The 57671-nt window shown below is 69.4% G+C and carries 41 protein-coding genes, 1 tRNA gene and 3 pseudogenes (2 of these 45 running past the window's edge); 29 read left to right on the top strand and 16 right to left on the bottom strand.

Annotated elements, in window-relative coordinates; genetic code table 11:
- The 8 genes in view from AAFN69_RS00915 to AAFN69_RS00880 are tightly spaced (at most 58 nt apart) and all read left to right on the top strand, a layout consistent with a single transcriptional unit that may run on beyond the window.
- On the top strand, window positions 1-5421 hold the final stretch of the coding sequence (locus AAFN69_RS00915) for an amino acid adenylation domain-containing protein (protein WP_347726261.1). Its footprint begins 9498 nt before the window's first position; 5421 of the gene's 14919 nt are visible here — the last part of the coding sequence; its start codon lies beyond the left edge, outside the window; the stop codon is at window positions 5419-5421.
- A gap of 37 nt (window positions 5422-5458) precedes the next feature.
- Entirely contained in the window at window positions 5459-11992 is a 6534-nt protein-coding gene (locus AAFN69_RS00910; RefSeq protein ID WP_347726260.1) for an amino acid adenylation domain-containing protein, read from the top strand.
- Window positions 11993-12050: 58 nt separating this feature from the next.
- Window positions 12051-12272 carry an MbtH family protein gene (locus AAFN69_RS00905; RefSeq protein WP_347726259.1) on the top strand — a complete coding sequence of 74 codons (222 nt, stop codon included), beginning with the start codon at window positions 12051-12053 and terminating at the stop codon, window positions 12270-12272.
- 28 nt (window positions 12273-12300) lie between these two features.
- Window positions 12301-13581, top strand: a complete 1281-nt coding sequence (locus tag AAFN69_RS00900) for a cation:proton antiporter (protein WP_347726258.1) — start codon at window positions 12301-12303, stop codon at window positions 13579-13581.
- Window positions 13582-13609: 28 nt separating this feature from the next.
- Entirely contained in the window at window positions 13610-15103 is a 1494-nt protein-coding gene (locus AAFN69_RS00895) for a tryptophan 7-halogenase (RefSeq protein ID WP_347726257.1), read from the top strand.
- A gap of 18 nt (window positions 15104-15121) precedes the next feature.
- Window positions 15122-16315 carry a cytochrome P450 gene (locus tag AAFN69_RS00890; protein ID WP_347726256.1) on the top strand — a complete coding sequence of 398 codons (1194 nt, stop codon included), beginning with the start codon at window positions 15122-15124 and terminating at the stop codon, window positions 16313-16315.
- 14 nt (window positions 16316-16329) lie between these two features.
- On the top strand, window positions 16330-17583 hold the full coding sequence (locus AAFN69_RS00885; RefSeq protein WP_347726255.1) for a cytochrome P450: 1254 nt from the start codon (window positions 16330-16332) through the stop codon (window positions 17581-17583).
- Window positions 17584-17608: 25 nt separating this feature from the next.
- A complete protein-coding gene (locus AAFN69_RS00880; protein WP_347726254.1) occupies window positions 17609-17827 on the top strand; it encodes a ferredoxin in 219 nt (72 codons plus the stop codon).
- Window positions 17828-17949: 122 nt separating this feature from the next.
- Here the strand turns inward: AAFN69_RS00880 and AAFN69_RS00875 are convergent, their stop codons facing one another.
- A complete protein-coding gene (locus tag AAFN69_RS00875) occupies window positions 17950-19068 on the bottom strand; it encodes an alpha-hydroxy acid oxidase (protein ID WP_347726253.1) in 1119 nt (372 codons plus the stop codon).
- Entirely contained in the window at window positions 19055-20152 is a 1098-nt protein-coding gene (hppD, locus tag AAFN69_RS00870; RefSeq protein WP_347726252.1) for a 4-hydroxyphenylpyruvate dioxygenase, read from the bottom strand. The genes AAFN69_RS00875 and hppD overlap by 14 nt, the downstream gene beginning before the upstream one ends.
- 370 nt (window positions 20153-20522) lie before the next feature.
- Between hppD and AAFN69_RS00865 the strand changes: the two genes are divergently transcribed.
- Entirely contained in the window at window positions 20523-21617 is a 1095-nt protein-coding gene (locus tag AAFN69_RS00865) for a PLP-dependent aminotransferase family protein (RefSeq protein WP_347726251.1), read from the top strand.
- The gene (locus AAFN69_RS00860) at window positions 21614-22759 is read left to right on the top strand and encodes a prephenate dehydrogenase (RefSeq protein ID WP_347726250.1); all 1146 of its coding nucleotides are present in this window, start codon (window positions 21614-21616) and stop codon (window positions 22757-22759) included. The genes AAFN69_RS00865 and AAFN69_RS00860 overlap by 4 nt, the downstream gene beginning before the upstream one ends.
- A gap of 247 nt (window positions 22760-23006) precedes the next feature.
- Here the strand turns inward: AAFN69_RS00860 and AAFN69_RS00855 are convergent, their stop codons facing one another.
- From AAFN69_RS00855 to AAFN69_RS00840, 4 genes are read right to left on the bottom strand one after another with little or no spacing between them, the layout of a single operon-like run.
- Window positions 23007-24179, bottom strand: coding sequence for an ABC transporter permease (locus AAFN69_RS00855; RefSeq protein ID WP_347726754.1), 1173 nt, complete (start codon window positions 24177-24179; stop codon window positions 23007-23009).
- Between the two features lie 47 nt (window positions 24180-24226).
- Entirely contained in the window at window positions 24227-25012 is a 786-nt protein-coding gene (locus tag AAFN69_RS00850; RefSeq protein ID WP_347726249.1) for an ABC transporter ATP-binding protein, read from the bottom strand.
- The gene (locus AAFN69_RS00845) at window positions 25009-26313 is read right to left on the bottom strand and encodes a peptidoglycan-binding domain-containing protein (RefSeq protein ID WP_347726248.1); all 1305 of its coding nucleotides are present in this window, start codon (window positions 26311-26313) and stop codon (window positions 25009-25011) included. Before AAFN69_RS00845 ends, AAFN69_RS00850 begins: the two co-directional genes overlap by 4 nt.
- On the bottom strand, window positions 26310-26882 hold the full coding sequence (locus AAFN69_RS00840) for a hypothetical protein (RefSeq protein ID WP_347726247.1): 573 nt from the start codon (window positions 26880-26882) through the stop codon (window positions 26310-26312). The genes AAFN69_RS00845 and AAFN69_RS00840 overlap by 4 nt, the downstream gene beginning before the upstream one ends.
- Before the next feature lie 101 nt (window positions 26883-26983).
- Here AAFN69_RS00840 and AAFN69_RS00835 point away from each other — a divergent pair, with 101 nt between their 5' ends.
- The 7 genes from AAFN69_RS00835 (at window position 26984) to AAFN69_RS00805 (ending at window position 33788) form a co-directional block, all read left to right on the top strand.
- On the top strand, window positions 26984-27637 hold the full coding sequence (locus AAFN69_RS00835) for a response regulator transcription factor (RefSeq protein WP_347726246.1): 654 nt from the start codon (window positions 26984-26986) through the stop codon (window positions 27635-27637).
- The gene (locus AAFN69_RS00830) at window positions 27618-28847 is read left to right on the top strand and encodes an ATP-binding protein (RefSeq protein ID WP_347726245.1); all 1230 of its coding nucleotides are present in this window, start codon (window positions 27618-27620) and stop codon (window positions 28845-28847) included. Before AAFN69_RS00835 ends, AAFN69_RS00830 begins: the two co-directional genes overlap by 20 nt.
- A 210-nt stretch (window positions 28848-29057) precedes the next feature.
- Window positions 29058-29591 carry a deoxycytidine deaminase gene (locus AAFN69_RS00825; protein WP_347726244.1) on the top strand — a complete coding sequence of 178 codons (534 nt, stop codon included), beginning with the start codon at window positions 29058-29060 and terminating at the stop codon, window positions 29589-29591.
- A 13-nt stretch (window positions 29592-29604) separates the two neighbouring features.
- The gene (gene dcd, locus AAFN69_RS00820) at window positions 29605-30129 is read left to right on the top strand and encodes a dCTP deaminase (RefSeq protein WP_347726243.1); all 525 of its coding nucleotides are present in this window, start codon (window positions 29605-29607) and stop codon (window positions 30127-30129) included.
- 14 nt (window positions 30130-30143) lie between these two features.
- Window positions 30144-31256 (top strand): glycosyltransferase family 4 protein, encoded by a 1113-nt coding sequence (locus tag AAFN69_RS00815; protein ID WP_347726242.1) that lies wholly within the window; start codon window positions 30144-30146, stop codon window positions 31254-31256.
- A gap of 147 nt (window positions 31257-31403) precedes the next feature.
- Complete coding sequence (locus AAFN69_RS00810; RefSeq protein WP_347726241.1) at window positions 31404-32651, top strand: MFS transporter; 1248 nt, start codon at window positions 31404-31406, stop codon at window positions 32649-32651.
- 57 nt (window positions 32652-32708) lie between these two features.
- Window positions 32709-33788 (top strand): hypothetical protein, encoded by a 1080-nt coding sequence (locus tag AAFN69_RS00805; RefSeq protein ID WP_347726240.1) that lies wholly within the window; start codon window positions 32709-32711, stop codon window positions 33786-33788.
- Window positions 33789-34468: 680 nt separating this feature from the next.
- Here the strand turns inward: AAFN69_RS00805 and AAFN69_RS00800 are convergent.
- A complete protein-coding gene (locus AAFN69_RS00800) occupies window positions 34469-35590 on the bottom strand; it encodes a DUF4062 domain-containing protein (protein WP_347726239.1) in 1122 nt (373 codons plus the stop codon).
- 84 nt (window positions 35591-35674) lie between these two features.
- Between AAFN69_RS00800 and AAFN69_RS00795 the strand changes: the two genes are divergently transcribed.
- Entirely contained in the window at window positions 35675-36127 is a 453-nt protein-coding gene (locus AAFN69_RS00795) for a hypothetical protein (RefSeq protein ID WP_347726238.1), read from the top strand.
- Window positions 36128-36299: 172 nt separating this feature from the next.
- Here AAFN69_RS00795 and AAFN69_RS00790 read toward each other — a convergent pair.
- A pseudogene (locus AAFN69_RS00790) lies at window positions 36300-36708 on the bottom strand (serine hydrolase domain-containing protein); the annotation flags it as partial.
- 1 nt (window position 36709) lies between these two features.
- Between AAFN69_RS00790 and AAFN69_RS00785 the strand changes: the two are divergent.
- A pseudogene (locus AAFN69_RS00785) lies at window positions 36710-36913 on the top strand (LacI family transcriptional regulator); the annotation flags it as partial.
- An 81-nt stretch (window positions 36914-36994) separates the two neighbouring features.
- Here AAFN69_RS00785 and AAFN69_RS00780 read toward each other — a convergent pair.
- From AAFN69_RS00780 to AAFN69_RS00770, 3 genes and pseudogenes are all read right to left on the bottom strand, one after another.
- Window positions 36995-37459 carry a hypothetical protein gene (locus AAFN69_RS00780; RefSeq protein ID WP_347726237.1) on the bottom strand — a complete coding sequence of 155 codons (465 nt, stop codon included), beginning with the start codon at window positions 37457-37459 and terminating at the stop codon, window positions 36995-36997.
- A gap of 1 nt (window position 37460) precedes the next feature.
- Entirely contained in the window at window positions 37461-38366 is a 906-nt protein-coding gene (locus tag AAFN69_RS00775) for a nucleotide-binding protein (RefSeq protein ID WP_347726236.1), read from the bottom strand.
- Window positions 38367-39013: 647 nt separating this feature from the next.
- Window positions 39014-39659: pseudogene (locus tag AAFN69_RS00770) on the bottom strand (GntR family transcriptional regulator).
- 85 nt (window positions 39660-39744) lie between these two features.
- Between AAFN69_RS00770 and AAFN69_RS00765 the strand changes: the two are divergent.
- The 8 genes from AAFN69_RS00765 to AAFN69_RS00730 all read left to right on the top strand — a co-directional run bounded on the left by AAFN69_RS00765 (window position 39745) and on the right by AAFN69_RS00730 (window position 49531).
- Window positions 39745-40050 carry a hypothetical protein gene (locus AAFN69_RS00765; RefSeq protein WP_347726235.1) on the top strand — a complete coding sequence of 102 codons (306 nt, stop codon included), beginning with the start codon at window positions 39745-39747 and terminating at the stop codon, window positions 40048-40050.
- Between the two features lie 466 nt (window positions 40051-40516).
- A complete protein-coding gene (locus AAFN69_RS00760) occupies window positions 40517-42973 on the top strand; it encodes a DEAD/DEAH box helicase family protein (RefSeq protein WP_347726234.1) in 2457 nt (818 codons plus the stop codon).
- Window positions 42970-44415 carry a class I SAM-dependent DNA methyltransferase gene (locus AAFN69_RS00755; protein ID WP_347726233.1) on the top strand — a complete coding sequence of 482 codons (1446 nt, stop codon included), beginning with the start codon at window positions 42970-42972 and terminating at the stop codon, window positions 44413-44415. Before AAFN69_RS00760 ends, AAFN69_RS00755 begins: the two co-directional genes overlap by 4 nt.
- Window positions 44405-45976, top strand: a complete 1572-nt coding sequence (locus AAFN69_RS00750; protein WP_347726232.1) for a restriction endonuclease subunit S — start codon at window positions 44405-44407, stop codon at window positions 45974-45976. Before AAFN69_RS00755 ends, AAFN69_RS00750 begins: the two co-directional genes overlap by 11 nt.
- A 626-nt stretch (window positions 45977-46602) precedes the next feature.
- Window positions 46603-46800, top strand: a complete 198-nt coding sequence (locus AAFN69_RS00745; protein WP_347726231.1) for a hypothetical protein — start codon at window positions 46603-46605, stop codon at window positions 46798-46800.
- 145 nt (window positions 46801-46945) lie between these two features.
- Window positions 46946-48169 (top strand): replication initiator, encoded by a 1224-nt coding sequence (locus AAFN69_RS00740; protein WP_347726753.1) that lies wholly within the window; start codon window positions 46946-46948, stop codon window positions 48167-48169.
- The gene (locus AAFN69_RS00735; RefSeq protein WP_347726230.1) at window positions 48162-48344 is read left to right on the top strand and encodes a helix-turn-helix domain-containing protein; all 183 of its coding nucleotides are present in this window, start codon (window positions 48162-48164) and stop codon (window positions 48342-48344) included. The genes AAFN69_RS00740 and AAFN69_RS00735 overlap by 8 nt, the downstream gene beginning before the upstream one ends.
- Window positions 48344-49531, top strand: coding sequence for a tyrosine-type recombinase/integrase (locus tag AAFN69_RS00730; RefSeq protein ID WP_347726229.1), 1188 nt, complete (start codon window positions 48344-48346; stop codon window positions 49529-49531). Before AAFN69_RS00735 ends, AAFN69_RS00730 begins: the two co-directional genes overlap by 1 nt.
- 77 nt (window positions 49532-49608) lie before the next feature.
- On the opposite strand, the gene AAFN69_RS00725 is transcribed toward AAFN69_RS00730, so the two are convergent.
- Window positions 49609-49682: transfer RNA gene (locus tag AAFN69_RS00725), tRNA-Pro, on the bottom strand.
- Window positions 49683-49815: 133 nt separating this feature from the next.
- Window positions 49816-50742, bottom strand: coding sequence for a metallophosphoesterase (locus AAFN69_RS00720; RefSeq protein WP_347726228.1), 927 nt, complete (start codon window positions 50740-50742; stop codon window positions 49816-49818).
- A gap of 155 nt (window positions 50743-50897) precedes the next feature.
- On the opposite strand from AAFN69_RS00720, the gene AAFN69_RS00715 reads away from it, so the two are divergent.
- Window positions 50898-51362 (top strand): GatB/YqeY domain-containing protein, encoded by a 465-nt coding sequence (locus AAFN69_RS00715; RefSeq protein WP_347726227.1) that lies wholly within the window; start codon window positions 50898-50900, stop codon window positions 51360-51362.
- A 291-nt stretch (window positions 51363-51653) separates the two neighbouring features.
- Here the strand turns inward: AAFN69_RS00715 and AAFN69_RS00710 are convergent, their stop codons facing one another.
- Complete coding sequence (locus AAFN69_RS00710; protein WP_347726226.1) at window positions 51654-54023, bottom strand: transglycosylase domain-containing protein; 2370 nt, start codon at window positions 54021-54023, stop codon at window positions 51654-51656.
- A gap of 648 nt (window positions 54024-54671) precedes the next feature.
- Here AAFN69_RS00710 and AAFN69_RS00705 point away from each other — a divergent pair.
- Complete coding sequence (locus tag AAFN69_RS00705; RefSeq protein ID WP_177149633.1) at window positions 54672-55016, top strand: WhiB family transcriptional regulator; 345 nt, start codon at window positions 54672-54674, stop codon at window positions 55014-55016.
- Between the two features lie 176 nt (window positions 55017-55192).
- Here AAFN69_RS00705 and AAFN69_RS00700 read toward each other — a convergent pair whose 3' ends face one another.
- Window positions 55193-56755, bottom strand: coding sequence for an ArsA family ATPase (locus AAFN69_RS00700; RefSeq protein WP_347726225.1), 1563 nt, complete (start codon window positions 56753-56755; stop codon window positions 55193-55195).
- Window positions 56752-57671, bottom strand: the 3' portion of a protein-coding gene (locus AAFN69_RS00695; protein ID WP_347726224.1) for an ArsA-related P-loop ATPase. The gene runs 43 nt beyond the window's last position; only the last 920 of its 963 coding nucleotides appear in the window; the start codon falls outside the window, past its right edge — the gene reads right to left on this strand; it ends in the stop codon at window positions 56752-56754. The genes AAFN69_RS00700 and AAFN69_RS00695 overlap by 4 nt, the downstream gene beginning before the upstream one ends.

The raw sequence follows: 57671 nt of genomic DNA, 5'->3' as shown, positions 1-57671 counted from the left end.
ACCAGCCACCACATCGCCTCCGACGGCTGGTCGCTGCCGGTGATGGTGAGCGAGGTCGCGCGGCTGTACGAAGCGGGCGGCGACCCCCGCGCCCTGCCGCCCGCCACCTCCTACCGCGCCTATCTGGAGTGGCTGTCGCGGCAGGACAAGGAGGCCGCGCGCGCCGCCTGGCGGGCCGAGCTGGGGCCCGTGGACGGGCCGACACTCGTGGTCCCGGCGGACCGGGTCGCCGCGCCCGCCGAGCCGCGGCGCATCACCTATGAACTGGACGAGGAGCTGGGCCGGAAGCTGGTCGCCCTCGGCCGGGGCCGCAGCCTGACCCTCAACACCCTGCTCCAGGGCGTGTGGGCGGTTCTGCTGGCCCGTCTCACCGGCCGCACCGATGTGGTGTTCGGCACCACGGTGGCCGGGCGCCCCACCGAACTGCCGGGCGTCGAGTCGATGATCGGCCTCTTCATCAACACCCTGCCGGTGCGGGTCGCCCTCGACGGCGCGCGGCCGATGCTGGAACTGCTCACGGATCTCCAGGAGCGGCAGGTGGCGCTCATGTCCCACCAGCACCTGGGGCTCACCGAGATCCAGCGGCTGGCCGGGCCCGCCGCCACCTTCGACACTCTTGTCGTCTACGAGAACTACCCGCGCCCGCCGCTCGGTTCCGGCGCCCCCGGCGCGCTCTCCATCCGGCCCGCCGGCACACCGGAGGACGCGGGCCACTACCCGCTCACCCTGGTCGCGGTCCTGGAGAACGAGCGGGTGCGCGGAGACCTCGTCTACCGGCCCGACGCCTTCGCGCACCGCGATGTGGAGGAGCTGCTCGCCGCCCTGGTGCGGCTGCTGGAACAGCTGGTCGCCGATCCGTCCGTCCCGGTCGGACGGCTGGAGGCCACCGGCCCCGCCGAACGCGCCCTCGTACTGGAGGAGTGGAACGGCACCGGCACCGGGGTCCGGCCCCGCGCCTCCCTCCCGGAGCTCTTCACGGCCCAGGCCGCCCGCACACCGGGGGCGACGGCCGTCGTCGGCGGCGACCGCGAGCTGACCTACACCGGGCTGGAGCGCGAGTCCGGGCGGCTGGCCCGCCGGCTGCGCGCACTCGGTGTGGCCGCCGAGACCCGGGTGGCACTGCTGGTGCCGCGCTCGGTGGACATGGTCGTGGCACTGCTCGCGGTCACGCGGGCCGGCGGCACCTTCGTGCCCGTCGACCCCGCCCACCCGGCCGAGCGGATCGCGTATCTGCTCGGCGACGCGGCGCCGCCGGTGGTGCTGTGCACCTCCGCGACCCGGGCCGGTGTGCCCGCCGGACACCCGGGCCGGATCGTCGTCCTCGACGAGCTCGATGACCTCGATGACGACACCGGCGAGGCCCTCCCGGACCGGACACCGGTGGATCCGGAGCAGGCCGCGTACATCATCTACACCTCCGGCTCCACCGGCACCCCGAAGGGAGTCGTGGTCCCGCACGCCGGTCTCGGCAATCTGGCCGCCGCGCAGATCGACCGCTTCGCCGTGGCACCGGACGCGCGTGTTCTGCAACTGGCCTCGCTCGGCTTCGACGCGGCGGTCTCCGAACTCCTGATGGCGCTGCTCTCCGGCGCCGCCGTGATCACCGCCCCCGCCGAGACCCTGCCGCCGCAGGTGTCGCTGGCCGACGCGCTGCGCCAGTGGGACATCACCCATGTCACCGTGCCGCCGAGCGCGCTGGCCACCGCCGACGAACTCCCCGGCGGCCTGCGGACCCTCGTCGTCGCCGGTGAGGCATGCCCGCCCGCGCTGGCCGACCGGTGGGCCGGCGACCGCCGGATGATCAACGCGTACGGACCGACCGAGACCACCGTGTGCGCGTCGATGAGCCCGCCGCTGGTCCCGGGAGCGGACACCGTCCCGATCGGCCGGCCCATCGCCAACGGGCGGACCTATGTCCTGGACGCCTTTCTGCGGCCCCTGCCGCCCGGTGTCACCGGCGAGTTGTATGTGGCGGGCGCCGGGCTGGCGCGCGGCTATCTGGGCCGGGCCGGGCTGACGGCGGGGCGGTTCGTCGCCTCGCCGTTCGCGGCCGGCGAGCGCATGTACCGCACCGGTGACCTGGCCCGCTGGACCCCGGACGGGCTGCTGGTCTTCGCCGGCCGGGCGGACGAGCAGGTCAAGGTGCGCGGCCACCGCATCGAGCCCGGCGAGATCGAGGCGGTGCTCACCGGGCACCCCGGTGTGGCGCAGGCGGCGGTGATCGCCCGCGAGGACACCCCCGGCGAGCGGCGGCTGATCGGCTACATCGTGCCCGACGCCGAGGACCGGGGCCGGGACGAGCGGATCGCCCGCGACCAGGTCGGCGAGTGGCGGGTGCTGTACGACACCGTCCACGCCGAGCCCACCGGGGCCGAGTTCGGCGAGAACTTCGCCGGCTGGAACAGCAGTTACGACGGAGAGCCCATTCCGCTCGCCGAGATGCGCGAGTGGCGGGAACGCACCGTGGCCCGGATCCGGGAGCTGCGGCCCCGCCGGGTGCTGGAGATCGGCGTGGGCACCGGACTGCTGCTGTCCCGCCTGGCCGGGGAGTGCGAGGAGTACTGGGGCACGGACTTCTCCGCGCCGGTCGTCGAGGAACTGCGCCGCCAGGTCGGGCGGGACCCGGAACTGGCCGCGAAGGTGCGGCTGCGGACCCAGGCGGCGGACGAGACCGACGGGCTGCCCGAGGGACACTTCGACACCGTCGTCCTCAACTCCGTGATCCAGTACTTCCCCGACGCGGACTATCTGCGACGGGTGCTCGACTGGGCGCTGCGGCTGGTCGTGCCCGGCGGCGCCGTGTTCGTCGGCGATGTGCGCAACCACCGGCTGCTGCGGCCGTTCGCGACCGCCGTGGAGACCGCGCGCGCCGGCGAACGGGATGTGGCCGGCCTGCGCCGGGCCGTGGAGCAGAACCTCACCATCGAGAAGGAACTCCTGGTCGACCCGGAGTTCTTCGCCGGGCTCGGCGGCGGACTGCCCGGCGCGGCCGGTGCCGACATCCGTCTCAAGCGGGCCCGGCACGACAATGAACTGAGCCGGCACCGCTATGACGTCGTCCTGCGCGCGGCCGGCACGGAGACCCTGACCGCGGCCGGCGCGCCCCGGCTGCCCTGGCCGGAGGCCGGCGGCCTCGCCGGGCTGGAGCAGCGGCTCCGTGCCGAGGGGCCCGGCCTGCTGCGGCTGACGGGTGTGCCCAACCCCCGTGTCGCGCACGAGGTGGCCCTGGCCCGCGCCCTCGACGAGGGCGCCCCGCTCCCTTCCGGGCGGGCCGCTTCCGGCGAGAGCCCGTCCGGCCCCGACGCCGAGGCGCTGTACGAGCTCGGCGACCGGCTCGGCCACTGGGTCGGCGTCACCTGGTCGGCGACCGCCCCGGACGAGGTGGACGCGGTGTTCGTACGCTCCGCGCTCACCGGGTCCGCGGCCGTGGTGGACGTCTACACACCCGCCCCCGTACCGCCGGCGGCCCTCACCAACGACCCCGCCGCCGGCCGCGGCACCGGCGCCCTGCTGACCGAGGTCCGCGAATACGCGGAGCTGCGGCTGCCCGCCCATATGATCCCGACCGCCCTGGTGCCGATGGACCGGCTGCCGCTCACCCCCCACGGCAAAGTGGACCGGCGCGCGCTGCCCGCCCCCGACTTCGCCGGACGCGCGGGCGGACGCGACCCCGACACCCCCGCCGAGACCCTGCTGTGCCGCCTCTTCGCGGAGGTGCTGGGGCTGGAGCGAGTGGGCGCCGACGACAGCTTCTTCGCGCTCGGCGGCGACTCGATCACCTCGATGCAACTCGCCTCGCGGTGCCGCCGCGAGGGGATCGTGCTCACCCCCCGGCAGGTGTTCACCGAGAAGACACCCGAGCGGCTGGCCCTGCTCGCCGACGCCGCCGCGGCCGAGGAGACGGCGGTCGGCGAGGTGCCGTGGACACCGGCGATGCGGGCCGTGCCCGACGACGGGACGGCGCCCGCGCGGTGGACGGTCCTCGCCGTCCCCGCCGGTCTCGACCGGACGGCCCTGGAACGCGCGCTGCGGGCCGTGCTCGACACCCATGCGATGCTGCGCTGCCGGATCGGCGCCGCCGCCGACGACGGCGCCGAGCTGGTCGCCGGCGGCCCCGGAACGCCGGACGCGGCCGGACTGATCGACCGAGCCGGCGCCGGCGAGCGGTTCGACGACGCCGTGGCCCGCGCGGCGGCCCGGATCGACCCGGCGGCGGGCGAGGTGTTCCGGCTGGTCTGGGCGGACGCGGGCGGCGACAGCCGGCTGGCGCTCGTCGCGCACGAACTGGTCGTGGACGAGGAGTCGTGGCGGATCCTCGCCTCCGACCTGCGGACGGCGTACGAGGCGGCGGCGGCCGGGCGGGAACCCGCGCCGGCCCGGGAGAGCACCTCGTACCGGCACTGGGCGCGGCTGCTCGCCGGGCGGTCGACGGCCCCGGAGCGGGTCGCGGAACTGGACGCCTGGACGGCGGAGGTCCCGGAGCCCGTGACTGGACCGGACGGCCGGCCGTCGGAGCTCCCGGAGCGGGTCGCGGTCCCGGACGGCGGGCGGTCGCCGGTCCCGGAGCCCGTCGTGGTCCCGGACGGCCGGCCCGCGCCGGCTCCGGAGGGCTCCCCGGCGGCGCCCGGCGGGCGGCTGCCCGCCCCCGGTGCCGGGACCCGCGCCACCTGGTCCCTGACCCCGGAGATCACGGCCGTGCTCACCGGCCGCACCCCGCGGACCTTCCACTGCACCCCGGCCGAGGTGGTGCTCGCCGCCCTGGTGGGCGCCGCGGTCGAGAACGGCCCGGCCGGCGGCGCGCTGCTGGATCTGGAGATCTCCGGCCGGGAGCCGGTCGGCGGTGCCGATCCGTCCCGTACGGTCGGCCGCTTCGCCCACCACATCCCCGTGCGCATCGAGCTCGGCGGACTCGACACCGGCCGGGCACGGGCCGGCGGCGCGGCGGCCGGGGAGCTGCTGAAGACGGTCAAGGAGCAGGCCCGGGCGGTACCGGGCGACGGTCTCGGGTACGGGCTGCTGCGCCATCTCAACCCCGCCACCGCGCCCCGGCTCGCCGCCCTCGCCCCGCCCGCGCTGGCCTTTGCCCACCGGGGCGACGCGCCGGACACCTCCGGGCCGTGGAGCCCCCTCGCCCCCTCCGCCGGCACCCGGGCCCCGGCCCACGCGGTCACCGCCGCCGCCGTGCTGCGGAACACCCCGGACGGCCCCGTACTGACCCTCGAACTCCGCGGCCGGGCCGGCGCCATCGGCCGGGTCGCGCTCGAAAGGCTCGGCCGGGCCTGGCACGAGCTGCTCGGCGGAATCGCCGCCCACACCGGCGACCCCGCCGCCGGTGGCCACACCCCCTCCGACTTCTCCCTGCTGGAACTCGCCCAGAGCCAGATCGAGGAGCTGGAGGCGGGACTCGCCGACGACAAGTGACAGCACCCGACCGCAAGCCATTGTGAGGAGTAACGCGATGCCCCGATCCCTTGTCGAAGACGTGTGGCCGCTGTCCCCGCTCCAGGAGGGCCTGCTCTTCCACGCGGCCCTCGACGACCGCTCCGGACCCGATGTCTACACCGTGCAGGCCGTCCTCGCGCTCGACGGACCGGTCGACGGCGCCCGGCTGCGCGCCGCCTGGGAGGCGCTGGTGGCCCGGCATGCGGCGCTGCGCGCCTGCTTCCGCCATGTCAGCGGCGCCCAGATGGTGCAGGTCATCGCCCGGGAGGTGACCCTGCCATGGCGTGAGGAGGACGTCAGCGCGCTGCCCGCGGACGAGGCGAGGGCCGCCGCCGACCGGGTGGCCGGCGAGGAGCTGGCCCGGCGGTTCGACCTCGCGGCGGCCCCGCTGCTGCGGATCGCCCTGGTCAAGCTCGCCGATGACCGGCACTGGATGACCGTGACCAGCCACCATGTGCTGATGGACGGCTGGTCCATGCCGGTCGTGATGAGCGAGCTGTCCGCCCTGTACGCGGCCGGCGGCGACGCCTCCGGGCTGCCGCCCACCGCCTCCTACCGCGACTATCTCGCCTGGCTGAACCGGCAGGACAAGCAGCGGGCACGGGAGGTGTGGCGGGCCGAGCTGGCCGGTCTGGACGATCCCACCCTGGTCGCGCCCGCCGACCTCACCCGGCTGCCCGACTCCGGCTTTGTGCTCACCGACCTCTCCGAGGAGCTGACGGCACGTCTGGTGAGCCTGGCACGAGGACACGGGCTGACCCTCAACACGGTGGTGCAGGGCGCCTGGGCGGTCGTGCTGGCACAGCTCGCCGGGCGGACCGATGTGGTGTTCGGCGCCACCGTCTCCGGCCGCCCCGCCGAGCTCCCCGGTGTCGAGTCCATGGTGGGGCTGCTGATCAACACCCTGCCGGTGCGGGTGCCCCTGGACGGGCGGCAGCCCGCCGTCGAGATGCTGACCGCCCTCCAGGAACGGCAGGCCGGGCTGATCGACCACCAGCATCTGGGACTGCCCGAGGTGCGCCGCCTCGGCGGCCCCGGCGCGGTCTTCGACACCCTCGTCGTCTACGAGAACTTCCCGCACGCGCCCGCGAAACCCGGCTCCCGGGGCCTGTCCATGCGCCCGGCGAAGCTCTCCCGGGACATGGCCCACTATCCGTTCACGCTGGTCGTGGCCCCCGGCGACCGGATGCACGTCAAACTCGACCATCAGCTGGAGCTCTTCGACCGGGCCACCGCCGAGGCCGTGCTGGACCGGCTGATCCGGGTGCTGGACCAGATCGCCGCGGACCCGGCGGTGCCCGTGGGGCGGCTCGCCGCAGTCGGCGGGCCGGAGCGGGACCGGGTGGTACGGGAGTGGAACACCACCGGGCCCGCCCTGTCCGGGAGTTCGGTGCCCGAGCTGTTCGCCGCGCGGGCGGCCCGCACCCCGGACGCGGTCGCCGCGGCCGACGGCGAGCGGACCGTGACCTACGCCGAACTCGACGCCGCCGCGGACCGGCTGGCGGGCCGGCTGGCGCGCCACGGCGTGCGGCGCGGTCACCGGGTCGCCGTCCTCATGGAGCGCTCGGCCGATCTGCTCACCGCGCTGCTGGCGATCTGGCGGACGGGCGCCGCGCAGGTGCCCGTGGACGTGACCAATCCGGCCGAGCGGATCACCTTCCTGCTGAAGGACAGCGCGCCGGCCGCCGTGCTCTGCACCCGCTCCACCCGGGCCGCCGTGCCCGCGGACAGCCCGGTGGAGCCGCTCGTCATCGACGATCTCCCCGCCGGCGGGGACACACCGCCGCCGGTACGGGTGACGGCGGACGATGTCGCGTATGTGATGTACACCTCCGGCTCGACCGGGACACCCAAGGGCGTGGCCGTGCCGCACGGCGCCGTCGCCGCACTCGCCGGGGACCCGGGCTGGGGCGTGCGCGAGGACGACGCGGTGCTGCTGCACGCCCCGCACGCCTTCGACGCCTCGCTGTTCGAGATCTGGGTGCCGCTGGTCTCCGGGGCCCGGGTGGTGGTGGCGGAGCCGGGCGTGGTCGACGCCTCGCGGATCCGCGACGAGATCGCCGGCGGGCTGACCGTCCTGCATCTGACCGCCGGCACCTTCCGGGTCCTCGCCGAGGAGGAGCCGGAGTGCCTCACCGGGCTGCGCGAGGTGTTCACCGGCGGCGACGTCGTCCCGGCGCAGGCCGTGCGGCGGGTCCGGGACGCCTGCCCGGGCCTGCGGATCCGGCATCTCTACGGGCCGACCGAGACCACCCTGTGCGCCACCTGGCACTCCGTCGCACCCGACCCGTCCCCCGCCGGCCCGCTGCCGATCGGACGGCCGCTGGCGGGCCGCCGCGCCCATGTCCTGGACGCCTTCCTCCAGCCGGTGCCGGCCGGGGTCGCCGGTGAGCTGTACCTCGCCGGGGAGGGAGTGGCGCACGGATACGCCGGGCGGTCCGCCGCGACCGCCCAGCGCTTCGTGGCCTCGCCGTTCGCGGACGGCGCGCGGATGTACCGCACCGGTGACCTGGCGCGCTGGACGGACGAGGGCGAACTGCTCTTCGCCGGCCGGGCGGACGACCAGGTGAAGATCCGGGGCTTCCGGGTCGAGCCGGGCGAGGTGGAGGCCGTACTCGCCGCACAGCCAGGTGTCCGGCAGGCCGTCGTCGTCGCCCGGGACGACGGCCCCGGCGGGCAGCGGCTGATCGGCTATGTCGTCGCCGAGGAGCAGGATCTCGACCCCGAACACGTCCGCGCCCAGGTCGCCGAGGTGCTGCCGGAGTACATGGTCCCGGCCATGGTGATGGCCATGGTCACCCTGCCCGTCACCGCCAACGGCAAGGTCGACCGCAAGGCGCTCCCCGCCCCCGACTTCGTCTCGCGGGTCGCCGGACGCGCCCCCGAGAGCGAGACCGAACAGCTGGTCTGCGCGCTCTTCGCCGAGATCCTCGCCCTCGAAGAGGTCGGCGCCGAGGACAACTTCTTCGACCTCGGCGGCGACTCCGGCCTCGGAATGCGCCTCGCCCGCCGGATCCGCGAGGAACTCGGTGTCGACCTGCCCGTCCGGCGGCTCTTCTCCGCGCCCACCCCGGCCGGGGTGGCCCGCGCGCTCGGCGCCAGGGTCCGGCCCGCGCTCCGGCGGGCCGAGAACCGCCCGGACCCGCTGCCCGTCACCGCGGGACAGCTCCGCACCTGGCTGCTGGACCGGCTCGGCGGCGACGGCGGGGCCGCTCCCGCGCACCACGCGCTCGCGTTCCGGATCCGCGGCGCCCTCGACCGGGAGGCGCTGACGGCGGCGGTGGGCGATGTCGCCGACCGCCACGAGATCCTGCGCACCGTCTTCCCCGGCACCGGCCGCTCGGTGCGCCAGCGGGTGCTCGCACCGGAGGACGGACGGCCCGGACTCCGGCTCACCGGGGCCCGCGAGGAGGAACTGCCCGAACTGCTCCGGCGGGCGACGGCCCACACCTTCGACCTCACCCGCGAGGTGCCCTGGACCCGGACCCTCTTCGCCCTCTCCGACACCGAACATGTCCTGCACCTCCTCGTGCACCGCATCGCCGCCGACACGCGGTCGACCGGCGTGCTGATGCGCGACCTGGCCGCGGCCTACGGCGCCCGGCGCCGGGGACGGGCCCCCGAGCGGGCGCCGCTGTCCCTGCAATTCGCCGACTACGCGCTGTGGGAGCGGGAGCTGCTGAGCGGCGAGCAGGACCGCGAGACGCTGGCCTGGGACGAGATCCAGTTCTGGCGCGGCGCCCTCGAAGGCGCCCCGGGGGAGCTGGAACTGCCCGCGGACCGCGCCCGTCCGGTGCTGCCCACCCGCCGGGCCGGATCCGTGCCGGTCCTGCTGGGTGCCGAGACGCACGCCCGGCTCGCCGCGGCGGCCGAGGCGTCGGGGACCGGCGCCTTCACCGTGGTCCAGACGGCCCTCGCGCTGCTGCTCGGCCGGCTCGGCGCGACCGACGACGTCACCGTCGGCACGGTGCTGCCGCGCAGCGACGACGAGGTCGAACTGGAGGGTCTGGTCGGCGCCTTCGAACGGCCCCTCGCCCTGCGCACCGACCTCTCCGGCGACCCCGTCTTCGCCGAGCTGCTGGGCAGGGTGCACGAGGCCGGCCGGGAGGCCCGCCGCCGCCAGGACGTGCCCTTCGCCCGGCTGCTGGACGCCCTCGATCTGCCACCCGCCCCCGACCGCCACCCCGTCTTCCAGGTCGCCCTCGATGTCCGCGACGAGGCCGAGGACCCCTGGGACTCCTGGCAGCTGCCGGGGCTGAGCACCGGCCCCGTCGAACTCGGCACCGAGGCGACGGAGTTCGATCTCTCGCTCCGTCTCGACGCGACCGAGGGCCCCGACGGCGCGCCGGGCGGTCTGACGGGCGAACTGCGGTACGCCACCGACCTGTTCGACCGGGCCACGGCGGCCGTCCTCGCCGCGCGTCTGGTCCGGGTCCTGGAACAGGTCGCCGCCGACCCGGAGCTGCGGATCGGGGACATCGATCTGCTGCTGGACGACGCCGAGCGGCGGGCGGTCCTGGCATCCGGTGACGACGACGGCACCGAGCCGCCCGCGACGACGGTCCTCGCGGCGCGGGCCGCGCGGGCGGCGGAGTCGCCCGGCGCGGTCGCCGCGGCGGACGCGTCCGGCCGGCTCACCCGTGCCGGGCTGGACGCGGCGGCACGGGCACTGGCCCGGCGGCTCGCGGCCCGGGGGATCGGCGCCGAGGACATCGTCGCCGTGGACCTGCCCGCGGGCACCGGGCTGGTCACCGCGGTGGCCGGGGTGCTGGAATCCGGCGCCGCGCTGTGGCCGGCCCCGGGCCCGGACCGGGCTTCGGGGGACCCCCGCCCCGCGGGGGGGGTCACCCCCGCCGCCGGCGCGGCGTCCTGGGAGGCCGCCGGGGACATCCCCGTACTCCTCGCGGACGCGGGGGACGCGCCCGTACCGCCGGCGGACGCCGGGAACGCCCCCGCACACGTCGGGACCACCGCGGACACCTCCGTACCCGCCGCGGACACCTCCGTACTCCCGGGGGACACCGGCGGAGAGGACCCCGCCGGCCAGGCGATCCCGAACCCCCCGCTCCCCGGCCACACGGCCCTGCTGCTCCCTTCCCCCGGCGGGGACGGACCCCCGGCCGCCGTCGAGCACCGGGTGCTCGCCGCCCGGGTCGCGCACCGCGCGCTCACCTCGTCCGTCTCCGGGACGGTCCTGCTGGACCCCCGGGTGCCGGCCGCCTCCCTGATCGTTCCGCTGCTCGCCGCCCTCGGCGCCGGCGGCACCGTGCGCTTCGGCACCCCCGCCGGTGACGCGGCGGGCGCGGACCTGCTGGTCACCACCGGCGCGCTCTTCGCCGAGCAGGAAGCGGACGCGGCGCGGTACCCGGAGATCCTGGTCGCCGACGGGGAGCCGCGGCGGATCCCCGCGGTCACCACCCGGGTCACCGGGCACGCACTCGCCGGGACCGGCGGCACCTGGCTGGAGGCGCGGCTCGCCCCCGGCGCGCACCCGCCCGCCTCCGGACTCCCGGCCGGCCGGCCCCTCCCGCACACCCTCGCCCGGGTCCTGGACGACCGGCTGCGCCCGGTCCCCGCCGGTGTCGAGGGGGAGCTGTACGTGGCGGGCGCCGGCCTCGCCCGGGGGTACCCGGGACGGGCCGCGCTCACCGCCGAGCGGTTCGTCGCCGACCCGTACCGGCCCGGCGGCCGGATGCTGCGGACCGGCAAGCGGGCCAGGCGCGACGCCGACGGTGTGCTGTCGCTGCGCGACCGGCGGATCACGCGGGCCGCGGGTGCGGCGGGCGGGAGCGGCGGCGAGCTGGGCGTACTGCTGCCGCTGCGTCCCGAGGGCAGCCGGCCACCGCTCTTCTGCCTGCACCCGAGCATGGGCCTGAGTTGGTCGTACGCGGCACTGGTGCCGTATCTGCCGGCCGATCTGCCGGTGTACGGAGTGCAGGCGCGCGGGCTCGCCGGGCCCGAGGAACTGCCGCGCAGCATCGAGGGGATGGCCGCCGACTACGCCGACGAGATCCGCTCGGTGCAGCCCGAGGGCCCGTACCACCTGCTCGGCTGGTCCTTCGGCGGCATGATCGCCCAGGCCATCGCCTGCCGGCTGGAGGAACTGGGCGAGGAGGTCGCGCTGCTCGCGCTGCTCGACGCCTACCCCAGCAGCGCCGGCAAGTCGGTCTCCCGGGGCCGGGGGATCTCCCGCGAGGAGCAGACATCGACCCTGATGGAGCAGGAGATCGAGGTGTCGGCGGGTGTCGACGCGCGCGGCAATCTGGGCGACCGGGTGCTGTCGCGGATGCAGGAGGTGCTGGGCAACATGGCCCGGTTCGCGCCCGGCCACACCCCGCGCCGCTTCGGCGGCGACGTCCTGCTCTTCATCGCCGCCCACGACCGCCCCGACGAACTGCCCGCCCCGGCGGCCAGGGCGAGCTGGGAGCCCTTCACCGGCGGCACGATCGAGGCCCATGAGATCCAGGTCGACCACTACCGGATGCTCCACCCCGGACATCTCCCGCCGGTGGGCCGCGTCCTGACCGAACGGCTCACCGCTTCCGAGTGACCCCGCGCATCCACCGAGCCCGATATCCGGCAGTACCGAAACAGAAGGCGAAGGACACATGACGAATCCGTTCGACAACGAGAACGGCACCTTCCTCGTACTCGTCAACGACGAGGGCCAGCACTCGCTCTGGCCGGCGTTCGCGGAGACACCGCAGGGCTGGACGGGTGTGTTCGGCGAGGCGAGCCGGGCGGAGTGCCTGGAATTCGTGGAGCAGCACTGGACCGACATGCGGCCCAAGAGCCTCATCGCCCGGATGCAGGGCGCCGGCACGGTCTGACCGGCGGCGCGCGGACGGAAGGAGACGCGTGGACACCGAACAGGTGACCGCCCTGGTCATCGGCGACGTCGCGCTCATCGTCGTCGCCTCCTGGCTCCTGGGCGCGCTGGCCCGCCGGCTGGGCCAGCCGACCGTGATCGGGCAGATCGCGGCCGGAATCGCCCTCGGCCCGACCCTGCTCGGCCGGCTGCCGGGCGATCCGACGGGGATCCTCTTCCCGCCGGAGGTGCTGCCCTTCCTGACGGTGCTCTCCCAGGTCGCCGTCGTGATCTTCATGTTCCTCGCCGGATATGAGATCAACTACCGCCAGCTGCGCGGCGGCGGGCGGTCCGTGCTGGCGGTGGCCGTGCTGGCGCTGCTGGTCCCGGCCGCGCTCGGCACCGGCGCGGTGACCTTTCTCGACGGTCTGTTCACCGCGGTCGAACCGGACGCGGGCGGCGGCACCTTCGTGATGTTCATGGCGGTGGCCTGTTCGGTGACCGCGCTGCCGGTGCTGGTGGCGATCGTCCGCGAGCGCGGTATGGCGGGCACGCCCACGGGCACCATCGCCACCACCGCGGCCGGGATCATGGACGTGGTCGCCTGGCTGGTGCTGGCCGCCGCGTTCGCCGGCACCGCCGCGCACTCCTCGGGGCCGTCGTGGCTGATGGCCCTGGTGCTGATCGTGCTCTTCGCCGCGGTCATGTTCCTGCTGGTGCGTCCGCTGCTGGACCGGCTGCTGCGGCGCACGGAGTCGTCGCTGCTCAGCCCGGTGCCGCTGGCGCTGGGACTCGCCCTGGGCAGTGCCTGGGTGACGTCCGAACTGGGACTGCACCCGGTGTTCGGCGGCTTCCTCGCGGGCCTGATCATGCCCCGCCGCAATGAGGTCCCGGACGCCGAGATCCTCCGCCCGATGGAGCAGACGGCGGGGCTGCTCCTGCCGCTCTTCTTCGTCACCACCGGGCTGAAGTTCGACATCGGCACGCTCGACACCGACGGGCTGGTGCTGCTGGCGCTGGTCCTGGCCATCGCCGTCGCCGGCAAGCTCGTCCCGGCGTACGCGGCCTGCCGGTTCACCGGACTCGGCCCCCACCAGTCGGCACGGGTGGCGGCGCTGGTGAACACCCGCGGGCTCACCGAACTGATCGTGCTCAATGTGGCGCTCGAAGCCGGCGTGATCGGCCCCGGGCTTTTCACGGTGCTCGTCCTCATGGCCCTTGTCACCACTTTTATGACCGGGCCACTGCTGACCTTGATCGGAAGAAATGAGCGTCCGGAGAAGGAAAATGGACGGGTTGACGAGTCCGCCGGGCGAATTCAGGCTCAATGAGAACGCAGACACGGATGGGGAGTTGGCTGTGGCAGCAAATACCGAAGAATTCGATGTGGCCGTCGTCGGTGGCGGACCCGCTGGTTCCACCCTCGCCGCACTCGTCGCCAAACAAGGACACCGGGTCGTCGTACTCGAAAAGGAGACCTTCCCGCGCTATCAGATCGGTGAATCGCTGCTGCCGTCCACCATTCACGGCGTGTGCCGGCTCTCCGGAGCCGCGGACGACCTCGCCAAGGCGGGGTTCCCGCTCAAGCGCGGCGGCACCTTCCGCTGGGGTGCCCGGCCCGAGCCCTGGACCTTCTCCTTCTCCGTCTCGCCCCGCATGGCGGGCCCGACCTCCGTGGCGTACCAGGTCGAGCGGTCGAAGTTCGACGACATCCTGCTGAAGAACGCCCGCAAACAGGGCGCCGACGTCCGGGAGGGTGTCTCGGTGCGCGGGGTCATCGAGGACGGCGAGCGGGTACGCGGCGTCGCCTGGACCGACACCGACGGCACCGAGCGCGAGATCCGTGCCCGGTACGTGGTCGACGCCTCCGGCAACAAGAGCCGGCTGTACAACAAGGTCGGCGGCGTCCGCGAGTACTCCGACTTCTTCCGCAGCCTCGCCCTCTTCGGCTACTTCGAGAACGGCAGGAGGATGCCCGAGCCCAACCGCTTCAACATCCTCTGCGTGGCCTTCGAGAGCGGCTGGTTCTGGTACATACCGCTCAGTGACACCCTGACCAGCGTCGGCGCCGTCGTCCGGCGGGAGATGGCCGAGAAGATCCAGGGCGACCCGGAGAAGGCGCTGCGCGGGCTGATCGACGAGTGCCCGATGATCGCCGACTACCTCAACGGCGCCACCCGTGTCACCGAGGGCCAGTACGGCGAGATCCGGGTCCGCAAGGACTACTCGTACCACCACACCACCTTCACCCGGCCCGGCATGATGCTCGTCGGCGACGCCGCCTGCTTCGTGGACCCGGTCTTCTCCTCCGGTGTGCACCTGGCCACCTACAGCTCACTGCTCGCCGCCCGCTCCCTCAACAGCGTTCTGGAGGGGAAGGTCGACGAGGACGCCGCGATGCGGGAGTTCGAGGCCCGCTACCGGCGCGAGTACGGCGTCTTCTACGAGTTCCTGGTCTCCTTCTACGAGATGCACCGCGACGAGAACTCCTACTTCTGGCAGGCCAAGAAGGTCACCGCGAACAACGAGCCGGAGCTCCAGTCGTTCGTGGAGCTGATCGGCGGTGTCTCCTCCGGCGAGCAGGGCCTGATGAACGCCGGGGCGCTGAGCGACCGGCTGGCGGAGAACTCCGAGGAGTTCGCCTCCGCCGTGGAGAAGTACGCCGCGAACGACGACGGCAGCTCCGTACCGCTGTTCACCTCGTCCGTGGTGCGCAACGCCATGCAGGAGTCGGGCCAGGTACAGCTGCGGGCGCTGCTCGGCGAGGACGCCGAACCCGAGGCGCCGCTCTTCCCCGGCGGTCTGGTCTCCTCCGCCGACGGCATGTACTGGCTGCCGGCCAAGACCGGCTGAGGGAGGAGAGACCCCGCGATGGCGTCCCGTGACGTCCCCGTCCACAGCCGCCGGGACCGGTTCGACCCGGTCCCGGAGCTGGTCGAACTGCGCGGTAAGTGCCCGGTGCTCCGCACCGAACTGCACGGCGGCCCCTCCAGCCAGGTCGTCGGCTGGCTGGTCACCGGCAACGACGAATCCCGTGAGGTGCTCAGCGACCAGCACCGGTTCACCATGCTGCCGCCCGCCGACACCGAGGAGCAGTCCCGCAGGCTCCAGAACATCGGCAACCTTCTGCACTACGACCCGCCGGAGCACAGCCGGCTGCGCAGGATGCTCAACCCCGAATTCACCATGCGGCGGCTGCGGCGGCTCCAGCCCCGTATCGACGACGTCGTGGAGGAGTGCCTCGACGCGATGGAGCAGGCCGGGTCGCCGGCCGATCTGATGCGGCACTTCGCCTGGCAGATCCCGGGCCATACCTCCTGCGAACTGCTGGGGGTGCCCCGCGACGACCGGGCGGAGCTCTCCCGCCATCTCGACATCACCCGCGACGACGGCCGGGGGCGGGCCCGCCAGATGGCCGCCGGCCGGGCCTTTCGCGCCTACTTCGGCCGCTTCACCGAGCGGCAGCGCCGGGACCCCGGCGAGGATCTGCTGGGCATGCTGGTGCGCGAGTACGGCGACGGGATCACCGATGAGGAACTGGAGGGCCTGGCCGCGTCGCTGACCTCGGCCGGTATCGAGAACGTCGCCGCCATGCTGGGACTCGGCACCCTCGCACTCCTCGAACACCCCGGCCAATTCGCCAGGCTCTGCGAGGATCCGGGCCTCATCGACCGCGCGGTGGAGGAACTGCTGCGCTACGTCACGGTGATCCCGACCCTCTCGCCGCGCACCGCGCTGGAGGACGTACCGCTCGGCGGGCAGGTGGTGCCGAAGGGGGAGCGGGTCATCTGCTCCGCCTTCGCGGTGAACCGGATCGCCGCCCCCGGCGATGACACGGACGACGGCCTCGACATCACCCGTGAGACCCGGCCGCACATGGCGTTCGGGCACGGCGTGCACCACTGTCTCGGCGCCCCGCTGGCCCGGATGCAGCTGCGCACCGCCTTTCTGGCGCTGGCGCGGCGCTTCCCGGGGCTGCGGCTCGCCGTTCCGCACGACGAGATCCGGTTCCGTACGCCGTCCTCGCGGGCCTACTCCGTGGACGCGCTGCCGGTGGCCTGGTAGGAGGAGAACGCTTCATGCCCCAGCAGAACCAACAGCGGGCCCCGCAGGAGCCGCCGCAGGCGCAGGCGTACCCCGAACTGCTCTACACCCGGCGCACCCGCTTCGACCCGGCGGACGAACTGCGCGCCGCCGCCCCCCTGAGCAGCTATGTCATCGGCCCCAACGAGTCGGACGAATGGGTCTGGCTCGCCACCGGCTACGCCGAGGTGCGCCGCATCCTCGGCGACCACACCAACTTCAGCACCCGCCGCCGGTGGGGCGCCGCGGGACCCGACTGGCGCCCGCCGGAGCTGGTGGGCCATCTGATGGACTACGACCCGCCGGAGCACACCCGGCTGCGCCAGATGCTCACCCCCGAGTTCACCGTACGGCGGCTGCGGCGGCTGGAGCCGGGCATCGAGGAGATCATCGAGGACCACCTGGACACCGTCGAGGCCACCGGCCCCGGCGCCGATCTGATGTCGCTGTTCGCCCAGCCCGTGCCGGGCGAGGTGCTGTGCGAGCTGATCGGAGTGCCCCGCGACGACCGGCCCGAGTTCCTGCGCCACTGCCACCGGCATCTGGACTTCTCCCGCAGCCGGAAGGTACGGGCGGCGGACGGCGCCGCGTTCTCCCACTATCTGCTGTCGATGGTGGCGCGGCAGCGCAAGGACCCCGACGACGGCTTCATCGGCGCGCTGGTGCGCGAGCACGGCGACCGCTTCACCGACGACGAGATGCGCGGTGTGTGCGTCCTGCTGATCCTCGCCGGCATCGACAACATCGAGGGCATGTTCGGCCTCGGCGTCCTGGCGATGCTGGAGAACCCGGACCAGCTTCCGCTGCTGCTCGGCCGGCGCGACGGCGGACCGGCCAAGGACGGCGGGCGGCTCGCCTCCGACCGCGCCCTGGACGAACTGATCCGCTACATGTCGGTGGCGAACGCGCCCACCCCGCGCACCGCCGTCAACGACGTGACCATCGGCGACCAGGTGATCAGGGCCGGCGAGACCGTCATCTGCTCGCTCACCATGGCCAACCGCGACCCGGCCCTCACCAGCGGACCGGACCGGCTCGACCTCGCCCGCGAGCCGGTCGCCCATGTCGCCTTCGGCCACGGCGTCCACCACTGTCTGGGCGCCGCGCTGGCCCGCACCGAACTGCGCCTCGCCTACCGGGCGCTGTGGCGGCGCTTCCCGGAGCTGCGGCTCGCCGTACCCGCCGGCGAGGTGCGCTTCTACAACCGCGCGCTCGCCCATGGAGTGCACCGGCTGCCGGTCGCCTGGTGACCGGCGGAGAGGAGACGGCAGACCGATGGAGATCCGGATCGACCGCGACAAGTGTGTGAGCGGCGGTGTCTGCGCGATGTTCGCGCCCCAGGTCTTCGACCAGGACGACGAGGGCGTGGGCGTCGTCGACAACGCCGCACCGGCCGCGGCGCTCGCCGCGGCCGTGCGGTCGGTCGTCTGGCGCTGCCCGGGGCATGCCATCTCGGTCCACGACCGGGAACCGGCACCCGGGCCGCACCGCTGAGCCGCCGGGACCGGGCGCGGGGGAGGGGGCCGGGATCACCCGGCCCCCTCCCCCGTACCTTTCACGGACCCGGGCTCTCTCCTCCGGATCGGGCCGGCCCGGCAGGATCCGGAAGAGAGGCCCTACCCGCTCCCGCCCGCCCGCGAGGTCTCCAGCCGCCGCGCCTCCGCGACCCCCGCGCACCCGGCCAGCCCCAGCGCGTCCCTCAGCTCGTCCGCCAGGAGTTCCAGCACCTGCCGTACGCCCTCCTCGCCGCCGGCCGCCAGCCCCCAGACCGGGGCGCGGCCCACCAGCACGCCCGACGCCCCGAGCGCGAGGGCCTTGAGGACATCCGTGCCGCCGCGCACCCCGCCGTCCAGGAAGATCTCGCATGCCCCGCCCGCGGACGCCGCCACGGCGGGCAGCGCGTCCACGGCGGTCACCGCGCCGTCCAGCTGACGGCCGCCGTGATTGGAGACCACCAGGGCATCCACGCCGTGCTCCACCGCGCGCCGCGCGTCCCGGGGATCCAGTACGCCCTTGAGCACGATCGGCAGCCCGGTGCAGGCCCGCAGCCGCTCCACCGAATCCCAGGTCAGGGCGGGGGAGAACGCCTGTGCCGTGTGCGCGGCCACCGCCGACACCCCCTTGCCGCCCCGGTGCGCCGCCGAGGGGGCGTCGCCCAGATGGACCGCGCGGACATGGTCCGGCAGCGCGAACCCATTGCGGACATCCCGCAGCCGGCGCCCCATCCACGGCACATCGACGGTGAGCACGATCGCCTGGCAGCCGGCCGCCTCCGCCCGGCGGACCAGATCCAGCGTCCGCCCGGTGTCCCGCAGCCAGTAGAGCTGGAACCAGACCGAGCCGCCGGCCGCCGTGACCTCCTCCACCGGCGTACTGCTCAGGGTCGCCACGGTGAACGGCACCCCCGCCGCCTTCGCGGCCCGCGCGGTCGCCGCCTCGCCCCCGGGATGGACCAGCCGGTGGTACGCCACCGGCCCGATCGCCACCGGCAGCCGCACCGCCCGCCCCAGCAGCGTCGACTCCGTACCGCATGCGGACACGTCGTTGAGGACCCGGGGCCGCAGGAACACCCCGTCGAAGGCGGCCCGGTTGGCCGCCAGCGACAGCTCCCGGCCGCTGCCCCCGGCGATGAAGTCCCACACATCGGGCGGCAGCGCCGCGGCGGCGGCCCGCTCGACATCGTCCATGTCGAGCGGGACCGCCGCCGGGACGCGGCCGGTGTCACCGCCGGCCATGCCGCCCGGTCTTCTCCAGTTCCACCGCCTCGTACAGCGCCTTGATGTTGGCGCTGCCGAAGGTGCTCGCGCCCTGCCGCTCGATGACCTCGAAGAACAGCGTGCGCTTGGGGTGCGTGGAGGCGGTGAATATCTGGAACAGCTGGCCGCCGTGGTCCTCGTCCGCGAGCAGCCGCGCCTCCCGCAGCCTGTCGATGGAGTGCGTCCGGGGCGAGATCCGGCCGTCGAGCAGGTCGTAGTAGGTGTCCGGGGTGTTCAGGAAGCGGACGCCGCGCTCGCGCAGCGTGCGGACCGAGCGCACGGCGTCGTCGCTGGAGAAGGCGATGTGCTGGACGCCGGCCCCGTCGTGGTTCTTCAGGAAGTCGTCGATCTGCCCCGGCTCGGCCTTGGTGTCGGGCTCGATCAGGGTGAAGGTCACCGCGCCGTTCGGGCTCTGCACCACCTTCGACTCCATCGCCTGCGTGCCGACGGTGATCCGCTCCTCGAAGATCTCGTGAAAGCCGAGGGCGTTGCGGTAGAACCGCACACTGGTGGCGAGGTCGCCGGCGGGGAGGCAGACCGCGAAGTGGTCGATCTCCAGCAGACCCACCTCGCCGGCGAAGGCGGGCCGCTCCCCGGCGACGGGAGTGAACCCCGCCGGGAGCCCGTCCGGCGCCCCGGGCTCGCGTTCCACCAGCGTGTGGACGACATCCCCGAAGCCGCCGATGAGCGCGGTCGCCCGCGGCCCGTCGCCCGGAGTCCGCTCCGGCGCGCGCAGCGCACGGGCCCCGCCGGAGACGGCGGAGGCGAACGCGGCGGAAACGTCCCGGGTGCGCAGCGCGATGTCGGCGACCCCGTCGCCATGGGCCGGGAGATACGCGGACGCGGGGTGCCGGTCGCTCAGCGGGGTCGTCAGGACCAGGGTGATATCGCCGTGCCGGAGGGCGACACTGCTGTGATCGGCACCGGTGCTCTCGCCGGCCACGGCGAACCCGTAGGCGTCCCGCCAGCCCCGGGCCGCCGTCTCCAGGTTCTCCACATACAGCTCAACGTAGTCGATCGTGTAATGGCTGATGGGCTTGCTTCCGCTCGCTCGATCATTCATGGCGGTTCCCCGGATCGAAGAAGGATCGGAAATTGCGGGCCCAACCGTACAACTCGATCCGCGAATACCGCAGGTGTCAGAACTTGGGCACCCCTGTCAAAGCAGAGCGGCGTTGTCACACCTGGCCGAGTACGTGATACTGACCCGCATGCCGATCCGGGAAGAACTTGCGGAATTGAGTTCGGAGCCGCTGCACGCATCGCTCACCGCTGCGTCCATGGAGTCGATGAATCTGCTGAACAATATTGCCGGAGCCTATCCCGACGCAATTTCGTTCGCGGCCGGCCGGCCCTGCGAAGAATTCTTCGAAACGGATCAAGTCCATGAATACCTGAAGGTGTTCACGGACTATCTGCGACATGAGCGCGGAATGACGCGGCAGCAGGTCTCCCGCACCCTCCTCCAGTACGGCGACACCAAGGGTGTGATCAACGGGCTGATCGCCCGCAACCTCTCCGTCGACGAGGGCATCGACGCCGACCCGCGCTCCATCGTCGTCACCGTCGGCTTCCAGGAGGCCCTCTTCCTGGTGCTGCGCGCCCTGCGCGCCGACGACCGCGACACGCTGCTCGCCCCGTCCCCGACCTATGTGGGCCTCACCGGCGCCGCCCTCCTCACCGATCTGCCCGTACTGCCCGTGCCCTCCGGGGAACACGGCCTCGACCTGACGGAGCTGGCGCGCCTGCTGCACACCGCGCGCGCCGCCGGCCGCCGGGTGCGCGCCTGCTATGTCACCCCGGACTTCGCCAACCCCGTGGGCGTCAGCATGACCGTCGCCGACCGGCACCGGCTGCTGGAGATCGCCGCGTCGGAGGGGCTGCTGCTGCTGGAGGACAACCCCTATGGAATCTTCCACCGCACCCCGGACCGCCGCCCGCCCACACTGAAGTCGCTCGACACCGGGAACCGGGTCGTCTACCTCGGCTCCTTCGCCAAGAGCGGGGTCGCGGGCGCCCGGGTCGGCTTCGCCGTCGCCGACCAGCCGGTGGGCGGCGGGCTGCTCGCCGACGAGCTGTCGAAGATCAAGAGCATGCTGACGGTGAACACCTCACCGATCGCCCAGGCCGTCATCGGCGGCAAGCTGATCGCCTCCGATTTCAGCCTGGTGGCCGCCAACGCCCGGGAAACCGCCGTCTACCAGGGCAATCTCACCCGGGTACTGGAAGGGCTCGCCAAGCGGTTCGGGGAGCTGGACGGGGTGACCTGGAACAGACCCGACGGCGGGTTCTTCGTGGTCGTCACCGTGCCGTTCACCGTGGACGACGCCTTCCTCGAGTACGCGGGGGACGAGCACGGCGTGCTGTTCACCCCCATGCACCACTTCTTCGGCGCGGGCACCGACTCCCGTCAACTGCGGCTCTCCATCTCCACCCTGACCCCCGGGCAGATCGAGGAGGGGCTCGACCGGCTGGCCGCCGCCGTCACCTCGCGCCTGCCCGGCACTCCCCTGGGCGCGGTCTCGTGATCCGCACCCTGGCCGTCGTCGGCACCGGACTGATCGGCACCTCGGTGGCGCTCGCCGCCGCCCGGCGCGGCGTCACCGTCCACCTCCTCGACACCGACGCCGCCGCGCTCCGCACCGCCGAGCTGCTCGGCGCCGGCACCGCGCGGCCGGCCGCGGAACCGGTGGATCTCGCGGTGCTCGCCGTACCCCCGAGCAAGGTCGCCGATGTGCTCTCGGAACAGCAGAGACGGGGCCTGGCGCTCGGCTACACGGACGTGGCCAGCGTGAAGGCCGGACCGGAACGCGAGGTGCTGGCCCGCGCCCCGCGGCCCGCGCACTTCATCGGCGGCCACCCGCTGGCCGGCCGGGAGCGCTCCGGGCCGCTCGCCGCGCGCGCCGATCTCTTCCGGGACCGGACCTGGGTGCTCACCCCCTCCCGGCTCACCTCCAAACGCGTCTTCGATCGCGCGCTGGAGCTGATCGCCCTCTGCGGAGGCGTACCCATGGTCATGCGGAGCTCGGCCCACGACGAGACCGTGGCGATCACCTCCCACGCCCCGCACCTGATGGCCAGCCTGGTCGCGGCCCGGCTCGGCGGCCGGCCGCCGGTCACCGCGCTCCTGGCCGGCCAGGGGTTCCGGGACGCCACCCGGATCGCCCGCGGCGAGGCCCGGCTGTGGACCGACATCATCGAGACCAACGCCGCCGAGATCGCCGGCGTCCTCACCGCCCTGGAGTCCGACCTCGGCCGGCTGCTCACGGCGATGCGGGACCTGTCGGCACGGGATCCGCGGAACCGGGTGCGCAGCCGCGCGGACCTCACCGACCTGCTGGAACGCGGTGTCGCCGCACTGGAGGCGCTGCCCGCCCCGGCCTCCGGCCCGCTCGCCGCCGGCACCGCCCGGGTCGGCGTCACCATCGCCGACCGCCCGGGGGAACTCGCCCGGCTGCTGGGCACCGCGGCCGGATACGGCGCCGGCCCCGACACCGTCACGGCACCGGTCGCCCCGCACACCCCGGACGGGCCGCTGGTGATCCGCTTCGAGCTGGCGGCGGCCGAGGCGGACACACTGGTGGAGAAACTGGCCGCGGCGGGCTGGGCGGCCGTACGCGAGAACGACGCCCCGGGAACGTCGCCCGCGCTCGCGGCCGCCCGCGGCTGACGGCGGCTCCGGCTCCGGCATCCGCTCCCGCCGGGTCGGCTCTCCCCACTGCCGGCGCCTCCGCCGGGACCGCACCCGCACCCGCACCCGCACCCGCTCCCGCCGCCGCCCTCCGGCACACCGGAAAACCTCTTCAGCGCACCGGAAACCCTCCCCGGCCGTGTGGCCGGGGAGGGTACGGGTCCGGAGAGGTCCGGACCCGGCACGGTGCCCCTCGCCGGGGGAGTTACCAAGGGGCAGCGCGTGATCAGGGTGTCGCCAGCGCCTCCGTGGGAGGCAGCCGGGCCGCGCGCACCGCCGGGTAGAAACCCGCCAGCGCGCCGATGATCAGTGTCGAGCCGATCCCGCCGGCCATCGCCCAGACCGGGACGACCGAAGGCCAGCTCTGGTAGGACGCGTATCCGATGGTCACCGCGATCCCCAGGGCCACCCCGCCGGCGCCGCCGAGCAGCGACAGCAGCTGCGACTCGCACAGGAACTGATTCCGGATCTGGCCCCGGGTGGCCCCCAGCGACCGGCGCAGACCGATCTCGGAGCGGCGTTCCAGCACGGAGATGACCATGGTGTTGGCCACGCCGACCCCGCCGACCAGCAGTGCCACGGCACCGAGTCCCAGGAGCAGTCCGCTCAGGGTGTCGTCCGTCGCCTCCTTGGCCGCGAGCGCGTCGGAGGGCCGGGAGACGGCGACCTCGTCGGGCTTCTCCGGATTGATGGTGGCACCGAGGATGCCCCGCACCTCGCTGACGTGCGCCTCCACGGCCCGAGCGTGGATCTCGGTCGGGTAGCCGTCGAATTCGAGGTTCTTCTCCGCGTAGGGCCAGCCGATCAGCGCCTGGGTGTCCAGCTCCGGGATCAGCTCGTTGGGCGCGAGCACGCCGATCACGGTGAACCAGCGGTCGGCGAGCCACACCTGGATGTCCGGTCCGGCGCGGTGCACCCCGAGCTGTTCGGCGGCGCTGGGGCCGAGCACCACCGACGGATAGCGGTCGTTGGCCGAATTCAGCCAGCGGCCGTCGCTCAGCTTCGCACCGGTCGTCTCGACCAGATTGGTCTTCGCCGCCTTGACGGCGATACCGCTGGTCTCGGCCACGGGGATGTGGTCGTTGCGGTAGACCTTGGCGTCGATCTTGCCGAGCGCCGTCACCGACTCCACATCCGGGAGATGGTCCACCATCTGCACCGACTCGCGCGGCAGCCGGGAGGCGTCACCGCTGAGCGAGGGGCCCGGTGTGGCGGAGAGCAGATTGGTGCCCAGGGCGCTCAGCCGCCGGTTCAAATCCTCCGTGCTGGAGGTGGAGATGCCCACCACGCCCACCATCGCCGCGATGCCGATGGCGATGCCCAGCGCGGACAGGAACACCCGCATCGGGCGGGCCCGCAGCCCGTACCCGCCGACCCGCAGCACATCGGCCGGACTCATCCGGGCCGGGCGGGGCCGGGCGCCGGCCGCGCGCCGGCCGGACCCCGTCACCGCTCCGCCCCGGGCGCGGCGGCCGCGATCTCCCGGCCCGCGCCGTCCTGACCCGGGAGATCCCGGCCCGCCGCCCGCCGGCCCGGGATCCCCCGGTCCCCGGCGGCGGGGTCCGCCGAGTCGTGCTCGATCCGCCCGTCCTTCAGCCGCACCTCGCGCGGCAGCGACGCGGCGACATCCCGGTCGTGTGTGATGACGACGACTGTGGTGCCGGCCTCGTTCAGCTCGTGCAGCAGCTCCAGCACGGTCGCGCCGGACCGTGAGTCGAGCGCGCCGGTCGGCTCGTCGGCCAGCAGCAGCGGGGGATCGCCGAGCACCGCCCGGGCGATGGCGACTCGCTGCTTCTCGCCGCCGGAGAGCTGATGCGGCTCGTGGTACAGCCGGTGCCCGAGCCCCACCCGGCGCAGCGCCGTCTCGGAGAGCCGGCGCCGCTCGGCGCGCGGGGTGCCGCTGTAGAGCAGTCCGTCGGCGACGCTGTCCAGCACCGGGATGCCCGCGGTGAGATGGAACTGCTGGAACACGAAGCCGATCGTGCCGGCCCGCAGCGCCGACAGCTCGCGGTCGTTCAGCTCCTCCACCGGGTGGCCGTCGACCCGGACATGTCCGGAGGTCGGGCGGCTCAGCGTGCCCATGATGTTGAGCATGGTCGACTTCCCGGACCCGGACGGACCGACGATGGCGACGAGTTCACCGCGCCCGATCACCAGATTCGTGTCGGCCAGCGCGACGACATCCCCGTACCGCTGGGAGACCTCCGTCAACTCGACCACGGCATCGGTCACTTCGGCACCCCCACATCCATGCCTTCCTTCAGGCCCGGACCCGTGACCTCGACCAGTCCGTTGGCGAACATCCCCAGCTTCACCGGCACCATGTCCCCGCTCCCGCCGGCCGCCGCCGGGACCTCCAGGGTGTAGCCCCCGCCCGGCCGTGCCATCAGCGCGTTGACCGGCACCGCGAGGACGTCCTTGCGGCTGTCGGCCTCCAGGATCACGTCCACGGAAGCGGCCTGGTAGCGGCCCAGCTTCTTCTGGTCATCGATCTTCAGCCGGACCGGCAGGGTCGCCTCGTCCGCGCCCTGGCTCTCGCCGCCCGCCGCGGCCCCGGCCCCGGCGGCGGCGGCGTCGCCGCCCGCGGTGCCGATGTCGGTGACCTCGCCGACCACGGTGCTCCCGTCGGGCAGCCGGACCGTGGCCTTCGAGCCCTCCTTCACCAGGTCCTCGTACCGGGGGTCCAGATCCACCGAGACGATCCGCTTGGTTCCCGTCCAGGTCAGCACCTCGCCGCCGGCGAGCGCGCCGGGCGAGGTCTTCAGCTTCGCGACCCGCCGCGACCCGGACGCGACCACCGCGTCCCCGGGCCGTACGGTCCCGGTCTCCTCGGCGTTGAGGTCGTCCTGCCACTCCTTGACCGCCTCGGCGGTGCCGGAGGTGTACTCGTCGTTCACCGTGAAACCGTCGTAGCCCAGCGCGTCGAGGTTGCGCTCCAGCATCCGCACATCGGCGCCCTCACTGCCCGGCTCCAGCGTGCGGTAGAAGGGGATCGCCCCGTACAGCAGCGGCACCTCGCGCTCGTTGACCCGGTAGACGGCCTCGCCGCGGGAGAGCGTGTCGCCCTCGCCGGGCACCCGGGTGATGAACTCGTCACCGCCGCCGCCCTGCCCGCCGCCCTGCCCGCCCTGTCCGGACGCGGCCGAGCCGTCGGTGACCGTGGTCGGCTCCCCGTGCCCCAGGGTGCCGTCCACGGACTCGGTGCTGGTCAGCGTCATCCGCTGGATCTTGGCGGTGGCGACCGGCCGGTCGGGGGCGGCCGTCGTGGAGGAACCGTCGTCACCGCTCAGCACACCCGTGGCGGCGAGTGCCCCGGCGGCGACCACGGCGATGGCGACCACCACGATGAGGGCCGTACGGCGGGTGCGGCGCCTGCGCCGGTCCACCGGCGGCCGGTCGGCCTCCTCGGCCGGCGCCGGCTTTCCCGCCTCCTCGGCGACGGCCGGTGTCCGGTCCGTCTCCTCCGTGACCGCCGGGGCCCCGCCGGGCGCCACGACGGCCGGCAGGTGTTCCGCCTCTTCCTGTGTGGTCACCGGCCTCCGCCACCCTGGATCATCATGCCGCCGCCGGGCCACTTGTCCTGGCAGGCCGCACGGGCCTTCTGGAAGGCGGGGTCGCCCATCCTGAGCCCGGCGCCGGCGAAGTCGAGCGCCATCTGGCCGCCGTTGATCTCGGGGTCCGGGAACTTCGGCACACCGTTTCCGCGGATGCACTCCGCCCAGGCGGCCACCTTCGTCGGGTCGAGCGGCTTGCCGCCCTGCTCCTGGCCCTGCTGGGCCTGCGGAGCCTTGTCACGGCAGGCTTCCATGGCGCCCTGGAACTGCGGCGAGTTGGTGTCGACGTCACCCGCGTTCATGCGGACACCGCCATCGGCCTGCTGCGGATCGGGGAAGTCCGGCACGCCCTCGGCACGCATGCAATCCGCGAACACCAGAGCCTGGTCGAAGGCGCTGTTGGCCGACGGTGAGGAGTCCGAGCCCCCCTTGGCATCGTCGCCATCGCCGGACGAATCAGAACATCCGCTGATCAAAGCACCGGTGAGCAGCAGGGATACGGGAAGAAGTGCGCGCCGGATCAGAACACGGCGGGGTGTGGAGAACATGCAGCGAGTTCTACGCCGTTCCCGGTTACACGCGGGGAACAACCGTGCCCGGCCTCCGGGTGTTATTCCCCTGTTAGGGGCCCCAGGGCATTCTGGCTGCCATGAGAGTGCTGATTGTCGACGACCACATCGAACTCGCCGAGACGATCGCCGCCGGACTGCGGCAGGAGGGCATGGCCATCGATGTGGCGCTGGACGGCCAACAGGCCCTGGAACAGGCCACCGTGTACGACTACCACGTGATTGTGCTCGACCGGGACCTCCCGCTGATGCACGGCGACGAGGTCTGCCGCGAGCTGATCAAACACGGCTGCCGGGCCCGCATTCTCATGCTCACCGCCTCCTCCACCGTCGCCGACCGCGTCGACGGGCTGAGCCTGGGCGCCGACGACTATCTGACCAAGCCCTTCGCCCTGGCCGAGCTGGTCGCCCGGATCCGCGCCCTCGCCCGGCGCGCCCATCCCGCCGTGCCCCCCGTGCTGACCCACGGCGATCTGACGCTCTCGCCCGCCGAGCACACCGCCTGGCGCGGCGGACGCCAGCTCGATCTCTCCCCCAAGGAGATGGCCGTACTGGAGCTGCTGCTGTCGGCGCAGGGCGCGGTGGTGTCCGCGGAGGAGCTCCTCGAATGGGCGTGGGACGACGCCACCGACCCGTTCACCAACACCGTGAAGGTGACCGTCAGCCGGCTGCGCCGCAAGCTCGGCGACCCGCCCGTGATCGAGACGGTGCCGCATGTCGGCTACCGCGTCTGAGCCGGCCGGCCGGTTCCGCATCCGCTGGTCCGCCCGGCTCCGGCTCACCCTCCTGTACGGGACGCTCTTCCTGGTCTCGGGCGCCGCCCTGCTCGCCGTCACCTACCTCCTGGTGGTGCAGAGCCCCGCGTCCAAGGGCACCAAGGTCACCACCACGAACGTCTCGCGCAACCCGGCGGTGCAGAAGATCACCGCCGAGATCTCCTATGTCGCCCTCCGCGAGCGCGAGGAGGCACAGCGCACTCTGCTCACCCGGTCCGGGATCGCGCTCGGTGTGATGACCGGTGTCTCCGGCGGCCTGGGCTGGCTGGTGGCCGGGCGGGTGCTGCGGCCCGTACGCGTGATGACCGTACGGGCCCGCCGGATCTCGGCGCACAATCTGCACGAACGCCTCGCGATGCCCGGCCCCGCCGACGACGAGCTGAAGAACCTCGGCGACACCTTCGACGAACTGCTCGCCCGCCTGGACGTCGCGTTCGACGCCCAGCGGCGCTTCGTCGCCAACGCCTCGCACGAACTGCGCACCCCGCTGACCCTCCAGCGCACGGTGATCGAGGTCGCGCTCAGCAAACCGGACCCGGACGCGGCGGCACTGCGGGCGGTGTGCGAACGGGCCCTGGCGATCGGCGAGGACCAGGAGCGGCTGATAGAGGCGCTGCTGACCCTGGCGAGCAGCCAGAGCGGAGTCTTCCGGGCCGAGCGCCTGGACCTCGCCGACGTCGTCACCGACGTACTCGACGACCTCTCGCCCACCCGCCCCGACCATGTCGCCCTGCGTGTCTCCCTCGATCCCGCCGTGACCGAGGGCAGCACCGGCCTGCTGGAACGCCTGGTGACCAATCTGGTCGGCAACGCCCAGCGCTACACCCCGCCCGGCGGCTGGATCCGGGTGACCACCGGCCTCTGGAACGGCGCCCCGACACTCCGCGTCGTGAACAGCGGCCCGGTGGTCCCGCGCGAGGCCATCCCCTCCCTGTTCCAGCCCTTCCAGCGGCTGGGCCACCGCTCCGCCCGCGCCGACGGCCACGGCCTGGGCCTCTCGATCGTCGCGGCGGTCGCCGACGCCCACCGCGCCCGGATCATCACCGCCCAGGGCCCGGAGGGCGGCCTCGACATCACGGTGACACTGCCCCGCCGCAGGGAGGGCGTGTACGGGGTGTCCGCCCCCGATCCCGCCGGACCGCGGGCACGCGAGGCACGGCTGGGGTAGCCGGCCGGTCCGCCCCCTGGAATGCGCCGGGCCGGGGGCGGGCTTTCGCGTGCGCACCCTCTCTGAGGCAATTGCACTGTTCATCCATCTGTCGGAACCGCTCACGGACCACTTGTCGCACCTTCGGGCCATCGACACCCGCCGCCGCCGCGCAACATGATCGAATGCTCATTCGGGCAACTGGCAGCGGGTAAAGCTTTCGGAGGCGGCATGATCCTCACGGGCTCGGCCATACAGCGGGCAGTGGGCGACGGCGAGATCTGTATCGATCCCTTTGAGCCCTCGATGACCAATCCGAACAGCCACAACTACCGGCTCTCCCCGACCCTCCGTGTGATTGCCGACGAGGTGGCGAATCCCCGATCGGCACCGGAGCTCGAAGAGATACACATCCCCGAGGATTCCGGCCATGTCATTCACCCCGGGCGCGTCTATCTGGGGACGACCGTGGAACGCATCGGCAGCGATCACTATGTGCCGAGCCTCATCGGCCGGTCCTCGCTGGGCAGGCTCGGGATGTTCCTCCAGATATCGGCCGACCTCGGCCAGCTCGGCGCAGTGCATCAATGGACACTGGAAATAGTCGCCACGCAGAGCATCCGCATCTATGCCGGAATGATCGTGGGACAGGTGAGTTTCTGGCGGCCCAGCGGGGGCCGGATACCCTATCGCGGCCACTACGGAACCCGATCGGACCCGGCGCCGTGGAACCCGAAGATCGCTACTGGTCTTACCGAGACGTGAAAGGTGGATCGCTGTGATCCTGACGGGCCCCGAAATAGCGAGACAGGTCGGCTCCGGGCGCATCAAGATAGAGCCCTTCGACGAATCCCGTCTGAGCCCGAACAGCTACGATTTCCTGCTCGGCCGTGAAATATGCTGGTACGAGGACGAGGTGCTGGACTGCCGGCGCGAGAACCGAGTGACCTACGCGCCCATCCCCGACGAGGGCATGACACTCAGACCGGGGAAAATATATCTGGCCGGCACCTCGGAACGCATGGGCAGCGAATTCTATGTCCCCATCATCCGCGCCCGTTCCTCGATCGCGCGCCTGGGCCTCTTCGTCCATGTGACAGCGGATCTCATCGACATCGGATCCATCAACAACTGGACCCTGCAACTTCACGCGGTCCAGCCGGTGACGATCTATCCGGAGATGAGAATCGGCCAGGTCACCTTCTGGTGCACGGAGGGCGAGATCAAGCTCTATGACGGGAAGTACCAGAACTCAACCCGCCCCATGCCGTCGATGATCCATCGCGACTTCACCGCCGTCTAGACCCGGAGCCCCCTGTGAGCAGGCTGCACATCGCGACCGGAATCGATCTTCCACTGGCCCCGTCCGCGGGCAGTCCCATCCTGTGCAGCGACGTCTACGGCCGACTGCGGGGGAGAGCCGAATCCCACTTCTTCTGTCTCGCGCCCGTGGCGGAGGCCTGGGACCACGGCTTCTCCCGCATCACCGTCTGTCAATCGGCCAAGAAGCCCTACGGCAGCGGCTTTCCGGCCTATGTGGAGAGTCTGACCCGCGAAGTGAGGCGAGGGCTCTCCGGCTCCCACCACGATCTCATCCACGCTCAGCATCTCGGATACGGGCTCAGCCTCGCCTTCTGCCGTGCGGCGGAGGGTCTGCCCGTCATCTCGATCGCCCATGGCACCGACATCATCGACGCCCTGAAATCCGCCGAGGCGGCCGACGCGCTCCGTGAGATCGTCGAGAGGAGCGCCGCGGTCGTCGTCCCGAACGAGGCGATGCGGGCCCATGTGACCTCGATCGCCGGCGAACACGCCGACGGGCGGATCGTCACCATCCCCTGGGGCATCCCCCTGGACCGGGCGAGCACCCGCTCCGAAGCCCGGAACAGCGAAACGCTGCGCCTGGTGCACGCGGGACGGCTCCATCCCACCAAGAGCACCATCACCGCCGTGGAGAGCCTGGCCCGCACATCGGCCCCGCACCACCTGACGATCATCGGAAGCGGCACCGAGCTGGAGCCGCTGATGAAGCGGGCCGAGGATCTCCGCCTCGGCGAACGGGTGACTTTCAAGCCCTTCATGCCGCGACAGGACCTGTGGCGGGAATTCTCACAGCACGACGCATTCCTCTTCACCACAACGGCTGTCGAGGCATTCGGCCTGGTCTCGGTCGAAGCACAGGCCCATGGACTTCCCGTGGCCTACGCGGAAGTGGACGCGATGAAAGAAACACTCGGGCCCGGCGGGATTCCTTATCCCGCGGGTGACGCCGAGGCGCTGGCCCGGGTAATCGACCGGCTGGCGGAGGATCCGGCCGCCAGGAAAGAAATGTCGGCCCATGCCGTCGAGAACTCTTCGAGGTTCAGTGTCGATGTGACGAGCAGCCAACTCCTGGACCTCTCCGCGCGGGTGGTGGAGAGTTCGCGCTGATTCATATGCGGGCCCGGTCCGCGGCTCCGCGCGTTAACGACGAGGTCACACGAGACACCGGCACGGACATCTGCTGATCATTGTATTGACATGTCTGCGACGCCAGGGTTACTGTCCGTCCCGGTTGCCAACAGGGGGCGGTGTTGAGTGACAGGGCTGAGTTCGGCGTTCAGGTCGCAAGTGGCGTCTTTGTTCGCCGGAAACTTACGGGCATCCCTGCCTGTTGTGGCCATCGGTGTGGCCTCGTCGATAATGTTCACCCTTATTCCGGTGTTCATCATCGAAGTGCTGGGCGAGAGAAATTTATGGATCGGCGGCTATTTCACGGCCGTGACGCTCACATCGATCCCGATCACACTCCTCCTCGGCAGGCTGGCCGACCGCACAGCCCACAAGAAGATGCTGGGGCTGATCACCACGGCGTGGGTCACCGCCGGGTGCGTACTTTTCCTCTTCATCGATTCCATCGGCTGGCTGGTGGCGGTCGGGATCGCCTTTCTGAGCCTTTTTGAGGCGCTGAACGCCCAGATCTTCGCCATCGGCAGATCCTCCGCCGCCTCCGAGCCGGAGGAAATCGCGGTCACCACATCGATGCGGACCGCGTACGCCCTGGGCTATGTGATGGGCCCGATGGTGGGCGCGGCACTCACCGCGCTGCTCGGCATCAGGCCGGCGATGGTGAGCTGCGCGGCCTTCTTCGCCGCTTCGGCTCTGGTCTTCTGCGTGAAGACCTCCGGCCCGCGCGGCACCACGGCCGCCGGTGCCGGTGTGCGGAGCGACCCCCTGGACCGGCGCGCGCGATTCGCGCTGCTCGCACTCTGCCTGACCCTCACGGCCCCCATCGTGCGGTCCGCCTTCCTGGTCGTGCTGGCGACATCGGTTCTCGGCATCCGCCTCGACCAGGTGCTGCTCATTCTCGCCATCGCCCCGCTGGCGGAACTGTTCCTGATCCCGATATGCGGTTCCCTCGCCATCCGATGGGGCCCGCCCCGGATCGTCCTGGCCGGCTGTGCCGCCGCCGTCTTCGAAATGGGCTGTCTCGCCCTGGTCACCTCGCTGTGGCAGCTGGCACTCCTCCAACTGGTCGGCGCATTTGTCGTGGCAACGGTGATCAGCGTCGGAATGGCCATGGTCCAGGGGATGTTCTCGGGCCGCACGGCCTTCGGAACCAGCGCCTTCCTGGCGACCAGGTCCGTCTCCAGCCTGCTGGGAAATCTCGGGGGCGGGGCGCTCGCGGGGGCGTACGGCCTCAGATGGACCTTCGCCGGAGCGGCGGCCCTCGCGCTGATCGGCACCGGCGCGATGGTCACCCGGGTCCTGCCCCCACGCACCCGCCCGCCGGACAGGGACGGCGACCCGAGCCGAGAGGGCGGCAAACAGCACACCTCCGGCTGAGATCTCCCACCGCCACTCGCACCCCCCACGCGGCCCGAATCGAAACGGAGAGATGCAATGGTGGACCTTCTCGCCTCGCTCACCGACGGCAAGCTCGGCAGCCTCGAAGTCGAGATCTACCGGCATGCCTCGCGTGTCGATGTCCTCGACACATCGGAGCTCTCCGCCGCCGTTCCCGCCGCGGACGAGCGCGAAATCTGCCGGGCCGTCGCGCGCCTGGCCGAGTTCCAGCTCCTGAGACCGGCCCCCGGCTACCCGAGAGGGTATGCGGCGGTACCACCGGACGCCGCCCGGAACCGCTACATGTCCGGCATGATCCACCAGGCGATGGAAATGCAGTCCCGGATCGACCGCACCTCGGACGCCTTCTCCGTACTCGACGAACAGACCCGCCCCGATCCCGGCGCGGGCGCGGACGCCCTGGAGAGTTTCGAGAGCTGGATCAGTGTCCAGGAGCCGGCCGCGGAGTACGCCGCACTGGCCCGGCAGGAGATCAGAATCTCCCAGCCCGGCCGGTCCCCTCGCGCGAGCGACTCCTGGGCAGTGATGGAGTGCCTCATGAACTCGATGCGTCCCGGCGTCGGACTGAAGGTGATTCTGCACGGCGCCGCACAGTTCAACCCCGACCTGGTCGAGTTCGCCAACAGCGCCCGCCGGGAGTACGGCGCCGAGTTCCGGACACTGGTCGAACCCATGCCGTGGCTCGTCCTGTTCGACGCCGAGACCTTACTCGTCTTATCGGCGACGGAGGACCACCAGGTCACCATGGTCCGGAACGCCAGCGTCAGCCGCTTCGCGGCCGCGAGTTTCGATGTCTACTGGTCCATCGCCGACAGAGTCTCCAGCAGGCTGGGGCCGGCGGAGGCATCCGCCATATCCCGGGGCATCAAGTCCCGCATCGTCGCCCTGCTGATCCAGGGAGAGTGCGACAAGGTCATCGCGAAGCGAGTCGGCCTGTCCGTCCGCACCTGCCAGCGCCACATCAGGGAGATCATGGACTCCCTCGGAGCGAGATCAAGACTCCACGCGGGATACATCCTCCGCGAATACATGACCCCGGACATCACCTCCCTCCGCAGCCACATCGCCCGCCCGTTGGAGGGCACCTGGCGCACCCCCGAGGCCCTGCACCTCTGACCCACCACTCCTGGTCCGCCACCCCGCCGCAATCTCTCCGCGACTGCCCTCATGGAGAGGGTCCACCCCGGGCGGATCGGCCCGGGGAGTGATGCGGACCGGTCCGTCGCCATGGACATCATCCTCGGCACACCACACCGACCTCGACCGTTGGCCACGCACGCAGAGCGGGCCACCTACTCACGTGAGTAGGTGGCCCGCCCGCACAACGCGCTGAATATGGACCAGGCGAAAGCCGTGCTCTCGCTTCTCGGCGGTGTCCGTACGAGGCACGGCCGCTCACCCGGGATGCCGTCTTCCCTGGAGCCGAAGACGGCATCGCCCCATGTTGCGATGTGGCGAGCGATGAATGCCGTCTTCGCGCTTCGCGGAAGGTCAGGAAGGAGAGGACGGCGAAGAGAGTGACGCGGCGGTCTGACCGAAATCCTTTGGCCCCCTGTTTGGCTCCCGGGCATGACAAAGACCCATTCGCGATCATGCGAATGGGTCTTTGACCAGCTGTCGGGGTGGCGGGATTTGAACCCACGACCTCTTCGTCCCGAATGAGGTTCGGGCAGTGACCTGGCCTGCGAGGATCGCATTTATGCAGGTCAGGGTCGCTGTGACGGCTGTGGTTTCGCGGGGCCTGCGGTGGGTTCGGGGAGCGTACCGGCTCCCAAACGGCTCCCGCTCCTGGAGTGCTAGCGCACAGTAGCGTGCTGTCTGACCAGGGTTCGTGAGAGAGGCCCTGCGACTTCCGCAGCCCCGGTGCCCAGAGCGGCCAGAGTGACAGACTCATCGGCTTCGGTTCGCAGGGTGAAGTTCGAGTGGTGGGACAGCCGGGCACTGTGTCGTGACTGGTGAGGATTGAACCTATCCACACTGGTCAGTGCGCTGCACGCTACGGCAGCCGCAACAACGATCCGATCTTGCTGGACGATGTTCAACGCGCCAACGAATTTAAGCAGGTCAGCGATCTGCTGAGGCAGGGCCTCGGGATCCAGAATCGAGCCCAACCTGTCCTTGGGGAGAGTAGCCCGGGTAGAGACTTGGCCTGTCTTGTAGAGGCGAACTTCTGCGATTTCGCCAGGCTGGGGTGTGTCCCATGATCGGGGCTTTCCGGATGGGACGCTTACGGCTACGTGGTCTTGGGCTCTGGAGGGCGATAGGGCAATGTCGCCCCTGATCAGTCCAGCGGTTCGGATCCGTCTCACCAGCGATGTGCTGAGCTGCTCCAGCTCGCGATCCGAGTGGCCAACGAAGTTCAGGGGCAGGACGTGCAGCTCCAGCAGGGGAACATCGTTGCCGGCCAACGGATTGATACTCGCGTCGTCGGTGGTCCAGCGCAGGTCAGGAGGCTCCGCCAGCCTGGCAAAGGACAGAGGAGATGTACCAGCCTCTAGCTCTCTGATCTTCTGTACGACTTTGGTCTGAAGCTCCGAGGTGGTCTCGAAGGAGTCACGGAACACTCCAGTGGCGTAGGCCTGTACGATCCGTGTGAAATCAACCTGAGCGGGCTCGAAATCTACCTCCAGCTTGCGGTAAACCAGCCGGGTCATTCCTGCTGCTTGAGCGGCCACCCATTCGTCGTGCGTTGCCGACTGCCCTGTTTCGGGGAAGGTGTAGCCGTACTTCGGGCCTAGCAAGAAGAGGCAGACATCCGCAGATGCCAGCGCCTCCAGGCAGGCCTCCCGGCTGGGTGTGGTCTGTGCGGAGAAGTCCTCGAATCGCACTGGCGTATGCCCCAATGCGCTGATCAGGCCACTTAGCGAGTCGCGCTCCTCTTCGAGTCCTCTACGGGAGCTACTGATGAAGATCTTCACGCTACGGTGTCTCCAGTACTGACGGTTCGCCGCTTGGGCGAACTGGACGGCTGGCGTAGTGGGTGGAGATGGGGGAGTTGTTTCATGGCCGAGGTATCAGAAGAGGCGATACGTTTCTATTGGAAGGAGCACCGTGAGCAGTTACGGCAGTGCGAAACTCAACGCTCCACGCTGACGAATCTTCTGATCGTTGTAACGGCCGCCTTGAGTGCACTGATCGTCCAGCAAAAATTCACTCTGAACGTCATGCCTCTCTGCTTCTTTGTCATTCTGGCGGGCGTGTACGGCGCTGTGGCAGTCTCCAAGTACTACGAGCGGGCTTCCTATCACCTCTTTCAGGCGCGGGCCTTGACCAGGAACTTGGTAGAGCAGGGAGTGTTGGGCTCCGATGGAGAGCTCATTCGGGCACGCGTAGAGCATTACCGAAGATTTCCACGGCTTCATCGTGTTCGACTTCACCGCCTTTGGGTGTACCTACATCTTGCCATCATCCTCTACGGGCTGTCGCTTCTTTTTGTGTGCATCGTCGTTGCCTGATGGCATGCAAGTTTTCTGCGGCGCGGGCGTTGGTGATAGCGATGAGAACCCTCGATCCGGACCGTAGGTTGCGAGGGGAATTGCGTGGCGATGGCATCTGACCATCGCTCGGAATGCAAGGTCGTTCCGGCAGGCCTCCCGAGCTCAATCCGGTTACACGGAGAACTAAGGTCAGCGACGTTCTTACTGCCTTGGCCAGTGTGGCCGCTCGTGTGTCATCGGAGCCCCCGATGATGTGGTTCATGACATAACCGAACGCGATGCCGTGCTCCAGATCGGCCATGCCGAGCGAGCCGCCTCGCCCGGCATGGCCGAAGGCACTCGGTCCTGTCATGGGGATGGTCATGGTGGGCAGCATGTATCCGGTGCTGAACCCGACTGGGCACTAGCATCACCTGGTCCTGCCCGCTGGCCTGCTCGCCGGTCGCCTAGGCCAGGGTCTCCGGAGTGAGCGGACGTACCCCGTCCACCTTGCTGATCAGCGCGACGTACATGCGGGCCAGTGCGTGAACGGTGCCAATGCCATTGGACGAGGGGAGTTCTGCGGCCTGGATCTCGGGGCAGTCGAAGTCGATATCCGCTGAGCGCATGGGCCACATCGACGGCTCGGCCCGCTACGCCCACGTCACCCCGGGCATGCGCCGACGCCTCATGGCTGGCCTCACCGAGCAGTGGGAGGCGGCACTCGACGCCCGGCTGGCGATGCACCCCGCGTCACCCGTGCCCGTACTTGACGGTCTCCTCCATGTGCGCAAAGCGGCCCGTAGCCTGATGAAGCCTGGTTGAGGTACGGCACCTGGGCCCCACGCGATCATTGTGTGGGCCCAGGTGCTCCCTTCGTATGGCTGCTGCTTCGATCACCTGAGGTCATACGGCGAATACCCGACCACATACGAGGCAGTGATACGGGCCCGACACGTTTTCAGGCACCTTTACTGGCTCGTACGAGTGGCAAGGGGATGCAACGATGACCATGTCGTCGGGCTCGGTGAGAGAAGCCGGTACGTCCGGTGTGTTGATGCTGCCTTTGAGATCAAACCTCACGTGCTTGCTGCTGGAGCCTTTGAAGGCGTCTTGCAGCCCTTGCCCGATCTCTCGTATTGCCCTAGGGACAATCGTGCCTTGGGCGTATTCGAGCTGCCCCTGAGTCCACCAGGAGTCCATCCCTGCCGGCTGCCCGCACAGAGGGCAGTAGTAGGACGCCGGAACGGGCTGCCCTTCGGCTTCCTCGTTCGCTGGGCCGTGGTGCCACTTGAACTGGCTTATGCAGTGCGGGCATTCCCGGCGGAGGAACCCGTCGTGGTCCAGAGGCAAGGTCAACTGGATGTCCATGTCAGGTTCCGCTCACGAACTCGTTGAGCGCTATCGGTGTCCCGTCGGCGGTCTTGGCAGTGATCGTGATGTGGAAGTACGAGTTTGAGCGGGACGCCATAGAGTCCGATGACACGCGCCCCACGCGCACGGACTTGCCTGCGGGTAGCTTCGGCACGGGGAACTCATCAGCGTTTCGTGTGACGAGCCCAACCTCGGCATCCGCATCCACTTCAAGGTCGTACACGTCGCCCGGACCGTGGTTGGTGATCTCGACCTCGCCGATCTTGCCGCGCCCATGGTCAATGTACCGAGTGTTCAGTCGCGGCATACCCGAAGTCTGCGATGACGGCTGCTTGCGGCCCATCGGCAGCCCGCCGCCTGGCGGGGCAGGCGGAGTCAGGTCTCCAGCATCGTGCCAGTCTGTCCTGCTCATTTTCGTGGCGCAGCCTGCGGTCTGGAGTCGGGTCGCGAGCTCTTGGCGCTTCTTAGGGCTGTTGTTGAGTCGCACGACGTGGCGACCGTGAATGTCGCTGAATACCTTCACCTGCCCGAGTTCCACGATGATCGTGCGATCTGGGTGGCGACCCATGGCCATGCCTGCTTCAAAGAGCACGTTTGGGCGGGGCTGCATCTGAGGACTGCACTCCGGGTCGCCTGGAGGGGCCAGGCTCTCATGCAGGTAAGCGACATCGTCCGGTGTCTGGAGGACCACGACCGCTTGGGCGCTCGCGAAGACTGTGTCGAGAACCTCCCCGACGTAAGGCGAGCCTTTGCCAGTCATCTGGACGGCTTCCGACCACTCGATTGGATCGAGGCCAAGCGCCCGCAGGAATTCGAAGAGCGCTTTGCGGGCGCGTCTGTTGCGCCCGTGGATCACAAACACCTTGCGAGGGTCTACGTCGCCCTCGGCCACACCGTCTGCCATGTCTGCCTCACCACTCATGGTCGAGGGAACCTGTCGGTGTCGAAGCTAGCCGGAGGCACTGACACTCGGGGCGAGTCCGCTCGGGAGCCGGTTTTCTGGACTCGGCTCCCAAACGGCTCCCAAGAGACCGGCAAACGAATCAGGGGCCTGACCCGCTCTCGCGGATCAGGCCCCTGACCTGGTACTTCAGCGTCGGGCTGGCGGGATTTGAACCCACGACCTCTTCGTCCCGAAGTAACCCTGGAGCTGGTCCGGCCAAGGGCCACCATGCCACTGACCTGCGCCAACAGTCCCAGACAGCCCGCCGCTGTCCGCCCCCGTTGTCACTCAGTTAGACACTCACCGGGAGAGGGCGGCCACCTCAACAGTCGCCGTCACGCGGAGCGCTAACGTACGTAAGAGATCATCACCAAGGCTACCGCCAGCACCCCGAACCAGAGGGGTATGCCGGTCTTCGTGAACCTTCCCCGGTTGTCCCTCGGTTGCGGCCGTCGACGCAGAGCCAGTCCCGCCCCCTCGCTGGACCCCGCGGCCCCCGAACCACGGTGCCGAAGAAGCGTCGAGGCCGACAGGCGCACGGTGGTGGCAGAAGGTGCATCAGACGACACATCGCCCCACCAGGCACACCGGGTTGTCGGCGGGCTCCGCTAGCGGTTGACGGGGATCTCGTAGACGATCTCGCACAGCGCGGCGGGGATGATGATGTCCGCCGTCTCCACGGGCTATCCCTGGTCGCTGTAGTACGTCCGCCGGATGTGGGTCACGACGGAAGCCTTCTGAATCCCGAGGAGCGACGCTTCATCGGCGGTCGCGCTCCGGCTGCTCGACGGCATGGGTGACCGCGACGCCGATCTCCGCCATGCGGTTCACGACGCCGATACCGGCGTGCGGCCCACCTTCCGGAAGTACGACGAGCGTGCCGCCGGTGAGCTCGTACGGCTCCCAACTCGTCGACAGCTACACGGGTCTGCCGTCAGCGAGGAACTCGTAGACGGTACGGACGCACAGATCACCCTCGGCGATCCCGAGTCGCGCCGCGATCTCCGCCGGCGCCGGGACCTTCTCCTCGGTTCGGCTCTCCCAGTTTCCCTGCTTGCCCAAGGCCTGCATGTCTGCCCGAAACGGGGAACCGCCCGGCTGCTCGCACGCCGAGGATCGCACCACCCGTACGCGCTGCCTGGGCTCGGCGACGTAAGTACCCGAACCTGCGCGCCCCTCCAGCACACCCTGCGAGATCAGCAGCTCCTGCGCCCTGCGCACCACGTTCTCGCCGACACCGCACTCTTCGGCGATCTGGGCGCGTGAGGGGAGCCGATCTCCGGCCGTCCACTCGTACTCCGTCCACTAGCTCTAATCTAGTTAACTGGCTTCACTCAACGTGTTCAATCGGCGACGGGGGCCCTTCTGTGCCCGCTTCGGATGCAAGGCCGAGGACCTCGCCGTCCGGTTGTCGGCTCTCGGGCTGACCACACGCGTGGAGCCGCACGCCACGTATACGTCGATCGAAGCGAAGGTGCCGGAGGCGCTGCCCGCCGAATCGTGGCGGGAGGTTTTGGAAGTGGTGGCGGAGGCCGATCGATTCGGGCTCGTCGCCAGCAGCTTGACTGGCCGCACTTTCTGGGCCGCCGTAAACAAAGCGGTCCCCGCGACGGGCGATGTCCGGGGACCTGGCCGTCAGCGATAGGAGCTGATCAGCGTGCACAACCGTATGGGCCCCACTGCGGCCCACGCCAGTGGGCCGCAACTCCCCGCACTCCCCTATGCCACGCATGGGAGGACCACGCGTTGAGCCCTGCTCCGCTGGTCCACGAATAGGCCGCGAGCCCCGAACCTGTGCCACGCGGCCGACGACAGCTGCTTTGCAGGTCTGCGGCCTGCAGGAAGCCGTGTCTCTCCTGGTGGCTACCTGTTCTCATGGGATCGTCCTGTCTGCCATCGTCCGACGGTGTTGATGTCAACTACTGATGTCAGTTCGCCGATAGGCGGGGCGGCCGCCTGACCGCGCCGCGTAGGATTTTGCTCAACCGATGGTGGCCATGGGAGCCGGTACTGGTTCCCGCAACGAAGAGGTGGGGGCTGGCAGTGGCGCTGGTCTGTCTATTCGTCGTCGAGCTACTCGATACCCGGCAGCCCGACACCCCGGAGCAGCAGTGAGCGAGCCGGACAAGACGCAGCTCACCGAGGCTGAGATTCGGACCCGTTACGTCACACCTGCCCTCAGCGCCGCTGGGTGGCCGCTGTCCTCGCTCCGCGAGGAGTTCTTCTACTTCTCCGCCGGGCGCATTCAGGTCGTGGGGAAGAAGAGTGCCCGTAAGGCCCCCAAGAGGGTCGACTACCTGCTTGAGTATCGCCCGAACCTGCCGGTGGCGGTCGTGGAGGCAAAGGATAACCGCCACGCGCCCGGCGATGGCATGCAGCAGGCTATCCAGTACGCCGAGCAACTCGACGTACCCTCCGTCTTCACCACGAACGGCGACTCGTTTGTCTGGCACGACCGGACTGGGCTTCGTCCTGAACTCGAGGTCGAAATACCGCTCGACCAGTTCCCCTCCCCCGAGGCGCTGTACGACCTCTATAAGCGGTGGCGTGGCATCGCTGACGATAGGGAGCCGATCACCGCGACCTCGTTCTATGACGACGGCTCTGGTCGACGGCCCCGGTATTACCAGCGGGTCGCGATCAACCGGGCACTGGAGGCGATCGTCGCTGGTCAGCGCCGGCTCCTGCTGGTCATGGCTACCGGCACTGGCAAGACCTACACCGCAGCCCAGATCATCTGGCGCTTCATGGAGGCGTACAAGAAGATCAACCCCACCAAGGCCCAGGCTCGGATCCTGTTCCTGGCCGACCGGAATATCTTGATCGACCAGACGATGATGAACGACTTCACCATGTTCAAGGGGCGCATGGCGAAGCTCAGCACGTCGCACAAGACAATCAAGAAGGTCTCAGGGTCGGAGCTGCCCGAGCTGGGCATCGCCAGCGGTAAGGTCATCGACAAGAGTTACGAGCTCTACCTGTCGCTATACCAGGCTGTCACGGGCGCCGAGGACATCCAGAACATCTACAAGCAGTTCTCGCCGAACTTCTTCGACCTCATCATCGTCGACGAGTGCCACCGGGGAAGCGCCCGGGCCGATAGCGCGTGGCGCGATATCCTCGACTATTTCAGCACGGCCATCCAGCTGGGCATGACGGCTACTCCGAAAGAGACGAAGACAGTCAGCAATATCGACTACTTCGGCGACCCGATCTACACGTACTCGCTGCGTCAAGGCATCGAAGACGGCTACCTGGCGCCATACAAGGTCATCCGCATCGCCACCGACGTCGATACTTTCGGCTACCGCCCCGCTCCTGGCGAGGTTGATGACACAGGCGAAGTCATCCCTGACAAGGAATACGGTCAGAAGGACTTCGACCGGACGATCGTGCTGCCCGAGCGCGACAAGCGCGTCGCCGAGCGACTCACGGAGTACCTCAAGAACACAGACCGATTCGCCAAGACGATTGTGTTCTGCGTCGATATCGATCACGCCAATCGCATGCGCCGCGCACTGGCCAACCTGAACAGGGAAGAGGTCATCCACGACTCGCGCTACATCATGCAGATCACTGGCGACGACCAGCAGGGCAAGGCGGAGCTCGACAACTTCATCGACCCTGAGTCCCGCTACCCGGTTATAACAACGACGTCGAAGCTGCTCAGCACGGGCGTCGACGCTCAGACCTGCAAGGTCATCGTGCTCGACAGCAAGATCGAGAGTATGACCGACTTCAAGCAGATGATCGGTCGGGGCACGCGCGTCCGAACGGACTACGACAAGTGGTTCTTTGTCATTCTGGACTTCCGCAACGTCACCAGGCTCTTCGCAGACCCTGACTTCGATGGCGACCCAGTCAAGATCATCGAGCTCCCCCTGGACGGCGGCATGGACGAAGCCACTGAGGATCTCGATGAGGTCGACGAGGCCCAGGAGACGGACGACGACAAGGGCTCCGACATCCGGGTAGAGATGCCTGGGAAACGCAAAGCGAAGCAGAAGAAGCTGATCGTCGGCGGCCAGCAGGTCACCATCATTGGTGAGCGTGTTCAGCTCATCGGCGCGGACGGCAAGCTCATCACGGAGAGTCTCAAGGACTTCACGAAGCGGAATGTCCTGGGAGAGTACGCGACCCTCGATGAATTTCTGACCGCCTGGTCATCCGCTGACCAGCGCTCAGCCCTACTGGACGAGATGGCCGACAAGGGCATACCCATCGACGACCTCCTGGAGCAGGTGGGAGCTGAGCTGGACCCGTTCGATCTGATCTTGCACATCGCGTACGATCGGCGGCCGCTTCGCCGGCGCGACCGAGCGGGAGCCGTGCGTGCCAGCAGCTACATGACGAAGTACCAAGGCAAAGCCCGCGAGGTGATCGAGGCACTCCTCGACAAGTACTCTGACTCAGGCATCAGGTCGGTCGAAGACATTGGGGTACTCCGAGTTGACCCATTCCGATCGATCGGCACACCGATGGAGATCATCCAGTTGTTCGGTAGCCGCGAGACATTCCAGAAAGCCGTTCGAGACCTCGAGCGCGAGCTGTACCAGGAGGCTGCGTGATCTCGTCCACGTTGATCAAGTCCATCCAAGACATCATGCGCCAGGACGACGGGGTGGACGGCGACGCACAGCGGTTGAGTCAGCTCGTATGGATGATCTTTCTTAAGATTCTTGATGACTCTGAGCGTGAGCTGGAGTTGATGCAAGACGACTACAAGACGGCAGTGCCGCCTGCCTTGCAGTGGCGCTCCTGGGCCGCGAACGAAGAAGGGCTTACCGGAGACGGCCTCACCAACTTCGTGAACAACGAGTTGTTCCCAAAGCTGCGCTCGCTTTCGCCCACAGGCCACAATCCCCGCACGGTGATCGTCAGGGAGGCCTTCCAAGACTCTTACAACTACATGAAGAGCGGAACGCTGCTTCGCCAGGTCATCAACAAGATCAATAGCATCGACTTCAACACCCGAACCGATCGACACCAGTTCAACGACCTGTACGAGAAGCTGTTGCGAGACCTCCAGAGCGCTGGCAACTCCGGCGAGTACTACACGCCTCGCGCACTTACCGAGTTCATCGTGGAGATGGTTGACCCGCAGCTCGGGGAACTGGTCTTCGACCCCGCCTGTGGCACTGGTGGCTTCCTTGCGAACGCGATCGACCACGTTCGCAAGCAAGTAAAGACTTCCGATGACGAGGAGACCTTGCAGGCCTCGATCAGAGGGACGGAGAAGAAGCAGCTGCCGCATCTCCTCTGCCTGACGAACATGATCTTGCACGGCTTCGATGCTCCCACCGCCGTCCGTCGTGCCAACACGCTGACTCGCCCACTACGTGATTACGGACCGGGAGATCGGGTCGACATCGTCGTGACAAACCCGCCGTTCGGCGGCACCGAAGAGCCGGGCATAGAACAGAACTTCCCTCAGAACATTCGCACGCGAGAGACCGCAGACCTGTTCCTCGCGCTGATCATCCGACTTCTCAAGCCCGGTGGTCGAGCCGGCGTGATCTTGCCAGATGGCACGCTCTTCGGAGAAGGAATCAAGACGCGCCTCAAGGAGCAGCTACTCACAGAATGCAATCTGCACACGATCGTTCGTATTCCTGGTACGGCTTTCGCTCCCTACACGACTATCGCTAGCAATCTGCTGTTCTTTACGAAGGGTGCGCCGACCAAGGAAGTATGGTTCTACGAGCATCCAATCCCGCCCACCATGAAGGCATATAGCAAGACCAAGCCAATCCGTCTAGAGGAGTTCGGGCCTGAGAAGGAATGGTGGACAGACCGCACAGAGGGAGGCGCGGCCTGGCGAGTGCCCATCGAGGAGATTCGCGAACGTCAGTTTAATCTCGATATCAAGAATCCGTACCGGGTGGAAGCAGCCGACGCCAGTCCGTCCGAGCTTCTCGCTTCGTACCACGGCCACAAGCAGGAAGTATCCAGGGCTGTTGTCGCCATCCGTGATGCCTTGAGCGAGATCGTTGGCCGGCATGGAAACTGAGGAACTAGCCCAAGTTATAGGTGACCTCGACACCTTCCTGGCGATGCCAGGGGGTCTTGAGATGCTGCGTCGGACGATCCTCAAGCTAGCTGTCACGGGTGAGCTGACCATGGGTTCACAGTTCTCACTTAGAGATGAGGAGAGCCAGGCGCGTTCTAGCGCCGGACTCAAGGAGCCGGTTGACGTGGAGGCCGACTTCCGGCCCGGCTGGATTGTCGCGCCCTTTGCATCACTGGGCGTCTTGGCGCGAGGGCGCTCCAAGCACCGTCCTCGGAACGACTCAATCCTTTACTCGGATGGCACTGTCCCTCTTGTGCAGACAGGTGACGTCGCTCGGTCCAAGGGGAAAGTGACCACCTACTCAGGGCTCTACAACGACGCGGGTGTGGCGCAAAGCCGTCTGTGGCCAGCCGGTACCTTGTGCATCACTATCGCAGCCAATATTGGTAACACGGGTGTCCTGCAGTTCCCAGCGTGCTTCCCGGACAGTGTCGTTGGCTTCGTGCCCAATGAGTTCCTGGTTGACCTTCGCTACGTGGAAATCTTCCTGCGGACTATTCAGGCGGACCTGGAGCGCGACGCACCTTCAACTGCGCAGAAGAACATCAACCTCAAGGTGCTCGGACGCATCGAAGTGAAGTTGCCGCCCCTCGACGAGCAGTGCGCAATCGCTGAGCGCATAGCGATGTTGATGCAACTTGTCGATAACTTCGAGCTCGCGCGTGATGTCGCGTCGAATAGCCGGCGCGCGCTTTCACGTGGGGCCTTTCGGCAACTCGGCAGCACGCTAGATTCGACTGCGGTCGAAAATATTGATGATGTACTGGCAGAGTTGCAGGACGTGCGAGATCTGGAGACTGCCATCTTTGATCTAGCAGTCTCTGGCTCGCTGGTCGAGGCCATAGATGAAGATGGAGAGGGTCTAGCGGTCATCGAAGCAGCCCTTTCAGATGGCAGTGGCACTAGGCGCGAGCACTTGACACCGCCTGACCTGGGTGACGTTATTTTCCCAGTGCCGGACAATTGGGCCTGGTCTCGCCTCGGTACGGTTGCCAATTACATCCAGCGAGGCAAGACCCCGAAGTACGTAGAACGCAGCGACTATCCAGTGCTTTCTCAGAAGTGCGTCCGATGGGGCGGTATCGACTGGTCGGTCGCAAAGTTTATCGCGCCCCCGAATCCCGGTGAATATGCAGCAGAGCGGCTACTTCAGCCTGGTGACCTGCTAATCAACTCCACTGGTACAGGGACCATTGGGCGCCTCTGCATCTTCGAGGGCGCAGCCGATTACTCAAGCGTCGTGGCTGACGGGCACGTGACCGTTGCGCGCTTCAAGGTCATGGATCCACGCTTTGTGGCTCTGTGGATGCGCAGCCATTGGGTACAAGACACAGTAGAGGTCAACGCTTCAGGCTCGACCAACCAGATCGAGTGGAACCTGGCTGCGTTGAAAAAACAGGTCGTTCCCATTCCTCCGCTGAAGGAGCAGGCCCGAATCGTGCAGAAAGTCGATGGCTTGATGTCGCTGGTCGACGACCTTCGTAATCAGCTTGCTTCGTAACGGTTCCACACTTGCCCCGTTCTCCTAATCGCTGCAAACCCAGGGCAGTGCGGTACATGTCAAGTGGTGGGTTTGTTCGATCTCGCAGAGATTCACGGCAAGCAGTTGCTAGCGCATCCGCGCGCGGTGTAGCTGACTGTTGGTAGATTGATCAGTTATTGAAAGTGACTGGCCCGGGGCTCACCTTGCCGTCGTGCGGCAAGGTGAGCCGGGTGTCCGGCCGGAACCGTTCGAGGCCGGGGAGAGCCGCGGCTGCGATTGAGACGGAACGATGCCGGGGCGGCTTCTTTGCAGGGAGCCGTCGCGGCTTTTGTCGTTGCTCTCATGGGCGTCTTCTGCCAGGCCCCTCCGGCACTCAGCGCAGCCGCCCATTCCACTACTCACCCCAGCTTCCATCCCGTCCGCCTTCGGCCCACACGCCTTGAACCACGCCCGCGCGGCTCTGCCTGGGGGTGAAGGCGGACGGGATGGGGGCCCACAACGCTCGCCACGAATCCGCCGGCACCCGCGAAGAACGGCGCCCCAACCCATCCCGGAGTCTGAGCGCCCCCGCCGGAGGCACTGCTTACGTATGCCGTTTCCCTCGGACAGGCTCGCTTGCTCTAGTTGCGCGACCGGCGTAGCCGGTGCCCAGAGCGGGGCGGAGACAGGAGTGCAGGGCCCCGGCGGCGAGCCGGGGCTCGGTCAAGTTCCTCGGCGTCCGTACCTGGGTCGTCGTTCTGATCGCCCTCTTCGGCTTCTGGCTCTCGGACACCTTCCTCGCGCCCGCCATTCATTCCGGTACAGAGTCCGGAGTCTCCGTCACCAACGGCACACATGACTAGACGAGTAGACAGCTAGAGGCCCGGGGCGGCTCGATCCCGCCAAGAATCCCCCGCCCCGGGCCCTTCCCCTCCCAACCAGAACAGTCAGAAGGAGAACGCCATCTTCACCCGCACCACACCGCCCCCGCTCCCCGAACTCCTCAATCTGGCCAACACCGGCACCCTGCCGGGCATCCTCCGCCAGCTCTCCGGACTCGGCGGCTGCACCCACCCGATCCGCCTCGACGGCCACCGCACCGAGTACGCCGTCGACACCCTCACCGGCGAGATCGGCCCCGTCCTCCACCACCTCGAATCGTCCGCGCTCCCGGCCGGCCATCTGCTCGTCCGCTGCAACAACCGCCGCACGACCCGCTGCCCGGCCTGCGCGGAGCTCTACCGCCGCGACACCTTCCAGCTCATCGCCACCGGCCTGCGCGGCGGCAAGGGCACCCCGGACACCGTCACCACCCACCCCCGCGTCTTCGCCACCTTCACCGCCCCCGGCTTCGGCCCGGTCCACAACCGGCCCACCGGCACGAACCGCCCCTGCCGCTGCGGCACCCATCACGACCAGGACGACGCCGTCCTCGGCACCCCGCTCGACCCCGACCGGTACGACTACGAATCGGCTGTCCTCTGGAACGCCCATGCCGGACTCCTGTGGCGGCGCTTCTCCACCCACCTGCGCCGGGAGATCGCCAAGCTCGCCGGACTCTCCCAGCGGGAGCTCCCCACACACATACGAGTGGCCTTCGCCAAGGTCGCCGAATACCAGCGGCGCGGCGCGGTCCACTTCCATGCCGTCATCCGCACCGCCACCGCCAAAGCCCGCATCGACGGCCTCACCCTCGACGGCCGGGCCCACTCCTTCGCCTTCGGCCGGCAACTCGACGTCCGCACCATCCGCAGCACCGACTTCACCGACCGCGCTGCCCTGACCGATCGGGCTGTAGCCGCCTACATCGCCAAGTACGCCACTAAGGGCGCCGAAACCGCGACCGGAGCACTCGACCGCCCGTTGAAGTTCGCCGCCGAACTCGCCCAGCTCGACATCTCCGACCACGCCCGCCGCCTCATCCGCACCGCCTGGACCCTCGGCGCCCGTAAAGACCTCGAACACCTCCGCCTCCGCGCCTGGGCCCACATGCTCGGCTTCCGGGGCCACTTCTCCACCAAATCCCGTACGTACTCGACCACTCTCGGCGCTCTCCGCATCGCCCGCGCCGACTGGCGCCGCGCCCAGACCACCAGCGAACACCCGACCGGCACGACACACGTCCTCGCCCACTGGGTCTTCGCCGGAACCGGCCTCACCGCCACAGAGGAATGGCTCGCCGCATCCATCACCCCCGCCCCCGGCACGGAAGGAGAACCCACCCATGCGTGACGACGAACTGCTGACGGTGGCTGAGATCGTGTCCCGGCTCAGGCTCAGCCGGACCACCGTCTATGACCTGATCTGTACCCGCCGAATCGTCTCCATCCGTGTCGGTCGGGCCCGTCGCATTCCCGTTCAGTCCGTCCGCGACTTCATCGCCGGTGAGCTGCGGGAGGCCGCCTGATGGCCACTCGACGGAGTCGGGGCGATGGTGGTCTCCACTGGGACGACAAGCGGCAACGCTGGATCGCCACGGCCAGTCTGGGATTCGATCCCAGCTGTAAGCGAATGGTGAAGCGGGCGAGTGGTGTCACCAAGACGGCGGCGAAGAACAAACTGAAAGAGATCCTTCGGGACTATGAAGACGGCCTTGCCATCGCGCCGACCGGCTACACGGTCAAGGACGCTGTGACCGATTGGCTCTCGTACGGTCTCGCCGGTCGTGATCCGGCCACGATCAAGACGAACACGATCCTGTGCAACACCCACATCATCCCGGCCCTGGGTGCCAGAAAGCTCCGGGACCTCAGCGCCGACGATGTGGACAGATGGCTGGATGCCAAGGCCAAGGTCCTCAGTACTCGGTCCCTGCAAGGAATCCGCTCGTGCCTCAACCGTGCGGTCAAGCGGGCCATGGCCCGGGACAAAGTGAAGCGGAATGTCGGGGAACTGTGCGCTGTGCCCACCGGCCGCGCGGGCCGGCCGTCCAAGTCGCTCAACCTCGCACAGGCGGAAGCGGTGCTCGTCGCGGCCGAGGACTCCTCGTTGTCCGCCTACTTCGTGGTCTCGCTGCTCACCGGCGGGCGCACCGAGGAGATGCGGCCTCTCCGCTGGGACCACGTCGACCTTGACGGGGTCCGGGACGCCATTCCGGAAATCCCAGCGCACATTGCGGTATGGCGCTCGGTCCGGAGCACGGGGGACACCAAGACACGGAAGTCCCGCCGGACCCTGGCCCTGCCCGGCCGGGCGATCGATGCCCTGAGGGTCCAGCGGGAGCGTCAGGGCTGGCAGCGGGTCGCGGCCGGTGATCAGTGGCAGGAGACCGGTCTCGTCTTCACCTCGGCCGTGGGCACCGAACTGGACGCGGCGAACGTCCGGCGCGAATTCCGGAGGATCCTCACGAGGGTCGCCCGGATGCCCGGAATCGAGATCGAGCCGCATGAGTGGACGAGGCGGGAGACCCGGACATCCTTCGTCTCGATCCTGTCCGATCGAGGCATCCCGCTGGAGGAGATCTCCCGGCTCGTCGGCCACTCCAGCACGGCCGTCACAGAGGAGGTCTGCCGGAAGCAGATCCGCCCAGTGATCCAGACCGGGGCCGTCGCCATGGACGGGATCTTCGGCACTCCGCCGCCCCCGAAACGGTAGTCACGCAGTTAGTCACGCAAAAAGGTCAGGATCTACATCTCTACTGTAGATGTAGATCCTGACCTCATGCGTAGCTGTCGGGGTGGCGGGATTTGAACCCACGACCTCTTCGTCCCGAACGAAGCGCGCTGCCAAGCTGCGCTACACCCCGATGTCGTCACTGTCGTGGCGACATCGATTACTTTAGCCCACCCGCGCTCCCAGACGAAATCCGGTTTCCGCGTGGCCCGGGTGGGCTCTCCAGGGCCGGTCAGGGCCACTGCCAGAGCCCGGCCAGGGCACGGTCAGGGGCGTTCGACCAAGGTCAGCAGGGTTGCCTCGGGGGGGCAGGCGAAGCGGACCGGGGTGTAGCGGCTGGTGCCGCAGCCGGCCGAGACGTGGAGGTGGGAGACCTGGCCGCCCGACTCGTGGGTGGACAGGCCCTTCACCCGGCCGGTGTCCAGGTCGCAGTTGGTGACCAGGGCTCCGTAGAAGGGGATGCACAGCTGGCCGCCGTGGGTGTGACCGGCCAGGATCAGGGGGTAGCCGTCCGCGGTGAAGGCGTCCAGGGCGCGCAGATACGGGGCGTGGACTATCGCCAGGGAGAGATCGGCGTCCTGCTCGGGGCCGCCCGCGACCTCCTCGTAACGGTCGCGCTTGATGTGCGGGTCGTCCAGGCCGGTGAAGGCCAGCTCGTACCCCTCCAGCTTCAGCCGGCCGCGGGTGTTGTTGAGGCCCACCCACCCCGCGGTGTCGAAGGCGTCGCGCAGCTCTTCCCACGGGTTGTGGACCACATTCACCGCCGGGCCGTTGCCATTGAGGCCGTGGCGGCCCTGGGCCTTCTCGAAGAGATAGCGGGCCGGGTTGCGCAGCGTGGGGCCGTAGTAGTCGTTCGAGCCGAAGACATAGACGCCCGGGAACTCCATCAGCGGACCCAGCGCGTCCAGCAGCTCGGGGACACCCTTCGGGTCGGAGAGGTTGTCGCCCGTGTTGACCACGAAGTCCGGGCGGAGGCCGGCGAGGGACTGGAGCCAGGCACGCTTCTTGCGCTGGCCGCTGACCATGTGGATGTCGGAGACCTGGAGGACCCGGAGCGGGCGCATCCCTCTGGGCAGTACGGGGACCGTCAGCCGTCGCAGTCGGAAGGAACGGGCCTCGAAGCCGGCCGCGTAGGCGATGCCGGCCGCGCCGACTGCCGTGATGGCCAGGGGAACTCCATAACGTGCGCGCATACGTCCATCGTTGCAGACCCGGTGGTAGGGGGCGCGGGGCGGGGCCGCCCTGGTGATCTTGGGGCGGCGGGGCCGGCGCACACAGGTCTCCCCGCCCGCCGCGCCCGGGAAAATGGCGCAGCGCTCACCCGTCCCCACCTGCCACACTCATTGGTATGACCACGCTCAAGTCCAGGCTCAAGGAAGATCTCACCGCTGCCATCAGGGCGCGCGACGAGCTGCGCTCGTCCACGCTCCGGCTGACGCTCACCGCCATCACCAAGGAAGAGGTGTCCGGCACGAGTGCCCGGGAGCTCTCCGACGACGAGGTTCAGAAGGTGATCGCCAAGGAGGCGAAGAAGCGCCGCGAGGCCGCCGAGGCGTTCTCCAAGGGCGGGCGGGCCGCGCAGGCCGAGCGGGAGGAGGCCGAGGGGGTCATCCTCGCCGCGTATCTTCCGCAGCCGCTGACCGATGACGAGCTGCGGCGGATCGTCGGCGAGGCCGTCGCCGAGGCCAGGGCGGGCGGCGCCGAGGGTCCGCGGGCCATGGGCGCCGTGATGAAGATCGTCAACCCGAAGCTGGGCGGGCGCGCCGAGGGCGGCCGGGTCGCCGCCGTGGTGAAGGAGCTGCTCGCGGGCTGAGCCGGCGACGGCACGGGGCGAGCAGGGCCGAGCTGGTGTCGACACTGTCCGAGCAGGGCCGAGCCGGTGTCGGCACGGCGCGAACACGGGCTGATCACCGCGCAAGCAGGACTGAGCCGGCGACGGCACCGCGCGAGCGGGGCCGAGCACCGCGCGCCTCCCGGGCCGGGCGGCACCCGACCCGGTCGAGCCGTACACCGGGCCGGCGGGCCGAAGAGGACACAGCGCGCAGACACACACGGAGGGGCCCGGGTCACCGACCCGGGCCCCTCCGCTGTCGTCCGTGCGCGGTCAGCGACCGCCGCCGTCCTGGCCCTCGGTCCGGCCCGGCATCTGGCCGTTGTTCCCGTTGCCCTGGCTGCCGCCGTCGCCCCCGCCGACCAGGCCGGGTCCTACGGAGATACCGGGGAGCGGCCCCTGGCCGTCACCGCCGCCGTCGCCATTGCCGGGCCTGCCGTCGTCCTGGCCGTTGCCGCCATTGCCGCCGTCGCCTTCCCAGCCGCCGCCGCCATTGCTCCGGCCGTCACCGTCTCCGTCGCCGCCGTCCCCATCGCCGTCTCCGTCGCCGTCCCCGTCACCGCCGGGCTCCTCGCCCTTGGGCGCGTCCGGGATGTGCACGGTGCTGAAGGGCGGGGCGTCCCTGCCCTCCAGCGCGCCGCCCATGGCCTCGCGCCAGATCGGACCGGGGACCTCGCCACCGAAGACCTTGGGGAAGTAGCGGCCGCCGATGTTGATGTTCACCATCTCGACCTGCTGGCTCGGGCTGCCCACCCACACCGCGCCGGAGAGGTTGGGGGTGTAACCGGCGAACCACGCGTTCTTCCGGCCGTCCGTCGTACCGGTCTTGCCGGCATTGGCACGGTCGGGCAGACCGGCCTTCTTGCCCGTGCCGGACTCGACCACTCCGGAGAGCAGGGTGTTGATCGTGTCGGCCGTGCGCTCCGACATCGCGCGCTTGCAGGAGCTCTTCGGCACCTTCAGGCTGTCACCGGTCGCCGTGGTGATCGACTCGATGGCGGTCGGGGTGCAGTACATGCCGCGGTTGGCGAAGGTGGCGTACGCGTTGGCCATCACCAGCGGGGAGATACCCGTCGAGCCGAGCGTCAGGGTGGAGGGCGAGACCGGCAGCTTGGTGCCGTTGCCCTGGACCACACCGAGCTTGTCGGTCATCTCCACGACCGGGCAGAGGCCGGTGTCGTCGACCATCTGGACGAAGTAGGTGTTGACCGAGAGCGCCATCGCCTCCTTGAGGTCGTACGGGCCGACCTCCGCGGAGTTCTCGTTCTCCAGCTTGTCGCCCTGGTTGACCCACGGCTTGTTGTCGCAGGTCGGGATGGAGTCGGGGTAGGGCATCTGGTACGGCGAGGGGTAGACCTGCGTCGCGGGCTTCCCGCTCTCTATGGCCGCCGCCGCCACGAAGGGCTTGAAGGTCGATCCGACCGGGAAGCCGAAGTTCGAGCCGCCGTGCTTCTGGTCGACCGAGTAGTTGATCTGGGTCTCGTTCTTCCCGAAGCCGTACGGGCGGGACTGGCCCATCGCCATGATCTTGCCGGTCCCGGGCTCGACCATGGTCACCGCGCTGGCGACCCGGTCGGACTTCTTCACGTACTCCCTGATCGACGACTGCGCCGACTTCTGCGCCTTGGGGTCCAGCGTCGTCCGGATCGTCAGGCCGCCCTGGTTCCAGACCTTGGCCCGGGCCTCCTTCGTCTTGCCGAAGACCGGGTCGGAGAGGAAGGTCGCGCGGACGTAGTCGCAGAAGAAGCCGGCGCCGTTGGTCGCGGTGATGCAGCCGTTCTTCGGGCGGCTCACCTTGAGGTTGATCTCGGTCGCCTTGGCGCGCTCCGCCTCGGCCCGGGTGATGTCGCCGACCTCGGCCATGCGCTGGAGCACGATGTTCCGGCGCTTGGTCGCCTCCTCGGCGTCATTGACCGGGTCGTAGCGGCTGGGGGACTGGACGAGACCGGCGAGCATCGCCGCCTCCTCCAGCTCCAGATCCTTGGCCGGCTTGGAGAAGTAGCGCTTGGACGCCGCCTCGACGCCGTACGCCTGCTGGCCGAAGAAGGTGATGTTGAGGTAGTTCTCCAGAATCTTCTTCTTGCCCAGCTCCTCCTCGACCTGAATCGCGTACTTCAGCTCCTGGATCTTGCGGCCGAGCGTCTGCTGCGTGGCGAGGGCGACCTTCTCCGGGTCGTCGCCCGCCTCCTCCACGAAGACGTTCTTCACATACTGCTGGGTCAGTGTCGACGCGCCCTGGGTGACACCGCCGCTCGTCGCGTTCTTGTTGAGCGCGCGCAGTACGCCCTTGAGGTCGATCGCGCCGTGCTCGTAGAAGCGCGAGTCCTCAATGGCGATGATCGCCTTCTGCATATAGGGCGAGATGTCGGCGAGCGGCACCACGGTCCGGTCGCGGGAGTAGATCGACGCGATGGTCTTGCCCTTGGCGTCCAGCACCGTGGTGCGCTGGCTGAGCGGGGGCTGCTTGAGGTTGGCCGGGATTTCGTCGAATTCCTTGACCGTCCCCTTGGCGGCGAGCCCCAGCACACCGGCGGCGGGCAGGGCGATGCCCGCCAGCACTGCTCCGGAGAGCACACTGACACCGAGGAACTTGGCGGCTTGTTGGGTCCCGGTCAGACCGCCACCGGAGCGCTTCTTTGGCATGCAAGCAGCCTAATCCGTAGTTATGAGCGTTCCGCAGGAGCGGGTGCTTCTCGGAGCGTTCGAGTACCAGACCGTGACATCCGGGTGCCGCCGACCGGCGGTGTTCCCGTCCGCGCCGCGCCGCGGACACGGCCGGCAGCCGGCGGCGGCACCTTCCCGGGGCCTCGGCCGGGGGCCGCGCGGCAACGCGAGAGGCCGGCGTTCCCGTTCGCCGGACAGGCGTATGGGCATTGGCCTAAGCTGCTCTCAACTGTCACAACAGTGCGGTTTCGTATCAAGGCATTCCCGGAATCCACAGCAAGTTCTCATGTGGTCCGAGGCTCGTCCCGTAGTCACTGCGGCAGCGGGGACAGTCGAATCGGAATCTCGCATTCCATGTCCGAATTCAAGGCGAATCCGTCTTATGTTCCGTCCTGAGCCCTCTTTTCATGGGTTGGTATGGGATGTTTTGGCGGATTAATCCTTTATGCCTTCTGGTCACTCCCCTGGGTGATCTGCCGCGTACGCATAGTCCGTTCGGGCCATTCAAGATTGGGCCCGAAGGGGGTGTTGCGCTGTGCCCGCCTTCCGTAACGTCCTCAACTGGCAGCGGTGAATATGCCGCTACCGCCGTGGGGGAGCCTCGATTCGGGAGAGGACGGCGCCGGGATGGGCTGGGTAACCGACTGGAGTGCGCAGGCAGCCTGCCGCACTACCGATCCGGATGAACTGTTCGTACAAGGGGCAGCGCAGAACAGGGCCAAGGCGGTGTGCACCGGATGCCCGGTGCGGACCGAATGCCTGGCCGATGCCCTCGACAATCGCGTCGAATTCGGGGTGTGGGGCGGGATGACCGAGCGGGAACGCCGTGCGCTGTTGCGCAGGCGGCCCACGGTCACTTCCTGGCGCAGACTCCTGGAGACGGCGCGTACGGAGTACGAGCGCAGTGCGGGCATTCTGCCCGTCGGGCTCGACGACGACGAGACATATGAGACATACGCGGCCGTCGGGTAGGACACCCGGCCGCCGTACGGAGCCCTGGGCTCCCACTCCTCGTACCGCTGGGCACCCCTCGTACGCGGGCGCACACCTCGCCCTCGTACCCGCGGTCCGGCCACGACGCCGTGCACACACGGCGGCCGTGCGCACACCGGACCGGTGCCGCGGGACGGGCCGGCCGCCGCGGGCGGCTACACCGCTCCGGCCGGACCACCACCGCCGGTCGCGAGCTGATCACCAATGGCCCGCAGGCCCGCGAGATCGTGTACGTCACTGGGCAGGGCGGCCACCTGCGCCACCGCCACCTCGGGATGCAGTGCGGTGAAGCGGTCGCGGGTGCGCTCCTCGCGGGCGAGGACCTGCATCCTTTCCGCGTGCAGCCGGAGCAGGGCCGCCGTCAGCTGTTCTGCGGTGTGGTGATCCGCCTGATGTGCCGGTGCCTGCCGCGCGGGCGGCTGTGCGCCGTCCGTGTTCGTGTCGGCAGCCGCCGTGTCCGTGCCGGCCGCCGTGTCCGCGGCGTGCTCGCTGATCGCGGCGTGCTCCGTGCTCGCGGTGTTCTCGGAGGTCTCGGCGTTCTCGGTGGGAGGGGTCTGCTCCGCCGGTACGGGAACGGGCGGAAGGGCGCCGGGCTCAGGGCTGTCGCCGGAGAGCTCGGAGGCATCGCGGTGGGGCTCGGGGATCTGCGCCGGGGAGTGATCCGCGGGCGGGGGGCCGGGAGGGGCGCCCGTGGTCTCACGAACATCAGTCTTCCCGCCGGCCTGATCGACAATGCCGTCGCCGTCAAGATTTTCTGACGTAATTTCCATGGCAAGGATCTCCGCCGCCGCCAGCGCCCGTTCGGCCGAGAGCCCCGCCGCGCCGCTGCCGTGAACCCGGTTCAGCACCAGCCCCGCGAGCGGCATCTCCTCCTCCGCCAGCCGCTCCACGAAGTAGGCCGCCTCCCGCAGCGCGTCCCGCTCCGGTGCCGCCACCACCAGGAAGGCGGTGCCCGGTGCCTGGAGCAGGCGGAAGGTGGCGTCGGCCCGGGTGCGGAACCCGCCGAACATCGTGTCCATCGCGGAGACGAAGGTCTGCACATCCCGCAGCAGCTGACCGCCCAGCAGCTTGCCCAGGGTTCCGGTCATCATCGACATGCCGACATTGAGGAACTTCATCCCCGCCCGGCCGCCCATCTTCGCCGGGGCGACGAGCAGCTTGATCAGCTTCCCGTCCAGAAAGGACCCCAGCCGCTTCGGCGCGTCCAGGAAGTCCAGCGCACTCCGCGACGGCGGGGTGTCGACGACGATCAGATCCCACTCGTCCCGCGCCCGGAGCTGGCCGAGCTTCTCCATCGCCATGTACTCCTGCGTACCGGCGAATCCGGCCGACAGGGACTGATAGAAGGGATTCTCCAGAATCGCGCGGGCCCGCTCGGGATCCGCGTGCGCCTCGACGATCTCGTCGAAGGTCCGCTTCATGTCCAGCATCATGGCGTGCAGCTCGCCGCCGGGCCGTTCCCCGTCGGTCTCTATGCCCTTGACCTGCCGCGGCGTGTTGTCGAGTGAATCGATACCGAGCGACTGGGCCAGCCGCCGGGCCGGGTCGATGGTCAGCACCACCACCCGCCGGCCGCGCTCAGCCGCCCGTACGCCGAGGGCCGCCGCGGTGGTCGTCTTGCCCACGCCGCCCGAACCGCAGCAGACGATGATCCGGGTGGCCGGATCATCGAGGAGGGGATCGATCGCGAGCGGGGTCGCCGACGCGTCCAGAGTCATGAGCCGGTCCCTTGCTTCCGCAGTTCCCGCGCCAGGTGGTAGAGCCCGGCGAGATCCACTCCCTCGCTCAGCAGGGGGAGTTCGTACGACGGCAGTTCCAGCCGGTCCAGCGCGGCCCGCTGCTCCCGCTCCAGCTCCACGCGCTGGGCGTGGTCCGCGGCCTGGTCGAGCAGCGGGCCGACGAGCCGGGCGCCGCCGCCGACCCCGGCGCCGGCCAGCGCGGCGGCGATCTCCTCGCGCCGTCCGTCCGCCGCGTCGCGCACCGATTCCTCGTCCAGGATGTGCGGGCGGACCATGTTCACGATCACCCTGCCCACCGCGAGATCGGCGGCGCGCAGCTCGGCGACCCCGTCGGCGGTCTCCTGGACCGGCATCTCCTCCAGCAGCGTGACCAGATGGACCGCTGTCCTGGGGGATTTGAGCACCCGCATCACGGACTGCGCCTGATTGTGTATCGGCCCGAACTTCGCCAGCCCGGCCACCTCGTCGTTCACATTGAGGAAGCGGGTGATCCGGCCGGTGGGCGGGGCGTCCATCACCACATGGTCATAGACGAACGAGCCCTGCTTGGTCCGGCGCCGCACGGCTTCGCACGCCTTGCCGGTGAGCAGCACATCGCGCACACCGGGGGCGATGGTGGTGGCGAAGTCGATGGCTCCGAGCTTCTTGAGCGCCCGGCCCGCGCTGCCGAGCTTGTAGAACATCTGGAGGTAGTCCAGCAGCGCCCGCTCGGCGTCGATGGCCAGGGCGAAGACCTCGCCGCCGCCGGAGGAGACGGCGATCTTCCGTTCCTCGTACGGCAGCGCCTCGGTCTCGAAGAGCTGGGCGATGCCCTGTCTTCCCTCCACCTCCACGAGGAGAGTGCGCTTTCCCTCGGTCGCGAGGGCGAGCGCGAGTGCGGCGGCCACCGTGGTCT

It is taken from the genome of Streptomyces sp. CAU 1734 (assembly GCF_039888735.1).
In the GTDB taxonomy this organism is placed as follows: Bacteria; Actinomycetota; Actinomycetes; order Streptomycetales; family Streptomycetaceae; genus Streptomyces.
Note: the sequence above shows the minus strand (reverse complement) of the source record. Positions and strands in the feature narration are given on the sequence as shown.

Coding starts and splice junctions, on each gene's coding strand:
- AAFN69_RS00910 (WP_347726260.1), top strand. CDS start 5,459: ATGCCCCGATCCCTTGTCGAAGACGTGTGGCCGCTGTCCCCGCTCCAG.
- AAFN69_RS00905 (WP_347726259.1), top strand. CDS start 12,051: ATGACGAATCCGTTCGACAACGAGAACGGCACCTTCCTCGTACTCGTC.
- AAFN69_RS00890 (WP_347726256.1), top strand. CDS start 15,122: ATGGCGTCCCGTGACGTCCCCGTCCACAGCCGCCGGGACCGGTTCGAC.
- AAFN69_RS00885 (WP_347726255.1), top strand. CDS start 16,330: ATGCCCCAGCAGAACCAACAGCGGGCCCCGCAGGAGCCGCCGCAGGCG.
- AAFN69_RS00880 (WP_347726254.1), top strand. CDS start 17,609: ATGGAGATCCGGATCGACCGCGACAAGTGTGTGAGCGGCGGTGTCTGC.
- AAFN69_RS00875 (WP_347726253.1), bottom strand. CDS start 19,068: ATGGCCGGCGGTGACACCGGCCGCGTCCCGGCGGCGGTCCCGCTCGAC.
- hppD (WP_347726252.1), bottom strand. CDS start 20,152: ATGAATGATCGAGCGAGCGGAAGCAAGCCCATCAGCCATTACACGATC.
- AAFN69_RS00865 (WP_347726251.1), top strand. CDS start 20,523: ATGACGCGGCAGCAGGTCTCCCGCACCCTCCTCCAGTACGGCGACACC.
- AAFN69_RS00855 (WP_347726754.1), bottom strand. CDS start 24,179: ATGAGTCCGGCCGATGTGCTGCGGGTCGGCGGGTACGGGCTGCGGGCC.
- AAFN69_RS00840 (WP_347726247.1), bottom strand. CDS start 26,882: ATGTTCTCCACACCCCGCCGTGTTCTGATCCGGCGCGCACTTCTTCCC.
- AAFN69_RS00835 (WP_347726246.1), top strand. CDS start 26,984: ATGAGAGTGCTGATTGTCGACGACCACATCGAACTCGCCGAGACGATC.
- AAFN69_RS00830 (WP_347726245.1), top strand. CDS start 27,618: ATGTCGGCTACCGCGTCTGAGCCGGCCGGCCGGTTCCGCATCCGCTGG.
- AAFN69_RS00825 (WP_347726244.1), top strand. CDS start 29,058: ATGATCCTCACGGGCTCGGCCATACAGCGGGCAGTGGGCGACGGCGAG.
- AAFN69_RS00805 (WP_347726240.1), top strand. CDS start 32,709: ATGGTGGACCTTCTCGCCTCGCTCACCGACGGCAAGCTCGGCAGCCTC.
- AAFN69_RS00795 (WP_347726238.1), top strand. CDS start 35,675: ATGGCCGAGGTATCAGAAGAGGCGATACGTTTCTATTGGAAGGAGCAC.
- AAFN69_RS00780 (WP_347726237.1), bottom strand. CDS start 37,459: ATGGACATCCAGTTGACCTTGCCTCTGGACCACGACGGGTTCCTCCGC.
- AAFN69_RS00775 (WP_347726236.1), bottom strand. CDS start 38,366: ATGGCAGACGGTGTGGCCGAGGGCGACGTAGACCCTCGCAAGGTGTTT.
- AAFN69_RS00750 (WP_347726232.1), top strand. CDS start 44,405: ATGGAAACTGAGGAACTAGCCCAAGTTATAGGTGACCTCGACACCTTC.
- AAFN69_RS00735 (WP_347726230.1), top strand. CDS start 48,162: ATGCGTGACGACGAACTGCTGACGGTGGCTGAGATCGTGTCCCGGCTC.
- AAFN69_RS00730 (WP_347726229.1), top strand. CDS start 48,344: ATGGCCACTCGACGGAGTCGGGGCGATGGTGGTCTCCACTGGGACGAC.
- AAFN69_RS00720 (WP_347726228.1), bottom strand. CDS start 50,742: ATGCGCGCACGTTATGGAGTTCCCCTGGCCATCACGGCAGTCGGCGCG.
- AAFN69_RS00715 (WP_347726227.1), top strand. CDS start 50,898: ATGACCACGCTCAAGTCCAGGCTCAAGGAAGATCTCACCGCTGCCATC.
- AAFN69_RS00710 (WP_347726226.1), bottom strand. CDS start 54,023: ATGCCAAAGAAGCGCTCCGGTGGCGGTCTGACCGGGACCCAACAAGCC.
- AAFN69_RS00705 (WP_177149633.1), top strand. CDS start 54,672: ATGGGCTGGGTAACCGACTGGAGTGCGCAGGCAGCCTGCCGCACTACC.
- AAFN69_RS00700 (WP_347726225.1), bottom strand. CDS start 56,755: ATGACTCTGGACGCGTCGGCGACCCCGCTCGCGATCGATCCCCTCCTC.